Origin of the sequence: Haloterrigena sp. H1 (assembly GCF_005938085.1) — an archaeon.
Classification (GTDB): Archaea; Halobacteriota; Halobacteria; order Halobacteriales; family Natrialbaceae; genus Natrinema.
The window spans coordinates 1-55,953 of record NZ_SMZK01000001.1 but is presented as its reverse complement, the minus strand read 5'-3'; the positions used below and the strand labels follow the sequence as shown (position 1 = coordinate 55,953).

Genomic DNA, 55,953 nt, shown 5'->3' with positions numbered 1-55,953 from the left:
CGCAAAGCCGGCGTCGGGGTCGATGTTGACGCTCTTCTGGAAGTCCGTCTGGGCCTGCCAGCAGCCGGAGTTGATCGCGAGAACGTTGTGGTACTTCCCGAAGCCGAGTTTGTGGACGTGGCCAGTATGGAAGATGTCGGGGACCTCCTCCATCACGAGGTAGTCTCGCTCTTCGGGAGCCAGCCGGGTGTGGCCCCCGAACTGGGGTGCGACGTGGCGTTTCTTGAGCAGGTGGTACATCGCCTTGTGCGGGTCGTCGTAGCTGGCCTTCTCTTCGGGCAGTTCCGCGATGACTTCGTCCAGCGAGACGCCGTGGTACATCAACACGGAGACGCCCTCGAGCGTGACCGTCGAGGGGTTGCTCACGATCTGTGGGTCGTGAGCGGACATGATCTCCCGGAGTTCCTCGTCGAATCCCGGCTGTGGTTCCGCGAGGCGGACCGCATCGTGGTTGCCGGGGATCATGACGATCTCGATGTCGCCGGGCACTTTCTTCAGGTGTTCGCTGAATGCCTCGTACTGCTCGTAGATGTCGACGATGTCGAGTTCCTCGTCCTGATCGGGGTAGACACCGACGCCTTCGACCATGTCGCCGGCCAACAACATGTACTCGACGTGCTGGGCTTGCTCGGTATGCAGCCAGTCGGCGAACGCGTTCCAGGCGTCTTCCATGAACTCCTGGCTACCGACGTGGACGTCGCTGATCAGCGCCGCCTGGACGTGGCGATCCGCGGTCGAGGGCTCGTAGGTTCGGGGGACGTCGGGGAAGTACATCGAGTCGACGAAGGCGATCCCCGAATCGTCCGCTAAGGTCCCCTCCATCGCGAGCACCTCGTCATAGAGCAACTCGTCGACGAGGTCAACATACTCGCGGTCTTTCATCACGAGCCACGGAAAGGTCCCGGTCGCGTCCTCGAGTTCGATCAGCCAGTGGCCGCTGGCAGTCGAGCGGATATCGTTGACCAGCCCGACCATCGCGGCCTCGCTGCCGCCGGGCATCGCCTGAATGGCCGTCGCCGGGCGGTGATTCACGCGGCTTCGCAGTTTCGCGCCGAGCCGATCGAGCCGGTCCCGGAAGACGGAGACGAAGTCGCTGTATTCGCCGGTCCCGGTGCTCTCGCCGGTCATATCGCCAGTGATCTCGAGCGAACGGAGCGCGGGGTCGGCAGATCGCTCGGCCGGTCTTGACCCCTCCGTTTCGACTGGAGAGCGACCGGGAGAGTCGCGTTCTCGTGTCGAATTGGCTCCACTTGAAACGGAGGCGGTTGAGTCGGCCGACGTGCCCGTCGCGGAGTCGTCGGATCGAGTCGAACCGCCGGCGTCGGGTGCGGCAAGCGCTGCTTCCACGTGATCGGCCCGGACGACCAGCGCATCGTCCGGGATGTCCTCGAGCACGCGCTCGAGGGCCGCACGTGGATCGTCGGCCGCCGTGAGCCGCGTTACCGCCTCTCGTTCGGCGTTGTAGCCCCGGCTCGTGAGTTCGCTCACGAGTCGGGCGGCGGCCTCGAGTGGCACACGCTTCGCATTCGCGAGGGGCACAAAAAGGGTAGCGGATCAGCGGTCGCATCGCCCCGCGTGAGCGAGTCGCAATAGCCGGGAGTCGCGGCAAGAGTGCCGGAAGGTTGATGCCGAGTTCGGCGAAATCGAACACCAATGGACGGTCCCGAGACCGACGAGCGGAACCGCGCTCGATCCGATTCGCGAGACACAACCTCGAGATCGGAGACGGACGCCGCGTCGGGTCACGAACCGCACGGAGAGGAGGTCGCTTCGCGAGCGAAAGCGAGGCGCGACGCGGTAACGATCGGTGAGGACGGGGTCGTCCGGTGGCTTCTCGAGAGCGACAGTCGAGCAGGTGTCGCAGTTCGAGACCTCGTGACGATCGTCGCGATCATCGTGATCGGTGGCAGTCTGCTGGTCGGGATCGGCGGTACCTGGCCGCCGCTCGTCGCCGTCGAGAGCGGCAGTATGGACCCAGGTATCGAACAAGGGGATCTCGTGTTCATCGTCGACGAGGGGCGGTTCGCCGGCGATGGCGCCGTGGCAGGAACCGGCATCGTTACTGCCCAGCGCGGCCACGAGAGCGAGTACGAGCGGTTCGGAAAGCCGGGCGACGTCATCATCTTCCTGCCGAACGGAGATCCGACGAAGACGCCGACGATCCATCGCGCCCAGTTTCGGGTCGAACAGGGCGAACGGTGGGTCGAAACGAAGGCCGAACCCGCGTATCTAAACGGTGCGACCTGTTCCGATCTCGCGTCGTGTCCGGCACCCCATGACGGGTTTATCACGAAAGGCGACGCGAATCCGGCCTACGATCAGGTACCGCGGTCAGGTGCGAATACGACCGTCGTCAGCACCGAGTGGGTTACCGGCAAGGCGATGGTTCGAGTTCCATGGGTCGGGGAGATTCGACTGGCAGTCGATTCGATCCGTTCGGTCGTCGGCATCGGCCCGGTCATCGCCGCCACCATTGGCAGCGTGCTCGCGCTCATCTGGTACGGGACGGCCGCCGAAACGCGCGACCCGTAGCCTGTGCGAACAGAAAGTTAATTTTCGGGCCCGGCGAAACGGATGACGATGAGCGGCTCTCGCTCCGGGGCTCCCCCCGACGATTCCGGCGATGACGATCGCGACCAGTCGGATGACCCCGCCGGTAGTCCCCAGACGCCACCACCGGAGCCTGCATCGACTGCGTCCGACTCCGACTCCGACGACGTTACCATCGAAGACGACGGACTCGTTCGCTGGTTCTTCAAGACCAACGACGAGACCGTCATGGTGACACGGGATATCTTGAGCAGCGTCGCTATCGTCGCTGCCGTTGCGCTCCTCCTGTTCGGCGTCAGCGGCATCTGGCCGCCACTCGTCGCCGTCGAGAGCGGCAGTATGGAGCCGAACATGTACAGAGGGGACCTCATCTTCGTCGTCGAGGAAGACCGATTCGTCGGCGATAGCGCAATCGGGGACACCGGCGTCGTCACCCTCGAGCGCGGCCAGACGAACGACTACACCAAGTTCGGCAATCCCGGCGACGTCATCGTCTTCAGGCCGAACGGCAACTCCGCGGCGACACCGGTGATCCATCGCGCCCATTTCTGGGTCGAAAAGAACGAACGCTGGGTCGAGACGAAAGCCAGCGAGGAAATCGTCGGCGACGCAACCTGTCAGGACCTCCCGAACTGTCCCGCACCGTACGCCGGGTTCATCACGAAAGGAGACCACAATCCCGGCTACGATCAAACGGGTGGCGGTGCCGACACCGGCATCGTCAAGCCCGAATGGGTCACCGGCAAAGCACAGTACCGGATCCCGTGGCTCGGCCACGTCCGACTGACCGTCGACCGACTCTTTGGGGGCATGATCGTGCCGCCGGCACCCTCGAGCCAGCTGGCAGACACACGGCCGGAGCCGGGAGCGATGACACCCGCCGGTCCCGCGTCCGGTTTCGAGTCGAACGGCGAGCTCGCCGGTATCGCTGGCGTCGCCGGCGGCAGTATCGCACTGGTTGCGGGTCGGTATCGGTCCTAAGTTGCAACAGCGACCCACTCCACGTCGTCAGCTGTGCTATCCGTCGTCTTCCGGATTCTCGAGTGGAAATCGAGGGGTATGAACGGCGGCAGCGAACGGTGCTCTCGCGAGCCGAACGGAGTTCCTCGAGGTCGACGCGACTAAGCGGTCGACACCAAACGAACACGACCGCGGTATCGGGGGCGCGTTACTCGTCAGTTCTCGAACCGAGCCTGAATGAACGGCTGGACGTCGTCGATATCGCTCAGCCGGGAATCGCTCAGTAACACGGCCTCCGTCTCTTCGAGTGGCACGGAGAGGCTGATCTCTTTGGTCCGACCGTACCGCCCCTTCGAGACGACGACGGCGTTGACGATGCCGAGCATGTCGAGTTCACTGATGAGATCCGTCACCCGACGCTGGGTCAGGACGTCGGCGTCGATCTCCTCACAGAGACGCTTGTAGATGTTGAACACCTCACCCGTGTTGATGCTGTGGACGCCGTTTTTCTCGAGTAAGATGATCGCAAAGAGCACGAGTTTGCTCTGGGTCGGCAGCGTCCGGACGACCTCGACGACGCGGTCGAGTTCGATCTTGTCCTGGGCCTGTCGGACGTGTTCCTCGACGATCGTTTCGGCCTGAGAGCGCTCGGCCAGCTCACCGGCGGTGCGAAGCAAATCCAGCGCGCGACGTGCGTCGCCGTGTTCCTGTGCTGCAAACGCTGCACACAGCGGGATCACGTTCTCGGAGAGCGCACTCTCCTTGAACGCGACATTCGAGCGATGCTCGAGGATGTCCCGCAACTGGTTCGCGTCGTACGGTGGGAACACGATCTCCTCCTCACCGAGCGAGGATTTGACGCGCGGGTCGAGGAAATCAGTGAACTTGAGGTCGTTCGAGATGCCGATGATCGAGACTCGCGAGTTCTCGAGTTCGGAGTTCATCCGCGAGAGGTTATAGAGCGTATCGTCACCGCTTTTCTCGACGAGTTTGTCGATCTCGTCGAGCATGATGACGACGACCCGCTCGTCGTAGTCGACGGCGTCGAAGAAGACACTATAGACACGGTCGGTCGGCCACCCGGTCATCGGGACTTCCTCGAAGGACTCTCTGTCGGCCTCGAGTTCGTCGATCCGGGCTTCGACCGCCTCGCGGCTCTCGAACGGCGACGATGCGAGCGGATGGTCCGACGGGAGCGCGGCCGGATCGGTCTTGGGAGCGGCTGCTGACGGCTCGGTCGCGTCCGCAGACCCCCCTGCTTCAGGTGGAGAATCGTCCGATTCGGGCTCGATACCGTCTCCAGACGAACTATCGGTGTCGTGTTCCGTCGCGTCCTCGACTGCGAACTCGAACGGGTCCGATGCCGTTTGCTCGTCGGCCCGGTCAGGAACCGCCGGCTCGCGAGCATCGGCGGTCGCGTCGTACTCGTCGATGGCGTCGAGCAGCGACTCGAGGGTCGAAAGTTGCTCGTCGATCCGTTCTTCGTTCTTTTCGATGAACTTGTTCGCCAGCTGTGCGAGCACGCGATACTGCGTATCGGTGACTTCGCAGTTGATGTACTCGACGTCACACGGGACACTGTACTTCTGGGAGGTGCTCTCGAGTTCCTTGCTGACGAACTTCGCGCTCGCGGTCTTGCCGGTGCCGGTTTTACCGTAGATGAGGATGTTCGACGGCGTTTCGCCCCGAAGGGCGGCCACGAGAATGGTCGCCATCTTGTTGATCTGGTCGCTCCGATGGGGCAGTTCGTGTGGCGTATAGGACGGGCGGAGGACTTCCTTGTTCTCGAAGATGGGTTCACCGCTGAGGAGGTCGTCGAACAACCCCTGGTTCGACTCCTCGTCGCCGAGATCGGTGTTCTCGAAGTTCGCCGAGAACCCCCTCGTTCCGTCGATTTCAACCTCGTCCGAATCTGCGGTTTCTGAATCGTCTGACATCCGTCGTACACAGGCCCCCTTATTTCGTGTGGAGTGCCGAGCCGGGAATCAGGAATCACGTGGTCTGATAGGCTTCATAGGTGAATCCACGAGTCCAGATATCCGATGCGGGTCCAGTTGATGCAAACGAAACAGAGGAAAACCACGCTAATAAAGTCTTCCGTTCCCTTCATCTCGTGCCGGAACGATGCTCGATATAATTTAGATACGTGCACGAGCGTACGTCTCGCTGGTAATTCAGATGAACTGATTCAGATGAACAAATAGGTAGAACGTGGCTAGTTCGTTTCTGCGGTCGACGGCTCGAGGGGCGACGAGAAATGATACTACTGGACAGCAGTCAATACGAAGCCGGTCGCGAATTTACGGCCGTCCCCGCAGGTGACGGCTGGATACATGCGACCGGCGTCACGTCGTTCGGTCCGGCAGTATGAGAATCGATTCCGATGGCCGGAAACCCAGGAGATCAGTCACAGTGGAAAGATCGTGTTGTTAGCTACTAGTACCCGTAGAGGGGAGTTGCTTGGGATTTAATCTCAATGGGATCGACGACATCTGTACCCCCCCACCCCTTCGTTTCGAGTGGAACTGCTCACAGAGGGGGAGGAGGTGAGAGGGTGTTCTAGAAGAGCAGGTTTTACAATGGGCGACCAGAAACAGTAACCGTAGAACTAGCAGAACAGAAAATATTACTAGAAGGCTGTTATTTCTTACTAGATACTACTAGAACGCTTTCTCGGACCATCTAACACTAGTAGATAACCGCATTCGTTACTAGAACCGTTCTGAACCCTCAATTCGTCCGTTTCCGCGCTAGGAAACCTGTCTCGAGTGGAAACAAGGGGGTCCACACCCGGTCATCGGTCGCTCGTCGGCCACACGCTCTCGTCGATCTCCAGTCGAAACGAAGGGGTGGGGGGCCTCACCGCGTCGATCATACCTACTCGTTCTCACACCACAATAACCGCTCGAGCGTGCGCAAACCTGTAATCCGTTCGTACTGATCGACAGTGTGACTGAAACGGCCACACCAGGCAATGTGTGTATATCTCTCGCGGCATGTGCCCGGTTCATCTACAGTTTTATCTATCCGCTGACAATCTTCTTGTTCGGAGTGTCAACATGTCTGACGTAGGCTTAAGTGAGTTCGCTTAGTAGTACGCGCAGATGCACCCCGCGGTGCTGGAGGGCCCAATAGATGGGACTGTTCACAGAACTCAAAGATAGTATCTCTCGGGTGACGGATCGCCTGTTTTCGGAACAGGAGCCCAAACGAATCGGTATCTACGGTCCACCGAACGCCGGCAAGACGACACTCGCAAATCGAATCGCGCGCGACTGGACGGGTGACGCCGTCGGTGCGGAGAGTCACATCCCCCACGAAACGCGTCGCGCGCGCCGAAAAGAAAACGTCGAGATCGAACGCAACGGCAAGACGGTGACGATCGACATCGTCGACACGCCCGGTGTGACAACCAAGGTCGACTACGAGGAGTTCACCGACGAGCTCGATGAAGAGGACGCGATTCGTCGCTCCCGTGAAGCGACCGAAGGCGTCGCCGAGGCGATGCACTGGCTACGCGAAGACGTCGACGGCGTCATCTACGTGCTGGATAGCGCCGAAGACCCGATCACGCAGGTCAACACGATGCTGATCGGCATCATCGAATCCCGTGACCTTCCGGTTCTCATCTTCGCGAACAAGACTGACCTCGACGACTCGAGCGTCAAGCGGATCGAAGACGCCTTCCCACAGCACACGACTGTGCCCCTCTCCGCGAAGGAAGGCGACAACATGGACGAAGTGTACGACAAGATCGCGGAGTTCTTCGGGTGATATCAATGCCGAAGGCAACCAACACAGACGATTCGGAGCCGTCCGACGGCGTTCAGATCGATCTGATCAGCGGCGAACGCATGGACGGGATGGCCACGATGGAAAAGATCCGGATGATCCTAGACGGCGTCCACGACGGCAACATCGTCATCTTAGAGGAGGGGTTGACGCCTGACGAGGAGAGCCGACTCATCGAGGTGACGATGGCCGAAATCAGCCCCGACGAGTTCAATGGGATCGAGATTGAGACCTACCCCAAATCCGAGGCCCGTGACTCGTCGCTACTTGGCCGCATCATGGGTAGCGACAAGGTAGAGACGAAGCTCACCGTGATCGGACCGGCCAACCAGATCGAGACGCTCCACAAGGACGAAACGCTCATCAGTGCACTCGTGTCCCGTAACTAATGCCTCATCAGTGTACGAACTGCGGTCGAACGTTCGCTGACGGCTCCAAAGAGATGCTCTCGGGCTGTCCCGACTGTGGCGGAAACAAGTTTCAGTTCGCACCCAAAACTGCGGCCGCAGCTGACTCGTCCGACGGGGCTGATGACACGGGAGCGGCCGACGCAGGATCGGCTGAGTCGAACAGCGTCACGAGCCGTGCCACGGAGACCGTCCGCGATTGGATCACCCGCGACGACCCGTCGGACGGACGGGATCGATCGTCCGCCGACCCTGCCGCACAGTCCGCCCCTGACGACTCGAGCGCGGCTGCACAGTCGGAGCGGTCGTGGCCCTCGAGCGATGAGGCCGACGACACCGAGGCCGACGACACGATCGACGAGGGGTTTGCCGAATGGCCCGAGACGGCACGGCGACCAGCGGACCGAACCGGCACAGTGACCGAGCCGAACGACGAACCCGATGACGATGACAGAGAGCGCTCGCGCCAGCGCTCTGTCGGGCCGACGACGACGCTTTCGGACGACGAGAATTCGGCACAGGCCGACGCCCGTAGCGAAGTCGTTCCGGCGGATGACCTGCCGGCTCACGATGGGCCTACTGTCTCCGAAGCTCAACGTAGCGCCGATACTGGTGATCTGCCCGATGCCCCGGCAGCCGGAGACGATCGACCGCCAGAACACGGTCGCGTCGTTAGCGAACCGAGTGGGGATCGTCCCTCGATTGAAGACCTCCGGGAAGAGCTCAACGAACAGTTCGAGAGCATCAAGATCGTCCGGCCGGGCCAGTACGAACTCAACTTGATGGAACTCTACAACCGCGAGGAGTACATCATCTCCCTTCAAGAGGACGGCCGATACGTTATCGATGTCCCTGATTCCTGGCGCGACGGTGCCGACGACGAGTGATCGACGCAGGTAGTGACACCGGCGTTCGGAACAGCTGTCGACTGTCGGCGACAGTTCTCATTCGCGATCCCTTCCGACCGCGTTCGTACACCACCTCGATCGCGTTTCTCCTCGGTCGATGCTCCCGGAACTGATTCGTCCCGACCGTCCTCGAGAATCGACCGGACCACCAGCTCGTTTCTACTGCAATACCGAGAATCCTTCCCGAAGAACTCTCTTCGATGAGAGATTGGGTTCCACCTGAAATAATGGTCACGAACGATGGCAATGGTGTAACGCGACTGCTCGAGTCGTAGTAATTCGACCGGAAGACTGGTGCGAGCGCGGTCGAGGCGGCGGACGGAGACAGATGGATTTAAGCAATGGCGATACGAGACGGCACATATGAGCACTGCAACCAAGGTTGTTCTTTCCACGGTCGCCGCATCGGCACTGCTGTCGATCCTGCTCGTTTTCCAGACGGCGCTCGCCTGATGTTCGAGACTCGTGCGCTCCCGGGTCGACTCGCGTCGGTCCGCGACGCTCACGCGCCGGGCGCTCGAGTTCTCGACTGCGAGCGTGACTTCGAAACCCTTCCGCCAGCGCTCGCTGAGGACCTCGGTTTGCTCGTCGACGCTCTCGAGCCGGCCAGCTACCCGGCTGCCTGGCTGCCCGAGAACACGCCGACGCTGCTCGCGCGCTACGTGAGTTCGGATTTCACGGTCGGAATGCCGGGCGACGGCAGCGTCGCCTGGACTCGGCAGACGGAGCCCCCGGTCGTGTTAGTCAAACCTAGAGTCGAGGGCTCGCCCGAATCGTTCGTCGACTTTTTGCTCGCCGAGGCGTTCGTCGAGCTCGGGCTCGAGGTGCCCGAACACTTCATCGGCTTCTTCGAGGACTCGTATCGCGATCTCGACCGCGCGGTGCCGCTCGACCCGAACGGTACCTATCAGGTCGCCGCCGCGCTGTACGACGGCTGGGTCGGCCTCCAGACCCGAGAGGTCTTCGCGGACTGGCACGACGACCGCCCTGCCCTCGCCGACGCCTGGCAGGATGCGGGGTCGCGACTCGAGGATCGGGTCGCTGGGCTACCACGGGCGGTCGCTCGCGGCGAGACGGATTTCGCCGACGCGACCGAACTGGCGTGTGCTGCGATCAAACACGCGATCGAACTGCCCGCACCGTTCGCTGCGCTCGATACGGAGGCCTACCAGGATCACGGCCCGGCGTATGCGATCCGGTGGGCCGAGAAGACGTTCGACTCGCTCGCGGACGAGTAACTGTACTGGCGGTTAGAACTCGGCGTCGATGCTCCCGTCTTCGTCGAGGTCGATCACGCCGTCGAACAGTCCGCGGAACTCGTCGACGAGCGCGGCGTCGTGTGGTTCTTCCGAGAGATGAAAGAGGCCGACTGCGTCGTGGTCTTCGAGCAGTGCGAGGATCCGTTCGACCGCCTCAAGCGCCCGCTCATCGCCGGCGTAATAGGCAAGTTCGGTGACGGAATCGAAGCTGATGCGGACTTTCCCCTCGTGGTCGTCGAGGAAGGCATCGATTTGAGCGACGATGCCGTCGATGTTGTCCGGGGCGGCTACGTAGTGGACGGTATCGGACGAGCGTCGGGAGTAGCCGCGTTCGATGCTCAGCGTATCGAGGATTTCGGCACACTCCTCGTCGACGTCGTAGTACTCGAGTTTCTGTCTGACTTCGCGAGCAGTGGTTCGCGTCGATACGACGAGGAAGTGGTCGGTATCGGTTTTGAGGAAATCGGTATCGATACGGTCAGTTTCGCCGGTGCTTGGATGCAAGAGGAGGATGCCGGTCCCACCCGGTACCGTCTCCGGTGTTCCGTCTATCTCGAGGCTGTAGTCCATACTGGCGTGAACAACTTTCGGCACTCCCTTAAGCGTGCGGATATATCGTGCGACGAAACTGGACTCCGAAAATCGGACGAAGGGTCCAAAACTGGCGAGGGGTGGGACAGTATGGCTCACCGAGGATCGCGAACTCCAGATGCCCACGGAGTTCGATCACCGACGACCCTTCACTCTCTAAGATTTAGGCCAGCCTAAAGTATCTGTCGATGGTTCCTACAGCAGTGAAAGCGATGCCCAAGGGACCGGTGTCCACCGAGCGTGCCGGCTCTGCTCACGATGGCGAGCAACGTCGTCGCGTCTTGGGGCGTCATGCGAACGCGTTTATCCCTGCGTCACCCATCGGCCCGATATGAGCGTACGCGAGGAATTCGACGACTGGGCAACGAGCGGCCGTGACAAGGGCATGGAAGATAGACACTGGCACACCGCAAAGCATGCGCTCGCGCGGATGCCTGTCGAACCCGGTGAGACCGTCCTCGATCTCGGCTGCGGGAGCGGCTACGCCGGCCGCGCACTCCGGGATACCAAGGGCGCTGGCCGCGTCTACGGACTCGACGGCGCACCCGAAATGGCTCGCAACGCGGCCGACTACACGGACGACGTGGCCGTGGGCTACCTCGTCGGCGACTTCGACGCGCTGCCCTTCGCCGACGACTCGATCGATCACGTCTGGTCGATGGAGGCGTTCTACTACGCCGCGGACCCCCATCACACCCTCGAGGAGATCGCCCGCATCCTCCGGCCCGGTGGCACCTTCTACTGTTCAGTCAACTACTACGAGGAGAACGTCCACTCCCACGAGTGGCAGGACTCCATTGCCGTCGAGATGACCCGCTGGGACCGCGAGCAGTATCGCGATGCCTTCCGCGAGGCGGGATTACACGTCGCCGAACAGGACAACATTCCCGATCGCGAAATCACGATCCCCGACGACGACGAGTTCCCACTCGAGGACTGGGACACCCGTGAGGCGATGGTCGAGCGCTACCGCGAGTTCGGCACGCTGTTGACCGTCGGCGTCGCTCCCTGATCGCTCCGAACCCCCTCATTTCCACTCGAGCCCCCAATTCCCGTCGTACAGCCTGCAACACGGCCGGTGACTCGAGTTGAAACGCCCCTCTTGAGAGAACCACTCACATTCGGATCGCTCTCGAGCGCAGGGGGCGATACAGACCGCGACTTGCGAGATCACTATTCGTATCGTTCGCCCGCTGGAATCGCGATCTCGAGCCAGTTCTCCTCGGGCGGCAGCGGGCAGTCGAACGTTTCGCTGTAGGCACAGAACGGCGAGTACGCGAGGTTGAAGTCGACGACGAGCGCGTCGCCGTCTTCGAGGTCGCGCTCCGCCTCGAGTTCCATGTAGCGTCCGCCTTGGTAGGTCTGCTGGCCCGTGGTCTTGTCTCGGAACGGGACGAACAGCGGCTCCGCATTCGGACTCTCCTGCTGGTAGGCCGCGAGTTCGAACGTGCCGTCCTCGAGGTCCTCGTCCTCGCGATCCAGGTCGAACTCCAGCGTCGCCACACGGAGATAGCGCATCTCGCGGCCCGCAGTCGTCTCCATCAGGACGGCTTCGGGGTCGTCGTGGACCGTCGCCGTCGCGGTCACGCGGTAGGTCGGATCGGGATCGAAATAGTCCAACCCGTCGAAGTCGTCGCGTTCCTCGGGTGGGATCGGCGACTGTGGATGGGTCGCGAAGAAGTCGTCTTTCTCGGCTCGTTTCGACTCGAGTTCGCCCCGATACTGGTCGGCGTCGATAGAACTGGGATCGCTCATAGTGACGGTACGACAGCGCGATTGGAAGGCGTTACGTTCTGCCGGTCGCGACGGCTCTCCGCTGGCGCTGACATTTATATACTATCGGGCGGCCAGTCGTGTTCGTCAACCCTATGACCGACCGACGATGAGTACGGCAAGAATGACGAACTGGCGCGCGATTTTCGGCCACGACAGCCCCTACGACCCGCAGGTCGACGGCATCGAAACCGCCATCGACACCGGACGGGAGGGCGGCTACACCGTCATCGAAGGGGCCTGTGGCACCGGGAAGACGATGATCGCGCTCACCGCAGGGATCGACCTCGTGCGCGATCCGGATACTGACTACGAGCGCGTCCTCGTCCTGACGAGCGTCAAACAGCAACTTCGCCAGTTCGAGGCCGACCTCGAGACGATCAACGCGAACCTGCCGGCCGACTGGGAGCCGATTTCGGGACTCACCCTCGTCGGCAAGGCCGACGTCTGTCCGTACAACCGCGAGGGGGCGGCCGGGATCGACGATGGAAACGTCTACGATCGCTGTGAGACGTTGCGGGATCGCACCCGCGATCTCACCGGCGAGGGCGGCGAGACGACCGCAGCGAATCTGGCTGCCCGCGCCCGCAGCCAGCAGATCGGCCTGGCCGACAGCGGCAGTCGGGCCACGAGCACGTTCCTCGAGACAGCGGGCGAACCGACATCCTATCCGCCCGAACTGCCCGAGTACGGCGAGGGTGGGCCCGTCGGGGCCGAAACCGAGTACTGTCCGTTCTACGCACAGTATCTCGAGGATCTCCCGGACGACGAGGACGGCGCGGCCGCCGAAGCGATCCCCTACGATTTCACCGATGCCGGCATGGTCACGCCCGAGGATCTGGTCGCCCGTTCGGTGAGACACGGCACCTGCCCGCACTCCGTGATGGGTGCCGCCCTCGGCGAGGCCGAGGTCGTCATCGGGAACTACTACCACGCCTTCGACCCCCGGACGGTCGGCACGTTTACCGGCGCACTGCTCGACGACTCGACGTTCGTCGTCTGTGACGAGGCCCACATGCTCGAGCCACGCGTGCGCGACTTGGTCAGCGAGGGTGTCGCCGACACGACGCTTCGGGACGCCGAGACGGAACTCTCGCGGGTCATCCAGCCGCTCAAATTCGAACGCGAGGGGCGACAGGCCGAAGGCGGCTCCAAGACCGCCGACGCCGATCTCGTACGCGGGGAACTCAACGAGAGCGATGTCTCCTTCGAGGAACTCAACCGGACTCTCGAGTTCGTCCGCGACCTCCGGGCCGAACTCGACCGCCGCGTGACCGCCTATCTCGACCGCAACTATCGGGGCTGGCAGTCGAACCTGACCGACCTAAACGACGAGGAGATCCCCCTCCGCGATCCCGCCGAGCCGGCCGAAGACGAACTCTCCGAGTGGGCAAGCGAAGCCGGATACGGCGACGCAGACTGGGTCCGTGCCGAATCCGTCAGCGCGGTCGTCGCACGCATTCTGAACGAAGCCGAAGACGAAGACCGAACCCGCGCCGCACCCGCGGTCGGTCGCGTCCTCGGCGAGTGGTACCGGCAGGGCCACACCGACTACTTTCGGGAGATCGAACTCGAGCGCACCTGGGACGACACCGAGCCCGCCGACTCGTGGCGGCGGGCCTACAACGCCCACCTTGCATTGCATAACTGCGTCCCCAGCGACGCCATCGGTGATCGCCTCGGCATGTTCGGTGGTGGAGTATTGATGAGCGCGACCCTCGAGCCGATGGATGCCTTCACCGAGGTGACTGGCCTCCAGTATCTCGCACGCGAAGACGATCGGCCGGTCGTCGAACGCCGATACGGCCTGCACTTCCCCGCCGAAAACCGCGAGAGCTTCGCGGTCGCCGCGCCGAAGTTTACGTACGACAATCGTGGCCGACCCGGTGACGACAACCCGACGCGGCGGTCCTATGCTAACGCCATCGCGAAGGTCGCTCGACTCCCCGGCAACGTCCTCGTCGGGATGCCCAGCTACGCCGAAGCCGAGTGGGCCGCCGACGTGCTCGAGGGGCGGGTCGACAAACCGATCCTGCGCGACGCCGCGAGCGACGACGAGACGACCCAGTCGCTCAAAGCCGACTTCTTCGCGGGCGAGGGCAAGGTCCTCGTCACGAGCCTGCGGGGAACGCTGACCGAGGGCGTCGACTACAGCGGCGACCGGCTGGCCGCGGCGGTCGTCTGTGGCGTTCCGATCGTCAACACCTCGAGTCCGCGGACGAAAGCCGTCCGTCGGGCCTACGACGACGCCTTCGGCGACGGTTTTACCTACGCGCTGACGATCCCGGCAGTGCGAAAGGCCCGCCAGGCGATCGGTCGCGTTATCCGCAGTCCCGACGACGTCGGCGTGCGCGTTCTGTTAGACGAACGCTACGCCCGCGAGAGCTGGGACTCGGTGCGACCGTATCTCCCCGATGACGGCGAGTTCCAGCCGGTCAGCCCCGACATGCTCGACGTCGGTCTCGAGCGGTTCCGCTCGCGGCTCTCCTCACAGTGAGCGCGGTCTCCCGGCCGGCCTCGAGTCGTCGTCCGGAGTCCGCTCAATCAGACCCGGCGAGCCCGCGATCCGTTAGGACCAGTGACAGCAGCCCGTATCGGTCGGCGTGACTGCCTCGAGACGATACCGAACCGGGGCCTTCAAACGTGACCATCACCGAGTCCTGATTGTCAATCGTGTCCGGATTCTTCCCGTTCAGTATCGGAGCGACTGCGCTGGCGACTGATGCTGGTTCGCTGGCGGTGACTCCCGAGATGGTGGTCGTGTTCGGGATCATCCTCATCGCACTCGTGTTGTTTGTGACCGAGTGGCTGCCGATCGACGTGACTGCCATCCTCGTGATGGTGCTGTTGATGGTCCTCGGTGCCGACGGCGTGGTCAACTTCACCGAGATCTCGACGGCCGAAGGCACGTCGGGCTTTTCGAACTCGGCGACGATCACCGTGCTGGCGATGCTCATTCTCAGTTCCGGGATCAGCCGGACGGGGGTCGTCCAGATCATCGGCCGCAAGATGTCCGCGTTCGCCGGCGACGACCTCGACAAACAGCTGTTCGCGACGATCGGCGTCAGCGGCCCGATTTCGGGCTTTATCAACAACACGCCGGTCGTCGCCATCCTCGTGCCCGTCATCTCCGATATCGCCCACAAGGGGAAGACCTCGCCCTCGAAACTGCTGATTCCGCTCTCGTATGCCTCGATGTTCGGCGGGATGCTCACGCTCATCGGCACCTCGACGAACATCCTCGCGAGCGACGTCTCCGCGCGCCTGCTCGATCGCCCCTTCGCGATGTTCGAGTTCACTCAGTTGGGAATCGTCGTGCTCGTCGTCGGCAGCCTCTATCTCATGACCGTCGGCCACCGACTGCTGCCCGAACGCGTCCCCGTTGACGAGGACTACGTCCAGGAATACGCCATCGAGGAGTACCTGACCGACGTTGTTGTCGACGACGACTCCCCGCTGATCGGATCGACCGTCGACGACGCCATCGATCACGTCGCGTTCGACGCCGACATCCTGCAGGTCGTCCGCGACGGCGAGGAGTTCCTCGAACCGATCGGCCAGAAGACGCTCCGGGCCGGCGACTTGCTTCGACTGCGGGCCGGCCGTCCGACCGTCCAGCAACTCGTCGACAGAGAGACGCTGACGTTCGCCGGCAACCCCGAGACTGCGGACGAACTCGAGCCCGAGGCAGTCCCCGAGCAGACGCTCGTCGAGGTCGTCATCCCGCAAGGGTCGTTTCTCGCGGGCAAGTCGCTCGAGAGTTCGACGTTTCGTCAGCGCTACGACGCGACCGTGCTGGCTTTCCGCAGCCGGGGCGAGACGGTTCGGTCCAACATCGACGAGCGTCGGATCCGCGTCGGCGACACGCTGTTGGTGCAGGCGGCCCCGGACAGCATCGATCGGCTCTCGCGAAACGACGACTTCATCGTCGCCCACGAACCCGACGAACCCGACTACCGGACCGAGAAAATCCCCCACGCGGCGGCGATTATGGCGGGGGTCGTCGGCGTCGTCGCGATGCCGTGGGGAACGATCGGTGCGACGCTCGCCGGCGTGACCGGCGTCACCGCGTTCGATGCCCTGTCCGCACTGTCCCTGCCGATTCTCGTGACCGCTCTCGCGGGCGTCGTCGCGATGGTCGCGACTGGTGTTCTCAAGCCGACGGAGATCTACGACGCCGTCGAGTGGGACGTGATCTTCCTGCTGGCCGGCATCATTCCGCTTGGAATGGCCTTAGAGCAGACCGGCGGCGCGGACCTGCTGGGGAGTCTCGTCGCCGCGACCGGCGCGTATCTGCCGGCGCTCGGTGTCCTGTGGGTGTTCTACATCGCGACGGGGCTGATCACGGGCGTCATCTCCAACAACGCGAGCGTCGTGTTGATGCTGCCCATCGCCATCGAGACCGCCTCTCAGATCGGCGCAAGCCCGTTTGCGTTCGTGCTCGCCGTGACGTTCGCGGCTTCGACCGCATTTCTCACGCCGGTCGGCTATCAGACGAATCTCTTCGTCTACGGTCCTGGCGGCTACAAGTTCTCGGACTTCGTCCGTGTCGGCGCACCGCTGCAGTTGCTCCTCTCCGTCGTGACCACCGTCGGCATCGCCTTTTTCTGGGGCCTGTAGCTCGTCCGAGGGGACTACTCGTCCGCTGTATCCTCGTCCTCGTCCGACTCCTCGTCGTCCTCGCGTGGCGGTTCGGCTTCGTCACCGCGCTCGAGCTCTGACGCGAGTTCCTGCTCCCGCTGGCGTTTCTCCGCGTCGTCCGCTTGCTTGTCTCGCCCCTTTTTCGTGTCTCCCATGGCCACGGCCTACACCGGTAAGTGGCATAACGCTGTGCCCGTTCGTTGCCATCGACCGTTACCGCGACCGGGTCCTACCAAGCGGGCGAAGCGCGGCCGCGTTCGGCACCACTCGAACGAGCGCCGATGCCGGTTCGTACGCCTCGTGGTCGGTCGGTGACTTCGCCGCGGTGAGCTTCCAGAACCCGGGCGAGTCGAACCGCAACCGGCACAGCCCACGCTCGTCCGTTCGTGCCGATTTCGTTTGCGTTGCGACGATCGCTCCCTCGACCGGCTGTCGTCGATCGTCACGGACGCGAACGGTGAGTTCGGTCCCGACGGCCACCTCTCGCCGGTTAACATCGATCCGGAGCTGACGGACTACTCTCATGTGATCACATACCACGGTACCGTCGAAAAAGGATACCCTCCGCAGTCCCGTTCGCCCGCCAGACAAAGACTTTAGTCCTCCAGTGAGAGTCCCGGCTGTGACAGAGATCGCGAACGAGGACATCGGTTCGAGCCGCCAGCGCCGGTACGTCCTCGCGGGCGTCGTCGTCGCGCTGGGCGTCGTGACCGGCGGCATTTTACTCGAGGTGCTCGGAACGATCCTCCTCTCGCTGACCGTCGCGTACGTCCTCATGCCGGTCCAGCGCTGGTTCGTCAGACGCGGGCTCACCGAGTGGACCGGTGCGCTGGCTGCGACGCTGGTCGGTTTCGTGACCGCAACCGCGGTCAGTATGCCGCTGGTCGTCGCGCTGTACTTCCGGCTCGAGCAGGTCGTCGACGCCGTCACGGCGCTGCCCCCCGAGCTGTCCGTTTCGGCGTTCGGGATGACCTACGCGGTCGAAACCGGGCAGGTCCAGGCCACCGCCCTCGAGTTCGTCCAGGCGGCTGCGACCGCGTTCGCGCTGGCGCTGCCAGTACTGGCGATCAAGTTCGCGCTGTTTGCCGTCCTCCTGTTCGGCCTCTTGCTCAAAGGCGATGCGGCGGGGCGGGCCGCGATCGCACCGGTGCCCTACGCGTATCGCGACGTCGTCCACGCACTGGCTCGGCGGGCCCGCGAGACGCTGTATGCGATCTACGTGCTGCAGGTCGCGACGTCGATCGCGACGCTGGCCGTCGCGTATCCGCTGTTCTGGGCGCTGGGCTACGAGGCAGCGCTGACGCTCGCGATCGCCGCTGCAGTCCTCCAGTTCGTTCCGATCATCGGCCCGAGCATGCTCGTCGTCCCGATCGCGCTCTATCACGTCGCTGCCGGTGAGCTCGTCGCAGCGGCGCTGCTTGCCACGCTGGGGCTCGTCCTGATCGCCTGGCTGCCCGACGTCGCCGTGCGGCCACGGCTGGCCAGACGCTCGGCCGGCCTCCCCGGGAGTCTCTACTTCGTCGGCTTCACCGGCGGCCTCTTTACCCTCGGCGCGATCGGCGTCGTCGTCGGCCCGCTGCTCGTCGCGGTGTTCGTCGAAGCCGTCGACTTGCTCGCAGACGAGGTCAACGGCGATGCCACGTTCACCGACCTCGTCGAAGACGACTCTGCGGACTCTTCAAGCGACACCGACGAACCGGCGCAGACGCTCGAGGAGCCGGATTCGAAGTTTGCTGACGACTGATACTACTGGACAGCAGTCCATACGAAGCCGGTCGCGAATTTGCGGCCGTCACCTGCGGGGACGGCCGAATACGTGCGACCGGCGTCACGTCGTTCTGTCCGGCAGTATGACACGGACTCCCGTCAGTCAGTGCTGCCCCATCCCTACCCCTGTCATGTGAGTGCACCGGGACCCAGTGATAACAGCCCGTATGAGCCAGCGACCATCCGAATCGATGACTGGGCTCTGACGACAGCCGTCTTGGACCACCGACACTTTTCTCTCTCTGCCGTCCTTTCATGTAGTATGGTTCAGACGCGAACGCTCGTCAACGCGATTATCGGCGCTGTCATCAGCGTCGTCGCCTCGTTTATCCCGGGCTCGACCGTCCTTGGCGGGGCTATCGCGGGCTTTCTCGAGGGGCCGGACGAACGAGCGGGCGCAATTGCGGGGGCGCTGTCCGGTGCGATCACGTTCATCCCATTCCTGATTTTTGGGTTCTTTTTGGCCGGGTTCTTCAGCCTCGGGCTGGTCGGTGGCTTCCCGATCGAAGGCTTGGTCCTGTTAACCTTCGTGATCGTTAGCTTCGGCTTCTTCCTGTTGCTCTATACCGTCGGTCTTTCGCTGCTCGGCGGCTATCTCGGCGCGTACCTCGCCCGGGAATACCCCGACCGTCACCGGCAAACCCGGGAGACGGTTGGCTTCGACACGGACGCGTCTCGCCGGTCCGAGACGTCATCGACGCGCCTCGACGAGTTCGAGAGCCCCGACGCGGCCGACCACACCGACGACCGGTATTCGGAGCGAAAGCGTGACCGCGATGCCGACCGAGAGCGGTGAGCACACTGATACTACTGGACAGCAGTCAATACGAAGCCGGTCGCGAATTTGCGGCTGTCACCTGCGGGGACGGCCGCATATGTGCGACCGGCGTCACGTCGTTCTGTCCGGCAGTATTACTCGTATCTGAGTGCGTCGATCGGGTCCGTCCGAGCGGCCCGCCAGGCCGGATACAGCCCGGCGAGAATACCCACGACCATTCCGACGACGATCGCGAGCGCGACGTACTCGAGGGGGTAGACTAACGGGAGGTCGATGTACTGGACCCCGAGATAGCCCGCAGCGAGGCCCAGTCCGGTCCCCAAAATCGCGCCGATGACGCCCAAGATCACCGACTCGGTCAAGAACAGCCCGAGGATGTCGCGATTTTGCGCGCCGACGGCTTTCATGATGCCGATCTCACGGGTTCGCTCGGTGACGCTGACGAGCATGATGTTCGCGATGCCGATCGAGCCGACCAGCAAGGAGATGGCTGCAATCCCGACGATGAAGTTCTGCAGGAGGTTCAACACGTCCTCGAGCTGGCTGAGCAGTTCCGTACTCGTCTGGAACTGCACCGCGAGATCGTCGCCCAGCAACTCGCTGGCGTCGGAGGCGTCGCTCTCGAGGTAGTCGGTCGCGCTCTCGCGGGCGGCGTCGATGTCTGCCTGATCGGCAGATTCAGCCTCGACGATGATCGCGAGAAAGCGGGCTTCGCCGCCAGTGACACTCTGATTGCCAGCGCCAGCGCCACTCTGGTTGTCAGTGCTAGCGCCAGTGCCAGCGCCGATCCCCAGCATCGATGCCTGCTCCGTGTAGTAGGGATCGGTCGGCACGTAGATCCGCGGCGAGGATTCGAACCCCTCGAACGGACTCAGCCCCTCGCTGTTGTCGGTGATGCCGACGACCTCGACTTCGGTTTGCTGCCCGCCGAGCATCGCCACGGTGAGGGTGTCGCCGACGCTGACGTTCTCCTCGAACTGATTCGCGGCCGCCGGGTTGATCACCGCCTCGCGTGCCCCCATCTCGAACTGCCCTCCCTCGGCGATGCGCTCCTCGCGAATGTACGACGGCCCCGACGCGATCATGCCGCTGCCCTGTGCGACCGTCTCCTCACCGTTCGAGATCGCCTGCGTCTGGAGTGTCGCGTAGCCGTAGGCCGCCTCCACGTCTTCTGAGTCTTCGACCGCCCCGAGATCGCCCTGCGTGAAGACTGGCTGAGCACCCGCGAGTGGGCCGCCTTCGGTATCGGGTTCGGCAGCCCAGCCGTAGAGGTTTCGCTGGTCGTCGGGGCTGATGTCGCCGATCACGCCGGCTTGGAGGCTCGCACCCAGCGTGACGAAGGCGATCACCGCCGCGATGCCGATCACGATCCCGAGCGTCGTCAGCGCCGAGCGGAGCCGATGACCGCGGATCGACCGCCACGCGAGGCGCAGGCTCTCGAGGGGGTTCATTCGCCGCCTCCTCCCCGTTCCCGGCCCGCCGGCGATCCCGCCTGCGGCTCGCCGTCACCGTCGAGTTCTTCGATCCGTTCGATCTTCCCGTCGAGCAGATGGACGATTCGATCGGCTCGCTCGGCGACGTGGCGCTCGTGGGTGACGACGAGCATCGTCGTCCCGCCGGCGTGGAACTCGTCGAAGAGGTCGAGGATGTCGGCCTCGGTGTCCGTATCGAGATTCCCTGAGGGCTCGTCGGCCAGCACGATCGCCGGGTCGTTGACCAGCGCGCGGGCGAGTGCGACCCGCTGGCGCTGGCCGCCCGACAGTTCGTTGGGCATGTGATCGGTCCGGTCGCCGAGGCCGACGCGCTCGAGGAGGTCCAACGCTCGCTCGCGGCGTTCGGCCTGGCCAACGCCCTGAAACAGTTGTGGGAGGGCAACGTTCTCGACGGCGTTGAGCCGCGGCATGAGGTTGAACGTCTGGAAGACGAAGCCGACCTCGGTTCCCCGCAGTTGCGTCTGTTCTCGGTCTCCCAGCGCTCCGACATCGCGACCCCCGACGACCACCGTTCCCTCGGTCGGCGTGTCCAGACAGCCCACCAGGTTCATCAGCGTCGACTTGCCCGAGCCACTCGGCCCCATGATCGCGGTGTAGGAGCCACGGATCACCTCGAGGTCGACGCCGTCGAGTGCGTGGACCGGCTCGCCGATGCGGTAGGTCTTGCGGACGTTCGAAAGAGAGACGGCCGTGTCCGTACTCGCCATGCCCGTTCGACGACGGACGGTCTGAAAAAAGTTCTGCGCAACAGTGGTGTCCGGCGATTCTGTCGCATTGCTCGCCGCCGCAGTGAAGTTACAACGCTTTTGCCGTCGCCGCTCGCTTGCACACGCATGAAGACGGACGGTGGCTCAGACGCAGCGAAGCGACGCGCCGGCGAACGCGCGGCCGAGACAGTCGAGGACGGCGACGTCGTCGGCCTTGGCACCGGCTCGACAACCGCCCACGCGATCCGGGCGCTCGGCCGGGCCGTCGGCGACGGCCTCGAGATCCGCGGCATCCCGACTTCGTTTCAGTCCCGCCGGCTCGCCCTCGAGGTCGGCATCCCGCTGACCGACCTCGACGCGGTCGACGGTGTCGACGTCGCAATCGACGGCGCGGATCAGATCGTCGACGATCCCGACGCGCCCGCTCACGGCGCGCTCATCAAGGGCGGCGGCGCGGCCCACGCACGCGAGAAACTCGTCGATTCGGCCGCGGAGCGATTTCTTGTCGTCGCCGACCCCTCGAAGCTGACCGAGCGCCTCGAGCGGTCGGTGCCGGTCGAAGTGCTTCCCGATGCCCATACCGTCGCGGCAGACCGAATTCAGGAAGTGGGCGGCGAGCCGACGCTCCGGGACGCCGAGCGCAAGGACGGGCCGGTCGTGACCGACAACGGCAACCTGGTACTGGACTGTGCGTTCGGCCGGATCGACGACCCCGACGGGTTGGCGACGCGGCTCTCGGCGATCCCTGGCGTCGTCGAACACGGCCTGTTCGTCGGCCTTGCCGACGTGACCTACGTCGGACGTGAGGACGGCGTCGAGCGCCGGGACTACTGACTTACGTGGTCGTCGCGTCGCCGTCGGCTGTCCGTTCGGTGTCCGTCGAGCGCGCCAGCAAGAGCACCGTCAGGTAGAGCACGCCCAGCAGCCGCGCCGCGGGCACCACCCACAGCCGGAGCTCGAGGTCGTCGGTGTTGGCATACACCAGGTGCTGGCTGAACGTGATGATCGGTCGCGGAACCAGAACGAGCACCAGCCCGGCGAGCCCGAGCAGCGCGCTGACGAGCGTCGACCCCTCGCGGCCGCGGGCGAGCAGCCAGACGAAGACCAGCCCCTCGAGTCGCGCGCCCGTTAGCGCCAGCGGCCGTCGCCGGGCCGTCTCGGGGTTTCGCAGGCCGATCCGCTCGCAGGCCTCGATCACTGGTCGTGGCGTGACGATCTCGACGAGCCCGAACCCGAGCAAGAGTGTGCGTAGCATGGACACACTGCTACCGCGGCGAGGAGCAAAAAACGCGAGTCGCTGTCGCACTTCGTGCAGTGACAGTGCCGACGAATGGACACCTTTTCAATACCGTCACGCCACCCTCCGATGGAGACGATTCGATGCCCGAGACATCCGACAGGAAAGACGATCACATCCGCATCATCGAAGAGGAAGACATCGAGACGGACGGCGCGGGGTTCACCGATATCGACCTCGTCCACGAGGCACTGCCGGATGTCCATCGCGACGAGATCGACACGACCACCTCGCTGTTCGGCCACGACCTCGCTGCACCCATCGTCATCGAGAGTATGACTGGTGGCCACCCGAACACGACCAAGATCAACCGGGCGCTGGCCGAAGCCGCCCAGGAGATGGATATCGCCATGGGCGTCGGCAGCCAGCGCGCCGGCCTCGAGCTCGACGACGAGGACTTGCTCGAGTCCTACACGGTCGTCCGCGATGTCGCGCCCGACGCCTTCCTCTATGGCAACGTCGGCGCTGCCCAGTTGCTCGAGTACGACGTCGACGACGTCGAGCAGGCCGTCGAGATGATCGACGCCGACGCGATGGCCGTCCACCTGAACTTCCTGCAGGAGGCCGTCCAGCCGGAAGGTGACGTCGACGCGCGGGGCTGTCTCGACGCGATCGAGGCCGTTGCCGCCGACCTCTCGGTCCCGGTGATCGTCAAGGAGACGGGCAACGGAATCTCGCGGGAGACGGCGACTCGACTCGCCGACGCCGGTGTCGACGCCGTCGACGTCGCCGGGCAAGGCGGCACGACGTGGTCGGGGATCGAGTCCCACCGCGCGGCCGCGGTCGGTGCCGACCGGCAGGAAGCGATCGGACAGTTGTTCCGCGCCTGGGGCGTCCCGACCGCGGTGAGTACGCTCGAGGCGGCTGCCGTCCACGATTGCGTGATCGCCAGTGGCGGCGTTCGCTCCGGGCTGGATATTGCGAAGGCGATCGCCCTCGGCGCGCGTGCCGGCGGGCTCGCCAAGCCGTTTCTCGCGCCGGCCGGCCAGGGGACCGACGCGGTCGTCGATTTGATCGAGACGCTCGCCCTCGAGTTGCGGACGGCGATGTTCGTCACTGGGTCGGCGTCGATCCCGGAACTGCGCGAGACCGATTACGTGTTACTCGGTCGGACCAACGAATACGTGACACAGCGCCGTCGCTGAGCGCTGGTCTGTCCGTCTTTTTTCGGTCCCGTCGACTATCGGTGAGCAGCGACGCGACCGACAGGCACAGCTGGCCGGCGTGGCGTCGATAAAAAACGAAGCGGGTCGACCTTACAGGTCGCGGGGCTGGACCGTCTTCCGGTCGTTGGCCTCAGCGCGTCGGGCCGCGTCGTCGAGCAGCTCGGAGACCTCCTCGTCGAGGGCGTCGTAGAAATCCGAGGCGACGTTTTTGTCATCGAGCGCTTCCTTTACGGCGGCTTTGACGATAAGATCTGCCATACGATTCATCCCTTTCCCGTTACCCTATATAAATATTGTGCTTACTACCGGAAATACGGAGGTTGCAGCGGTTGATTCGCCTGTTTCGATGGTCAGAATCACCGGAAAGTATATGTCTAATGAGTAGCCGTGCTCGAGTTTGCAGCCGGTGAAACAGCCAATCCGGCTCGCGCGCGGTCCTCGGGGGCTCGCGCGCACGTTCAGTCATACTCCACTCCAGCCTCTAGCCGTCGGTCCGTTCGGTCGCACTCGAGACCGGGTCGACGGATTCGTGTGTCTCGACCGCCGAAAGCGTGTATGCGTGAACTCCTCGAAGCCGTCGCCGACGGCTCGCTGTCGCCGACAGAGGCCGAAGCCGAACTCAGGGGATACGCCACTGGCGAGGCAGGCCGGTTCGATGCAGCCCGCGAGCAACGCCGTGGGGTCCCGGAGGCGATCTTCGCTGAGGGGAAGTCCGCTCCACAGGTCGCCGCGCTAGCCGAAACCGCTCTCGAGACGACGGGTCGGGCACTGCTTACCCGCGTCTCCGATCGGCAGTTCGCGGCCCTCGAGGAGTACGTCGCCGAGACGGTCCCGGAGGCGACGATCGACCGCCGGCACACCACGGTTCGAGTAATGATGCCCGACTATGAGCCACCGTCGCTCGAGGCGACTGTCGGAATCGCCACCGGCGGGACGGTGGATGAGGCGGTCGCCGACGAGGCTGAAGCCGTCTGCCAGGACGCTGGTGCGACGGTCGACCGAGTCGACGATGTTGGTGTCGCAGCGCTTGCCCGAACCATCGACCAGCTCGAGCGCTTCCGTGACGCCGACGTGATGATCGTCGCTGCCGGCCGAGAAGGGGCATTGCCGACCGTCATTGCCGGCCTCGTCGATACGCCGGTCATCGGCGTCCCCGTCTCGAGTGGCTATGGCTACGGCGGCGATGGCGAGGCGGCACTTGCCGGGATGCTTCAGTCCTGTACCGTTCTCTCGGTCGTCAACGTCGATGCGGGGTTCGTTGCCGGCGCACAGGCGACACTGATCGCACGAGCGATCGCCGCTGCTCGCGAATAACTCGCATGCGCTCCTGGAGAAAAATATTTGCTGTATGCGAAAAGCCAAACAGTGTTTGGAGAAGCCTATTTAACTATCCACCCGATATATTCGGATACCGGCCTCGGCCGGTGTGTCCAATGCCCAAGTGTAACCACTGCGGCGCCCACGTCTCCGAACGGTTCGCACGCGTTTTCGCCAACGAACGCGGTGAGATCCACGCGTGTGTCAGCTGTTCGGCGAACGCTGGAATCGCTGAAGCCGCGAAAGAACGCGCTCGCGGCGCCTGAACGTATCGAGACGACCGACCACGGACCCCTACGGACGTGAGACTTTTTGCGGCTCCGTCCCATCCGACAGTCGATGGCTGATCACGTCGTCTACGTCCTCGAGTGTGCCGACGGCTCGCTGTATACCGGCTACACGACCGACCTCGAGCGACGCGTTGCCGAACACGACGCCGGTGACGGTGCGAAATACACCCGTGGACGAACGCCGGTCGAACTCCGCTATCACGAACGGTTCGACTCGAAGTCGGCAGCCATGTCTCGCGAGTACGAGATCAAGCAACTCTCTCGAGCGGACAAAGAACGACTCGTCGGACTCGAGTGATTCATAGAACGGCCCAGCCGTCTCCCGATGGTCTCGCTCGCAGCTCGAGCCGATCATCCATCAAATAGATGTGTGATGGTGATGACAGTCGGCTCGAGATGCAACTCGACGTCGTCGACGACCTCAGACAGCCCGACTATACGGGCGAGAACCGCTGTGAACCGTGTACCGTTCTGAATCTGGTTATCGCGGCGGTGGCCGGCTCCCTCATCGCGCGGAAATCCCGCCTCGGCGGCCTCCTCGCCGTCGGGATTTCGATCGCGTTGATCTACCTTCGCGGATATCTCGTCCCCGGAACGCCGACGCTGACCAAACGATACCTCCCGCCGGCAGTCCTACGCTGGTTCGGCAAGGACCCCGACCCTGATGTGGCGAGCGGTCTCGGCGGCAATACCACAGCGACTACCGACGCAGGCCGTGGCGAACCCGATGTCGATCCGGCCAGCGGTGGCGATGTGACGACGGTCGGCGACAACGAGGCGTCCGAACCCGAGGACGAGGCCGCTGCCGAAGCCGCCGAGGCACTCGACCTCGAGACACTGTTTCTCGAATACGATGTTCTCGAGCCCTGTGAGGACCGGGACGATCTCTGTCTCACCGACGCCTTCGAGGCTGACTGGTTCGACGAGATCGACGCCGTCGAGGAGTCGGGGCTCGACGCCGCGGCTGCCGTCAACGCGTTCGGGTTCGACGCCGATCCAGACGAGTTCGACCTCGACGACCGCGCCGAGGCTCGCACGCTGCGTTCGCCGTCCGGCGTCGCGGGCCGCTGGCCCTCTCGTGCTGCGTTGCTCGCTGATGTCGCTGCCAGCCGCGCCCTCGAGTCATGGCTGCCCGACTGGGGTGCCTACCAGCCCGAGACGAAGGGGGCAGTGCTTACCGGGCTCCGGATGTTCCTCGAGACCTGTCCCTCCGGCGGCGACGTACGGATGGGCGAAGAAGTCGTCGAATCCTGCTGTAGTTCCCACGAGGTAATCGCGGTCACCTGTGAGGAGACGGGCGAACGGCTCTTCGAACAGCGCCTCGCTGACGTCGACGCCTGAACTGGCCTGCTGTGGTGTAACACACCACATTTCTGCGGCCGCAGTTGCCCGTCGCTTTTTTCGCACCGGCCCTCGACCACCGCACCATGGAGACGATCAGCTTCGGTACTGACGGCTGGCGGGCGACGCTCGAGGAGTTTACGACGCCACGCGTCCGAATGGTCGGACAGGCGGTCGCGACGTATCTCGACGACGAGGGGCTCGAGGGCCCGGTCGCCGTAGGGTACGACGCTCGCGAGACCTCCCGCGGGTTCGCCGAGGAACTGTCGCGGGTGCTGTGTGCGAACGGGTTCGACGTGGTGCTCTCCGATCGGGACCGGCCGACGCCGCTGGTCGCCCACGCGATCGTCGACCGCGAGCTGGCGGGCGCGCTCGTCATCACGGCCTCGCACAACCCACCCGAATACAACGGCGTGAAGTTCATTCCCGACGACGGCGCGCCGGCGCTGCCCGCCGTCACCGACGCCATCGCGGATCGCCTCGCCGAACCCGAGTCGCTTCCCGAAGCCGACCACGGCACTGTCCGCGAGGTCGACTTTACCGAGTCCCATGCGGACGCCATCTTCGAACTGGTCGAATCGATCACCGGCAGCGCCGACCTTTCGGGGCTGTCCGTCGCCTATGACGCCATGCACGGCAGCGGCCGCGGGACGACCGACGCGGTCCTCGAGCGCGCTGGAGCAACGCTCGAGCGCTATCGCTGTGAGCGAGACCCCGATTTCGGCGGCGGCTCGCCCGAACCCGCCGCGGAGAACCTCGAAACGCTGATCGCAACCGTCACCGACGACGACAGCGGCGTCGACCTCGGGATCGCCAACGACGGCGACGCCGACCGCATCGCCATCGTCACGCCCGAGCGAGGGTATCTCGACGAGAACCTGTTTTTCGCCGCGCTGTACGACTACCTGCTCGAGGACGCGTCCGGACCGGCGGTCCGGACCGTCTCGACGACGTACCTGATCGACCGGATCGCCGAGGCCCACGGCGAGACCGTCCGGGAGGTCCCGGTCGGCTTCAAGTGGGTCGCCGAGGCGATGGCAGAAGGCGACGCGCTCGTCGGCGGTGAGGAGTCCGGCGGCTTCACGGTTCGTGGCCACGTCCGCGAGAAAGACGGCGTGTTGATGGCGTTGCTCGCGGCCGCGATGCATGCCGATGAGTCACTGGACGAACGAGTCGACCGACTCCTCGAGACCCACGGCACCGTCGTTCAGGACAAGATCAGCGTCGACTGTCCCGACAGCGAAAAGGCGCGCGTCCTCGAGGATCTCGAGGCGGCGATTCCCGAAACTGTCGCGGACACCGCCGTCGAGGACGTCAACACCGCCGACGGGTTCAAACTCCTGCTGGCCGACGGCTCGTGGCTGCTCGTTCGCCCCAGTGGTACGGAGCCAGTGTTGCGGGTTTACGCCGAGGCAGCGGACGAAAAACGGGTTCGTGAGTTGCTCGATGCGGGCCGGGAACTGCTCGACCCGCTGATCTGAATCCGCTCGTTAGTCGACCCGTTCTGCCGGGACGCCGACGACGGTCGCACCGGGTTCGACGTCCTGTGTGACGACTGAGCCGGCACCGACGGCTGCCTCTTCGCCGATCGTGATGTCGCCGAGCAGCGTCGCGTTAGCACCCAGTTGTGCGCCCGCTTCGACCGTCGGATGGCGCTTGACCGGTTCGTTCGTGGCGCCGCCGAGCGTGACGCCGTGATACATATGGACGTCGTCGCCGACCTCGGCGGTCTCGCCGATGACGACGCCCATCCCGTGGTCGATCGTCACCCGTCGGCCGAGTTCCGCGCCCGGATGGATCTCGACGCCGGTCAGCAGTCGTACGACGTTCGATAACAGCCGAGCGGTCAGGTGGAAGCCACCGTTCCAGAGTCGATGCAAGAGCAGGTGCACCCAGACGGCGTGTAACCCCGGATAAGAGAGCAGGATCTCGAGCCAGCCCTTCGCTGCAGGATCGCGCTTGCGCATCGCCCGCACGTCCTCGTGGATGCGCCTAAACATTGGTCTCGACTGGCACCCCCGTCGATCCGACCACACGCCAGCGTAGCGTCCCCGGTGGAGCAGACTGCAAGCGACAACACCGGCCCACGACGTGCCGTGGCTGGTTCCGATCGGTACATACAGTCGGGCCGGTGGATACCATATCTGAGCGTAGCCGTGGTGGGAGTGTAAAAGGCACCATTTCTGTAGTCGCGTGCCGGCTCACTCGCCACGAGCCAGCCGCGTGCCGATGCGGTCGGGCAGCCCGGTCTCGCTGACTGCTTCCTGCACCGCCTCGACGTCGTACTCGACGCGGTGGGTGTCGACGGTCAGCGCCTCGAGATCCACGACGGCGTATCCCGCCCGCGGATCCCCGTCGCGGGGCTGGCCGACGCTGCCGGGGTTGACGACGATCCCCTCCGCGAACCGCTCGACGCCTTGCACGTGGGTGTGGCCGAGCACTAGCACGTCTTCATCGTCGAGCAGCCGCGACGTGAACTCCTGTGGGTAGGTGTATCGGGTGTAGCGGTCCGGATCGTCCGGATGCCCGTGGACGAGTTTCACCCGCCCGTCGCAGACGCGCCGTTCGTCCGGGAGCGACGCGAGCCACTCGAGCTGGTCGGCCGAGAGCTGCGTTTCCGCGTGTTCGACGCCAGCCTGTGCCATCCCGTTGAACCGGAAGGGCGTCTCCGCGGCGACGGCGGCGTCGTGGTTGCCCATCACTGTCGGCACGTCCCGTTCCCGAAGCGCGTCGACGCAGTCGGCCGGCCAGGGGTTGTAGCCCACGACGTCCCCCGCACAGCACAGTTCGTCGACCGGCGGCATGTCTTCGAGGACGGCCTCGAGCGCGACACGATTCCCGTGGACGTCCGAGATGAGTCCGACCTTCATGCCTACAGCTAACAGGTGCCAGTGATTTGTACGTTATCCAGCAGGTGGGCAGAGCGGTGGGCGGTCGATGGCCCAGAGTTTGCCGACACTCGTTCGGGAGCGATAGCTACGCTGGGCTGGTGATTTCAGCGAGCAAAACGAGCGGTGCCGCTCAGTTGCCGTTCTCGATCGCCGTCTCGAATCCGTCGTCAGTCAGTGCGACGCCGGCTGCACAGACTGCGTGTTCGAACTCGTGGTCGTAGACCTCGCTTGCGGCTGTCGCGGCGCTATCGGCCTCGAGACCGAACGCTTCGGGGGCATCTTTCTCGTAGGTCGCGACCAGCGTCGGCTCGTCGACGGTCTCGACGAGCAGCGCGTCCTTGCGAACCGTGCCGATCATGGCCTCGCCGTCGTCGCCGATCGTCGCGGCGATCCGGGGCGTGTCGTAGTCGTCCTTTTCGTAATCCAGCGCCAGCAGGCTCTCCGCGAGCGCGTCGCGGGCGGGATAGCCGAGCTCGAGTTTCTCCGCGATCGGGTCGACATGCGAGCCGTTGCCGAAGGCAGCCGTCTCGCCCGTCGGCGTCTCGACGACGCGCAGGCAGTTGTAGGAGACGTAGGGGTTGTCCGTCTCGGGGGCGTCATCGGTCGGGCCGACGGTGAGTGCTTCCTCTCGAGCGGTGATCTCGCGGTTGGGGAACGAGCGTGAAGAGACGCGGTATGCGCCGACCTCGGGGCCGACGACGACGAATCGTCCGACGTACATACTCGCAGGTGCGCGAGAGAGGGGAAAAGGAATGTCGGTTCGCGCTCGAGCGGTCGAATTCGCCAGTATCGGGCGAGAGTTTATCGGTGATAACGCGGCGAACGGCAGTGTGACGACGGACGACGAGTGTCTCGAGGCCCTTCGGAGGCCGCCGATCGGCTCGGCGAGTCGCCGACGAAAGCACAGTACGAGGAGTTGGGGTTGACGCCGGCTTCTGCGACGATTATTCGGACGTGTGGTGGCTGGAACGATGCGAAAGAGAAGGCAGGGCTGGAGACGGCTCCGCCCACTGGATCTCGCGTGAAGCCAAAGCCGGATAATGTCGATCTCCCTTCCGATCTCGTTTGGGAGGACCTCTCGGTTGACCAGCGGTGGCACTATCGAAACGTCGAGTGGAATACCGAACGATCGTTACGCCGTCGATCTCGGCTTCGTTCGTGGCTCAATCAGGTGAAACGGAAACGGGGGTGTTCGCGTTGTGAAGTCGGTACTCCGGCGTGTCTCGATTTCCATCACACCGACGAAACGACGAAGGAGATGGCGGTCGGTCGCATGGTCACGTTTGGCTACGGAAAAGACGCCCTTCGCGACGAAATCAAGAGGTGTATCGTTCTCTGTGCGAATTGTCACCGCAAAGAACACTACGAGCCACTGCAATGTGAACGCCGACGATGGGTGCATGACCGAAAACGCGCCATCGGAGGCTGTGAACGATGCAGGGAGTCGGATCCAGCCTGCTTAGATTTTCATCACAAAGAAGATGAGAAGGAGTCTACTATCGCACGATTGGTCTCGGATGACCGAACGAAAGAGCGAATTCACACGGAGATTGAGCGATGTTCTGTTCTCTGTGCGAACTGCCACCGCACGGAACACGCCGATCTATCGTCGTGATAATCGCTACAAGGGACGAAGGTAGATTGAAGTGTCTTCTCATATTGGTTCCGACCGAGTTCGTAACACTCTAATACGAACCCCGACTACAAACAGGTACGTCGTCGGTAATAGAGACCGACGAAACATGTCAAGTCCATTGGGGTAGTGGCCAATCCTGAAGCCTTCTGGGGGCTTCGACCCTGGTTCGAATCCAGGATGGACTACTTCTCTCTCGTTTCAACTCGAGCACCTTCTCAGCCCCCGCTGCCGATTTCCAGTCGAAACGAAGGGGTCCGCCGGTAACTTTCCAGCCACCAGAAATCATATCTCATCGCCGTCGGTAGCTAGCCAGTATGAATCGACGGATCTTCCTCGCTGTCGGCGGGACGGTCGCTCTCGGCGAGCTTGCGGGTTGTCTCGGCGGCGACGCTGGTGGCGACAACGGATACGGCCCGGAACCGGGAACCGAACCCGACGCGAAATCGATCGATACCAGTTCGTATCAGACACAGGTGTTCGAAGGCTTCGAAGGTATCGAGGTTCCACTGGCCCCGATCGAGGATGTCTTCTACTGGTACCAGCGACACGAGGCCCGGATCGCCGATGCACGCGGTTCCTCGCAGTACGAGAAATCCCACATCGCTGGCGCGGTCCTGAGTACTGCACCGCCGTACACGCCCGATGGCGATCCGGTCGCTGACTGGTCCAAAAGCGAGCGAATCGTCACGTACTGTGGCTGTCCACACCACCTCTCTGGATTGCGTGCTGCAAAACTGATCGAAGACGGCTACGAGGAAGTCTATGCGCTTGATGACGGATTCGGTGCGTGGCTCGACCGCGACTATCCGATCGAGGGCGCGAACGTGTCTGCAGATCGGGCGACCTACACGATTCAGGGTCAGTCTGATCCTGCCTACGCCGGCAGCCTGGTCAGACTCGAGCAACTCGACGCGGATCGGCTCGAGGCAGCGCCGATCGCTGACGACGGCTCGTACACTCTGCAACTCCATTACGCGGGCGCGACCGACTCGCGGTTCAGAGTCGACGCACCCGAGTACACTGTCGAGGGAACGCTCGAGGAACTGACGAGCACTACCGTGACGCCCTGAACGGCTACTGCTCGGGCCGTTCGTACGCCCCCGCTCGCTCGAGGTCGCCCCGCTTTCGCAGCACGCTTGGCGTCCGACAGATCCCCGGTGCACCGGTCACCTGTGGCACTGTACAGTTGTTGCAACTCTCGCAGACGACGCCCGGGTTCTCGCCGCTCGATTCGACCTCGAGCAGTCGCGCCCCCAGCCGCGGCTCGGCGTAGAAGGGCCGGGCCATCCCGACCATGTCGCAGGCAGGTGGTTCATCCTCGCTCGAGTCGCCCAGTAATCGACCCATCTGTCGCCGCTCGCGGATCCCGCCCTCCGCCAGCACCGGGATGGACACTTGCTCGCGGACGCGCCGGCAGAACGCCTCGTTCCACGCGGGTTCGAAGTCGTACTGCAACGATTGGATCCGGTTGGCCAGTGCGACCAGTCGCCGCCGCGTCGGGCCGCCGAACGCGGCGTCGTACTCCTCGCACAACGCTTCGTTCTCCCATGCCCTCGCAGGATACGCCCCGCGGACGATGCTCATGTCCCAGGTGACCGACGTCTGGACCGGGACGACCGCGTCGTAGCCGATCCGCTCGAGTCGGCGGGCGATTTCGATCCCATCCGCGAGCGAGAGTTTCCGCCGAACGATGGGCGCGGGCGGGGCGGGCGTCTCGGCGGGTACCTTGGTCACCACCGGTACGTCGCCCGCCCGCTCGCGGATCTCGTCGTGGACGACCGCGAGGAACGCGAGACGAGCCTCGGGTGAGCCGCCGAACTCGTCGTCTCGTCGGTTGTAAAACGGCGAGAGAAACTGCTGGACGATCCCCATGTTTGCCCCGGCGAGGTGAATCCCGTCGTAGCCTGCGTCGACGGCGCGAGCCGCCGCGCGGCCGAAGTCAGCGGCGAGGTCGTACACCTCCGCCGTCGAGAGGACGTGTGGATCGTACTCGAGGAAGCCGATCCGATCCAGCAGTTGCAACTGCCACGGCGGTTCCGACACCGCGAGCTGTTCGAGGCCCGGATGCTCCGTCCGGTACTCGGCGTGCCAGGTCTCCATGCTTCGCAGGCCCCCGTGCTCGAGCTGGATAAAAATCCGGCTTCCGTGGTCGTGAATCCGGTCGGTCAGCCGGGAGAGCCGGGCGACGAAGTCGGGATCGTGAACGCGGGTCATCCCCGGCGCGGCACAGCCGCCCTCGCCGCGGACGATCGTCGCGCCTTGGCAGATGAGCCCGACACCCGACTCGGCGGCCGGTTCGAGGTCGTCGATCAGCGCCTCGACCGCGCCGGGACCGTTGCCCGCACACTCGAGTAAGGGTGCGCGATAGAGCCGGTTGGAGACCGTCACACCGCCGATCTCAATGGGTTCCTCGAGCGTCGCCATGGGTGCCGTATCACGTGCTCCGGCAAGAGTGTAGTGCCGGTCGGCTTCGCGGCTGCCGGTTCGAGACGAGCCGTCAGCGTCGCACCCACCGGCTGGCTCAGGGCGGGAGGATGACCGCCCGGCCTTCGATTTCGTTGTGCTCGAGGCGTTCGGCGACCGTGTTGATCTCGCCGAGATCGTGGCGTTCGGTACGTAGTTCGACCTCGCCGCGGTCGACAAGGGCGACGAGTTCCTGTAGTTCGGCGTACTTGCCGACCAGCGTCCCCCGGTAGGCGAACTCGCCGTTGACCAGGGCCTGACTGGGTTCGTGGATGTGGCCGCCGTAGCCGACGACGTGGTGGTCGCCGCCGGCAGCGACGATTTCAGGTGCCAAGCTGGTCGTCTCGTCGCCGCCGACGAAGTCGATGACCTGTTGGGCTCCATCGTCATCGGTCAGATCGGCGATGACGTCCGGAAGGTCCTCGTCGGCGGTGTTGACGGTGTGGCGCGCACCCAGGTCCTCGGCCAGCTCGAGTGCCTCGTCTTTGATGTCGACGGCGACGATGTCCGCGGCGCTCATCGCCTCGAGACACTGCAGCCCGATGTGGCCGAGACCGCCGACGCCGATCACGACGCTGGTGTCGCCGGGATTCAGTTCGTCGACCGCCTTCTTGACGGCGTGGTAGGCCGTGATCCCCGCGTCTGCGTGGGGGGCGATGTCGGTCGGATCGACGCCGTCGGGCAGCGGAATCACGGCGCGCTCGTTCGTCTGGAGGTACTCGGCGAAGCCGCCGTTGGTCGTGAGGCCGTTGAACGCGCTGTTTTTGCAGTACATGTCCTCGCCGAGCCGGCAGGGTCGGCAGATACCACAGGTCTGGACGGGATGGCAGATCACTGGATCGCCTTCTTCGACCAGCGTCACCTCGTCGCCAGTTTCGGCGACGATCCCCGCGTTTTCGTGGCCCAGCGTCATCGGCAGATCCTGTGGGGCGTACTCTTCCCACATCCCCTCGATGATGTGATTGTCTGTCTGACACCAACCCGCGCCCTCGACCTCGACTAACACGCCGTCGGATCGCTCGATGTCCGGCCGGTCGATATCGTCGATCGAGAGCGCGTTGCTCATGTCGTCGGTGTATTCGTGGAGTCTGGCTGCTTGCATGGGACTGACACACAGTTCATCGTCATCCGTGATAACGTTCCCCTCGCATCTCGTGTCGCGTGAGTATTTTTGATTTGATACTACTATCCACAGCCGTTAATTTTGGCCGCGAAAACCGATCCGAGTGTAGCATTCATCTCCTCCTGAAAAAGAGTAATGTGTAGTGGTATCGATGTGCATGGTGCGATGTATCAGCACAACGGAGAGGAAATCTTCGTCATCGATGGCCACGTACACCTGTGGGACGCGACGGAGGAGAATATCAAACACCAGGGAGGGGAAGAGTTCATCCAGTGTTTCTACGACTATCACACGACGTTCACACCCGAGGAGCGCGAGTGGGACATAGACGAGTACCGCAAGTACGGCGCTGACCGGATGGTCGAGGACCTGTTCGGCAACGCCGCCGCCGACATGGCGATTTTCCAGCCGACGTACCTCACCGACTTTTACGACGACGGGTTCAACACCACCGAGCAAAACGCCGAACTCGCGACCGAACACCCCGAGCGGTTCATCCTGAACGGTACCTTCGATCCCCGTGACGGCGAGGAGGGTCTCGAGTACCTCGAGGAACTCCATGAGAAATACGATATCCCCGGCGTCAAGCTCTATACCGCCGAGTGGCGCGGTGACTCGAAAGGGTGGCGACTCGACGACGAGGACGCCTTCGAGTTCTTGGAGAAGTGTCAGGAACTCGGGATCGAGAACATCCACGCTCACAAAGGACCGACGATCCGCCCCCTCAACCGCGACGCGTTCGACGTAAAAGACGTCGACGATGCGGCCTCGTCGTTCCCGGAACTCAACTTCATCGTCGAGCACGTCGGCCTGCCACGGCTGGACGACTTCTGCTGGATCGCCGCCCAGGAGACGAACGTCTACGGCGGACTGGCCGTCGCCGCACCGTTCGCCCAGAACCGGCCGGGCAAGTTCTCCGAGATCATGTCCGAACTGCTGTGGTGGCTCGGTGAGGATCGCGTCCTCTTCGGTTCGGACTACGCGCTGTGGAACCCCGACTGGCTCGTCGAGGAGGTCCTCGAGGCCGAACTCACCGAGGAACACCGCGCGGAGTACGGCGTCGAGTGGGACCTCGAGACGAAAAAGAAGGTCATGGGCGAGAACATCGCCGACCTCTACGACATCGACATCGAGGCGAAACGGCAGACGCTCCAGGACGACGAGATCAGCCAGCAGTTCGGGCTCGAGGACCACTACGCGAGCGAAGAACCCGCAGCCGCAGACGACTGATGAGCACGCAGACATCCGACGGCCCTGCGCCCGCGCGAGCGGCCGTCCGCGACCGACTCGATCGGGTCACCGATCCGGAACTCGACCGTTCGATCGTCGCACTCGAGTACGTCGACGCGATCGAGATCGACGGTGGCTACGTCAGTGTCGACCTCACGCTCCCGACCGCGTGGTGTTCGCCGGCCTTCGCGTGGATGATGGCCGTCGACGCCCGCGACGAGATCGAATCGCTGCCGGCGGTCGAGGAGGTCCGGATCACGCTCCACGAGCACATGCACGAGACGGAAATCAACCGCGGCGTCAACGAGGACCTCTCGTTCGCCGAGGCGTTCCCGGACGCCGACGGCGACGTCGCTGCGGTTCGCGCCGAACTCGACGACAAGGCCCGCGTCGCTCGCCAGTACGACGCGGTCGAAGCGCTACTCGAGGCCGGACTCGACGCCGAGGCGATCGTCGACGTTCGACTGCGAGATCTCGAGTACGTCGACGAAGCTGATTCCGTCTCGATCTACGTCCGCGACAGCTCCTTTGCCGTCACCGTTCCGGAAGCGCCGCTCGAGCGCTACCTGGAGAAGGCCCGCGAAATCGGCCTCGTCTCGGCCCCGGCCGACCGCCTGTTTCGAACGCCGGAGGGCGAGCCGATCGATCCCGACTCGTTCGATCTCGTCCACCGACGTGGCCGCCTCGCACAGGTCAACATGTCGAGTCAGGGCGGCATCTGTGACGGCCTTCGGGAGGCACGAGAGGGCCGGCTCGAGTGAAGCGCGGACGACTGACGGGACGGCGGTGGAGCCGGAGGGTATCGGGATCGACCACCTTCGTCGTGTTCCGATCTTTGTCGTCGCCATGGCCCTCCCTTTCGCCCTTGAGCCGTGCGATCCGGCGCTTTCACGGCCCCTTCAAGAGCGTGGTGCCGGCGTCGATAGTACGTCGCCGTCAGAGCGGCGGCAGGACCGTCCCCGCTGGCGTCGCCAGGACCACGGCGACGAACGCGGCTGCCAGCCCGAACGCGGCGTTGCCCGCCGCGGCGAGGACGTACCGCCGGAGCGTGGCGTTCCGACCGCCTGCCGTGACGGTGAACGGATCGCCCGCCCGATTCCGGATAACGGGCTCGTCGCCCCTCTCGGGAGCGGGGGCAGCCGATCCGAGGACGTATACCTCGGTACCGGGCTCGAGTCGCTCCTCCCGGATGTAGACTTCCTGTTTCTGCTCGATCGCTTCCGGCACCATCTCCGTGACACGCTCGGGGACCTCCTGACCGAGTATCTGGTAGACGTCCTCGTCGAACGTCGCCGGGCACTCGATCCCCGGAACCTGCATCCGCTCCCACGTGTCGGTCGGCTCGCCCGATCCGTCCCGTTCGACCGGCTGGACGAGCGCAGTGCCGGTCGCACCGTCGAGGCGGAACGGAACGGCCTCGGCACCCTTCCGCTTCGGTGCGAGGTCGCTGAGGCCGTCCCTGAACGTGTCCCGGGAGACGCGATAAGCGTAGGCGAGACATGGGGTTCCGGTGACCGGTGCTTCCAGCATCCCCTGATCGGCGGAGGGACGAGCGACGCCGGTCGCTGCGACGACGCCCGCCGGACGCGTCTCGAGGGCTGTCATGTCTGTCCGGGCCGCTCGAAGGGCTGTTCGAGCGTGTCGAGCAGTCCACTGCAGCGACACGCCGGCGACGCCGACTGCGACGATGACGACGCCGACCCGGAGTGCTAGATCGAGAAGCGCCATCGATCAACGGAGCCGCCGGTGTCGTCGAACTGCGCGACCAGCGATCGCAACCGACCGATATTCGGGTTCATAGATCCTTTTCCGACAGAGGAGAGTGACGCATTTTAAACACTTCCGTTCCGTCTTCGTCGCCGACGGGACGCGTACGTCGTCGGTCGACTCGAGAGCCTCGAGCGCACCCGCCCCGTCGTCGCGGGAGACGACGCTCGCGAATTGCGCGTTACTTCTCGACCTCGAGTAGCGCCACCCGCTCGCGAACCAGCGCCGACAGCGGCGCGTCGGTGGCCTCGCGTTCGGCGTCAGGAACGTCGAAAAAGTCACACAGCGTTTCGACGTCTTGTGTCTCGAGCGTCGGCTCGCGGTCGACGAACGCGTCCAGCGTTTCGACTGCCTCGAGCGCTGCCGCCTCGTCCTCGTCTGAATCGCCGTCGACGAGCACCACCGCCCGAGTCTCGCCGTCGTCGACACCCATCGCGAGCGCACGATCGATCTGTCGACGGCCGGCGGCGTACAGCAAAATTTCGACGGCGCGGTCACGAGCGACGTTCTCACCGCGGTCGATCGCGCGATCCGCGAATTCGACGGCTTGCTCGAGATGCCGGCGGCCGGCGACGTAGCGGGCGTCGAACGCCTGCATCGTCACGTCATGGCGGTCGCCGAGATCGCCGAGTTCGGCGACGAACGAATCGATATCGTCGACCTCGAGTCGGCATTCGAGCAGCTTCATTCGAAATCACCCAGTCTCGACTGGCTGTCGTCTGCTCCGTTTGTTGCTGTCGCGTCGTCGGTCCCGTCGCCGTCGCTCGAGGTGGCTATCACGCCGCCGTCGCCCGACCTTGCTGAGTCCGGCTCGACGCCGTCCATCGAGGGATCCTCGCGACCGGCGCTCTCGAGGATGTTCTCGGCTGTCTTCTCGCCTTTGAGTGCGCCAAGAACGACGCCTTTGTCGGCCGTTCGCAGGTCGGCAGGCTCCTCGATCCCCGCTTCGTAGAGCCGGCGAGCGCGCTTGCGGCCGACGCCGCCGACCGAGACGAGCTCGAGGAGGTCTTCGCCGACGCCGTGTTCGACGCGGGCGCGGGCTTCCCGTACGGCGACGGTCCACTCGCTGTCGATTTCGGCGGCCAGCGACTCGGCCGCGCCGAGCAGCCACTCGGCAGTGTCGACTTTGCCACGCAGGTCGCCCGGCCCGATCTTGTATCGGTCTGTCAGCCGTTCTTCGTCGGTTTCGTCGGCCCAGTCCTCGAGCAGCTTACCCGTCTTGAGCGCGGCCAGCCAGTCTTCGAAGCGCTCCTCCTCGAACTCGCTTGGCGTGTCGCCCAGCAGTTCGGCCTCGCGCTCGTAGAAGAGTTCGCCGAACTTCTCGTCCTCGCCCGACCGCAGATAGAGTTCGTACATATCGGGCGTGCGCGAGACGAGCTGGTAGAGGCCGAGTGCGGTCGGCCGTTCGTCCGCACGCTCTAACCCGTGGACGATCTCGGCGGCGCTCATCGGATCGAGGTAGAGCCGCGAGACGGTGTGACCGAGGCTGGTCGCCTCGAGCGTCTCCTCGCGGCCGTCATCGTCGGCGAGATCAGCAGCCGATGTGAACGCACTGCCATCCGCAGTGCTGGAATCGTCGCTACTGTCGCGCTCGATGAAGTCGTTCGACTCGAGGTACTGCAAGACCGTGTCGGTCACCGTCTCGAGACGGCCGGCTTCGGTCGACTGGCTGGCGTAGAGGGTGGCTTCGAGGAACTCGAGGAGGCCCGCTCGCGTGCGGGCGAAGCCGGATGCGATCGTTGCGAGCACGTGCGTTCGCAGGGCGGGTTCGGCCGCCAGTTTCGAGCGGACCGGTTCGGGATCGGCCCAGATATAGCGGTCGAACAGCTCCTGACTCTCGTCGTGGCTTTTGGCCAGCAGGACGGCCTCGCCGTAGGGGTCGAGCCCCGGGCGACCAGCCCGGCCCATCATCTGGTGGACCTCGAGGACATCCAGGGGTGCCATCCCGCCGGCGCTGGAATCGAAGCGCCGCCAGTCGCGGACGATCACGCGGCGTGCGGGCGTGTTGACGCCCGCGGCCAGCGTCGGCGTCGCCGAGATTACCTTCAACAGGCGGTCGCGGAAGGCATCCTCGACGAGGCTCCGCTGGGTGCTCGAGAGACCGGCGTGGTGAAACGCCGCGCCCCGTTCGACGCAGTCGGCTAAGTCCCTGCTCGTCTCGGTGTCGCTGTCGTCGCGGATGTCGGCGGCCAGTTCTGCGAGCGCGGCTTCTTCCTCGGCAGTCAGTTCCGTTCTCGAGACACCTCCCAACCGTTTCGCGGCGGCTTCTGCGTTTCGTCGGGAGTTGACGAACACGAGCGAGGACCCATCCTCCTGTAAAATGTCGCGAACGAGCGCGGCCTCCTGCTTTTCCGATCCCTCGACGGGCACCTCCCGTGTCGACCCATCGTCGAAGTTCAACGCGTTCCCGTAGTGGACGCCCATCTGGAGGTCGATCGGCCGCCAGTCGGTGTCGACGAGTGCGGCGTCGAGCCAGTCGGCGATCTCGTCGGCGTTGCCGACCGTCGCCGAGAGTGCGACGGTCTGCAGTCCGGGGTTGAGCTGGCGGAGTTTCGCCAGCGTCACCTCGAGCGTCGGCCCCCGATTCCGATCATCGATGAGGTGGACCTCGTCGGAAACGACGCAGGTGAGCTCGGAGAGCCACTCTGCGCCGTTCCGGACGAGCGAGTCGACTTTCTCGCTGGTTGCGACGACGATGTCTTTCGTTGCGAGCCAGTCGCTGGTCGACTCGTAGTTGCCCGTGGTCACGCCGACGGTCACGCCAAAGCGCTCGTAGGCCTCGAACTCGGCCTTTTTCTCGCTGGCGAGCGCTCGCAGCGGGACGATGTACAGTGCTTTCCCGCCGCGTTCGATCGCCGACAGCATCGCGAGGGCGGCGATCATCGTCTTCCCGCTGGCGGTCGGGACGGCGGCGACGAGGTTTTCGCCATCGGTCGCGCCGGCGTCGACCGCCTCGGCTTGTGGCGGGTAGAGCTCCTCGATGCCCTCGCTGTGGAAGTGGTCGATGGCACCGGGTGGGAGCCCCGACAGCTCCTCGAAATTCATTGTCCGTCCTTGGCCCCGTTTGCGGTTTAAAGTATCGTCTTTCGGACTCCGTCGGTCGGAGCCACTATGTGTTCTCGAGCGCGGTGCGTCAGTTCACTGGCCAGCACTGCGGTCGGTCAGGACGCCCACACAGACGACCGCTGTCGTGACGTGCATCAGCCCGAGGATCGCGCCAGCGAAGAGGCTCCCACCGGGTTGATTGGGGATGACCGTGAAATCCGGCACGAGCGAGAGCACGAGGACGATCGCTGCGACGATGAGAAACAGTCGATCAGGGCTGGCACTGAATCGCGCGAGCAGCCCGTACGTGACGGTCGCACCGATGACGCCAAGAGTTGTAAAGAACGTTACTGGTCCGTAATTCAGTGCTTCCAGTTGTGGTGCGATACCGCCGGCGTTGGCCACGAACACGATGAGCAAGTTGATGCCCAACGATACTGCAAGCGCGACTACCCCCGCTCGTGTCAGGTCGCTGATCGTGAGTGATCGTGCCGACGACGACATGCCTGTTTCGGTGCCCATGATTGTCCCTCCGCCGCCACTGATGAAAAGCGTTTGTCAGAAATTCCTTTTATATCCGGATCGGTGACTGATTATCTAGTTGGGTATCGATGCATCCGCGACCCGCCCTGGGGCGAGAGCGGGGTCGACGGCGATAGACCGATGGGACCGGCACCCGAAGCCCACCCCATGGCCGATCCCGACTGCGTCCTCGTCCCCACACTCGGCCGACCACGAGAGGACGAGGCGCTCCCGTATGCCCTCGAGACGTTCCCAGACGCCGAGATCACGCTGCTGGCGGTCGTGACGCCGCTCGACGCGCCGCTTAGCGAAGGCGGGGTCTTGGAGCGCGACGAGCAGCGGATGGCACAGACGCGAGCCAGCGCCGAGGAATTGCTCGCGTCGATCGCAGATCCAGACGCAAGAGACCGCGTTCGGATCGAACTCGGCGAGGGGCGACCCGGCACTGTCGTTCCCCGGTACGCGTCGGAAGCGGGGATCGACCACGTCGTGATGGCCGGCGATAGAACCCGATCGAACGGGTTCATTAGGCGATTTCTCGGTCGCGATATCGCCACCACGGTCGTCGAACGGACGACGCAGCCGGTGACAGTCCTCGAGTGACCTCGAGAGAATCAGCCGCCTATTATCGTCACGAACAGCCGGTACAGACCGTAGCTGACGACGACCGAACTCCCGAGCGTCAGTAGCCAGAAGGTGATCGTGACGCCGATCTTGCGCCGCGAGACGCCGGCCGAGCCGCCGGCCAGTCCGCCGCCGATGACCCCCGAGAGGATGATGTTGTTCAGCGAGATCGGGATGCCGAGTGCGATCGCCAGCTGGGCAATGATGAATCCCGGGACCAGCGCCGCGATCGATCGCCGTACGCCGAGCTGGGCGTACTCTCTGGATGTGGCCTGTAACAGCCGTGGTGCACCCATCCAGGCCCCCGCGAGGATGCCGACCGCCCCGATCGCGAGCAACAGGAACCCCGGCAGGCCGAGTTCGGTTCGAAAGAGGTTCTCGAGCGGGCCGGTCGCGAGTCCGACCTGTGAGCCGCCAGAGGAGAACGCGACGATGCCACCGAGAACCAGTAGGAACGAGCGGATCCCGCTTTCGACTGACTCGCGGACCTGCCGTCGCACCCAGGCGAACGCGAGCAGTCCAACGGCGATCGTCACGAGGACGGTCCCGAGATCGATGCCGGCGGCGAGCGTCGGGCCGCCGCCGAACAGCCGGGCGACGAAGCCCGCGAGCGTGCCCTGCTCGGCGGTCGGATCGGGAATCACACCGAGGCGGACGTTGGCGACGATCGCGCCGACGATACCGGCCAACAGCGGGACGCCGACCGTCTCGGGGACGTCGTCACGTCGCAGGATCGTCGCCGTCGCGTAGGCGAGCCCGCCCGACATGATCGGGACCAGTAGCCAGAAGATGCCGAGCCGGCGGTAGGTCGCCATCGCCGGGTCGCCGCCAAGCGAGAGGCCGACTCCGACCATCGCGCCCGTCGTCGCGAACGCCGCGGGGATCGGATACCGCGTGTAGATGCCGATCGACATGAAGCCAGCCGCGGTCAGCAGTCCTGCGGTGGCCGCAAGCGGCGTGATCGTCACGCCGTTGATGAGGTCCGCACCGATCGTCTCGGAGATGCTTCCACCTTGCATGAGCGCTCCCGCGGCCGCGAGCAGTCCGATGACGAACGCCGCTTGCATCGTCGAAATCGCGTTCGCACCGATCGCGGGGGCAAAGGGTGGCGAGTTGCTGTTCGCACCGAGCACCCACGCCATGAACAGACAAGTGAGAACGGCGATTCCGACGAGGGCAGTGAAGGAGAATGCGACCATTTCGGCTTGTCTCTCGTTCGGTGACCGGCCGCAAAAGCGTTGCCTCGAGCGAACCGACGACCGCTACCGATTTACCGCAACCGTGCCAATCACCGCCCATGAAGATCGAATACGACGAGAACACCTGTATTGGGATGTTCCAGTGTGTCGCCGAATGGGACGCCTTCGAGGAGGACAAATCGAAGGGCAAGGCCGTCCTCGAGGACAGCGAGGAGGTCGAGGACGGCGTTTTCGTCCGCGAGGTACCCGAAGACGCAGAACTCGATGCGAAGTTCGCCGCCCGGACCTGTCCCGTCGACGCGATCACAGTCTACGACGACGACGGCGAGCAGCTGATCCCCTGACGATAAGCAAAAACTGTTCCGTGCCGACCGTCGATTACGCGATCTTGTCGTACTGTTCGGAGAGCTTCTCGGCGGCCTCGCCGAGCTGGTTTCGCTCGAACTCGGTGAGTTCCCACTCGACGATCTCTTCGACGCCGTCGGAGCCGAGTTTGACCGGGACGCCGAAGGCGGTGTCCTCGTGGCCGAACTCGCCCTCGAGTTTGACGCTGCCGGGCACCACTGCGCCCGTATCGCGGAGGATGGCCTCGACCATGTGGCCGACGCCGGTCGCCGGGCCCCACTCCGTCGCGCCTTTCTTCTCGATGACGTTCATCGCCGAGGTCTGGAGTTCGGAGAGGAGTTCTTCCTTTTCGTCCTCGTCGAACTCGGGGTCCTGGCCGTTGACTCGCACTTTGGAGAAGACGGGGACCTGCGCATCGCCGTGTTCGCCCAGGATGGTCGCATCGACGTTCTGGACGGGGGCGTCGAAGCGCTCGGAAATCACGTATCGGAAGCGCGCGGAGTCGAGGCGACCGCCGAAGCCGATTACTTTCTCGCGGGCGCGGTCGCCCGTCTCGTAGAGGTGCCGGTTGAGGAGGTCGACGGGGTTCGACGTGGTGACGGTGATGAAGTCGTCGTTGTGCTCGGCCAGCGAGGAGCCGATGTCCTCCATGATTGGTGCGTTGTCGCCGGCCAGATCGATCCGGGTTTGACCGGGCTGGCGCGGGATGCCGGCCGTGATGACGACGACATCCGATCCAGCGGTGTCCTCGTAGCCACCCTGTCGGATCGTCGTGTTCGAGTCGTAGGCCACGCCATGGTTGGCGTCGGCGGCCTGTCCGACCGTATCGTCTTCCTTGTCCGGAATGTCGACGAACACGAGCTCGTCCGCAACGTCCCGAAGCGCGATGTTGTAGCCCGCAGCGGCCCCGACGGTGCCAGCCGCGCCGACCACACTAACTTTCGTCATACCACGTAATGCTTCCCCATCCCACACGTTAAATCCGTCGGAATTTCCAGCCTCACACAAGTTTGATGATATGAGAGTTCGACGACTGTCGTTCCTTTTCCTTTCCTCAAGACCGAACCGATCATGGCCGATGCCTGCGCCCGTTCGACTATGCGCGTCAGCGTCATCGGCGGCGGAACGATCACCGACGAACAATCGGCTCGCGCCGAGGCGGTGGGCCGCGAACTCGCCGCGCGCGGCCACACAGTCGTCTGTGGCGGTCGCGGCGGCACCATGGAGGCGGTCTGTCGTGGCGCAAAAGCCGAGGGCGGAACGACGATCGGCATCCTGCCGAGCGAGCGCCGGGCACAGGCCAACGACTACGTCGATATCCCGATCGCCACGGGACTGGGTCACGCCAGAAACGCGCTCGTCCCGTTGAACGGTGACGCCGTGATCGCGCTCGCTGGCGGCGTCGGAACCCTCTCCGAACTCGGCTTCGCTGGCATCTACGACCGACTCGTCGTCGGACTTGCGGCCCACGACGTCGCCGACGCCGGCGTCGACCTCGAGCCTGTCGACACTCCCGAAGCGGCTGTCGACGCCGTCGAAGCCGCACTTGAGGCGTAATCGACCCTGTCACGGCCCTGGAATCTCGCTGTCGCAGCTTTTTCGACGCTCCGACACCTCTAGCTGGACATGAGCGACTTCGACAAGGAAGCAGAGCGCGAGAAACTCCGTGAGAAGTACGAACGCGACAAAGAAGAGCGCAAGGCCACCCAGCGAATGAGCGATCTGTTACTCAAGGGTGCGACGATGACCAACACTCACTGTGGGACCTGTGGCGACCCGCTGTTCCAGATGGACGGCACTACGTTCTGTCCCAGCTGCCATGGCAATCCCGACGCCGTCGAGGGAACCGACCTCGAGGCCCAACCGGCCGACGAACAGTCGTCCACGGATCGATCTGAGTCGGACCAGTCCGCCGCGGACGAACCCACCCCTGCTGCATCGTCCGAGCCGACGGCCGCAGCTACGTCGGACGCGAACAGCCAGCACGAATCTTCGGTCACAACGTCATCCCGGGATGAGCGCCAGCCCACACCCCAGGCCAATGTCGAGTCGTCCCAGGCCGATGTCTCGAACCGGACCGCCGACGGTCGAGCGAGTGAGCCGAGTGCACCGGCTCGCTCCCCTGCGCCAACCCAGCGTCCGCAACCGGCCGATGGCGACCTCGAGGCCGCACACGACGCGCTCGTCCGCACGCTCGAGAAGTTCGCCACGGAGGCGGCCGCGACCGACGACCCACGATACGCGCGGGAATGTCTTGAGGCGGCGCGCGAGGCCGGCGAGACGCTCTCCACTTTGCGCTAACGGCGCTCGAGCCGGTCGTACTGCTTCCTGGACGGTCTCTCCTGTGAGTGGATGCGTGTCGCTTCGTCGATCCGTACGCGACTCTCTACACTCAATATGACAGATATAAACTACATCACTAGATATATATTTGATAGTATGGTGTGCCATAACATCGCTCGAACGTGGGCCAGATCGACCGCTGTGTCGGTCGTGCGCCGGGTAGCCACCGATTCCGCCCTCCACGCTACCGGCCCGCGGTCGCTCACCGACCCACGGTGAGAGGAGACCCTACCGATGGCACTTGGATTCGTCGTATCACTCACGGTACTCGTCGTTTGTGTCGGCCTGCTCGGGACCTGTGCGATCTGTCTCGACCGAACCGCTCTGAAACGGACGGCGGCCGACTACGATCGTCGGCTCACCGAAATCTCGCCGTATCTCGGCGTCGCGGGGGTATTCTTCCTCGCAAAACGAGCAACCCACGGTCATAGTCTACGGATCTCGCGCGCGCTCGACTGGGATCTCACCGCGGAGATCTACGCTCTCGAAGGGGAGTTCGTCGCGGTCCTCCAGGACGTCGTTCCCCGCCCAGTTACGCTCGAGTTCTTCTCGGCGATGTACATGTTCGGCTTTCCCTTCCTGCTGGTGACCGCCCCCATCCTCTATTTCCTGTTGCCGTCCCAGCGCCACCTCAAGGAACTCCTTCTGGCATACGTGTTCAACTACCTGATCGGCTCGCTCTGTTATACGCTCTTTATCGTCTACGGGCCGCGCAATCACCTCTCGTCCGTCGACGGACTGATGTACTCGTTTTACCCGCAGACACAGGAGGTCACCGCGGCAGTGTCGGCGAACACGAACGTGTTCCCCTCGCTCCATACGTCGCTGGCGGTCGTTGTCATGCTGTTCGCTTGGCGGTCACGACGGGAGTACCCGCGCTGGTTCGGGATCGCGTCGTTCGTGACGATCTGTGTCGTTTTCTCGACGATGTACCTCGGCATCCACTGGCTGATCGACGTCATCGCGGGCATTCTTCTCGCCGTTGGGAGCGTCATCGGTGCTGAACGGATCGTCACCCGTGCGGAGGGAGCGGCCGGTTCGGTTCCCCCCGGCGAGGATGGCATCGCGTCCGACGCGAGCGACTGATCGCTGTTTCCCGACTGCCTTACCCAGTATAGTCGCTGCCGATCACTTCTCGAATTCGCTCGGCGGTCACCTGTCCAACGCCGTCGGCTGCCTGTAACTCGTCTTCGGTCGCGATCATCACGCTTTCGACCGTCCCGAACTCCTCGAGGAGAGAGCGAGCCGTGACGGGGCCGATCTCGGCGATCGAGGCGACGACGTACTCCTGTTGCTCGCTCAAGGTCTTGGTGCCTTTCTCACCGTGGACCGACACCTCTCGATCGGCGGTCGCCTGTTCGCGGCCGGCGATCACGGCGAGTAGGTCCGTCGTGTCGGCTTCGCTTTCGGTCCGCAAGACGCTCGCGCCGAAGTCGACCGCGAGACTCGAGAGCGCACCCCGAATCGCGTTCGGGTGGATGTCCCGCTGTTCGTACAACCCCTCGCCCTCAACGACAACGATCGGTCGCGAGTAGTGACGCGCCATCGCGCCGACCTGCTCGAAGACCGACCGGTCACCTCCGACAAGCGAGTCGACGAAGTCGGCGACGGACTTGCGCTCGACGACGACCCGATCCGAGAGGACGTAGTCGCCGACGTCGAGCGTCTCGAGGCTGATCTCGATCTCCTCGCGTCGCGAGAGGTCGCGGGCGATGTTGGCGTCCATCTCGCGCTGGTCGGCGATGATTTCGATGGTTTCGCCCTCGGCGTGTGGCTCGTGTGTTTCGACTTCCCCGTCCTCGTCTGCGTCCGCTTCCGTGTCGGCGAACTCCTGTAAGCCGGGCTGGTCTGCAACCCCCTCGCTTCCGGTGGAAGAATCGCCGACGGCGTCGGCGTTGCCGCCGTTTCCGTCTACTTTCACCCCGCACTCACTGTCGGTTTCGCCCTCGAAATCGGTCAGTGACTGCTGGGAGTCGTCGAGTTCGTCCTCGAGCTCGTTGGCCATCCCTTTCAGATCGCGCAGTTCGCTTTCCATCTCTTTTTCGCGCCGTCGGGAGATCCAGAAGTAGGCCTCGTCACGGGTGTCCTCGGCCATCAGGACGACGACGCGACCCTCCGACTGGCGGCCGGTTCGGCCCTTGCGCTGGATCGATCTGATCGCGGTCGGGACGGGTTCGTAGAAGAGCACGAGATCGACCTCCGGAACGTCCAGCCCCTCCTCGGCGACGGACGTCGAGACGAGCACCTCGAACTCGCCTGCGCGGAACTCGTCTAAGACCTCCTGTTGTTGTTTCTGGGTCATTCCATCTGACCCCTCCCGGTCGCCCTGTCCGACGAACCGTTTCGCGTCGAAACTCTCGCTCAAGAAGTCCGTCAGCGCCTCGGCCGTATCGCGGGACTCGGTGAAGACGATCACGCGCTCACCGCCCTCGAGCCCCAGCGTCTCGGCAAGGAGCATCCGCGCTTTGCGGTATTTGGGGTGGAGCTCGTCGAAGCTCTCGGCCTTCTGCATGGCCTCGCGAACGCGGGGATCCGAGACCATCCGCTGGCTCGCCTTCGAGGCCCCCGACGAGCGGGCCTGATTGCGCTGGCGCTCGAAGTACCGGCGCAACGCCTCCACGCTCTGGGTTTCGACCAGCGTGACCGCTTGCCGGAGTTTCATCACCTCGGCGTGGACTGACATCCCCTCGAACCCCTCGGACTGGTCGTTGTTGATCAGCTGCTGGAGTTCTGCACGCATCCGATTGAGGTCTTTCTGGGACTGATCGGGTTGGGTCGACTTCGCCACGCCCAGTTCCTTGAGTTTCTCGAGGCGATCTGTGATGACTTCGTTCAGCGCATCCCGAATCTCGAGGACGTCGTCGGGGAGGTCGATGCGCTCCCATTCGACCTCGGTCTCGTGGGTGAACTCGTCGACGTCGGCGTCTTCCTCGGTCATCACCTCGACCTCCGCGATGCCGAGGTTTTCACAGACCTCGAGGATGGCCTCCTCGTCGCCGCCGGGCGAGGCCGACATGCCAGTCACCAGCGGGTCGCGGGCGTCAGCGTGGTACCGTTCGGCGATGTAGTTGTAGGCGTAGTCGCCGGTCGCACGGTGGCACTCGTCGAAGGTGATGTGGCTTACGTCGGCAAGCGAGATGCGACTCCCGACGAGGTCGTTTTCGATCACCTGCGGCGTCGCCATCACGACCGTTGCATCGTTCCACATTGCGGCGCGGTCGTCCGGACTCACGTCACCGGTGAAGACGACGATCTCCTCGTCCGGAATCTGGAGAGCCTCCCGGTAGAAATCGGCGTGTTGCTGGACGAGGGGTTTCGTCGGCGCGAGCATCAGTGATTTGCCGCCGACCTCGTCGAGTCGACGGGCCGTGACCAGCAGGCTCACCGTCGTCTTCCCCAGACCCGTGGGGAGACAAACGAGTGTGTGGTGGTTCGCGGCCGTTCCCGCGAGTTTCAGCTGGTAGAGGCGGCGTTCCAAGAAGTCGGACTCGAGCAACGGATGCTCGATCGACGCGACGTCCTCGTCCGTCGTTGCCATTGGATGCGATTCGATGCGGGCGCTGTTAAGGATTGAGATAGCACAGTGAAAGTGATCTCGTGGCTGCAGTGGTGCCGGATGACGTATGGCCGATTAGGCTGCTGATATATACATCGAGACAGCCTACACTGTCGCATGGAAACCCGAACGGTCCGTCAACGCCTGCCTGACGTCGGGTCGATCCTCACCGCGGTCGGCTTCGTCCTGCTGGTCAACCTCGTTGGGGCGGCACCGAGCGCGATCGGATCACCCGACACGCCGTGGTTTCGCGCCCTCGAGAAACCGTGGTTCTACCCGCCGACGATCGCGTTTCCGGTCGTCTGGACTCTACTGTTTACTCTGCTCGGTGTCGCATTGTGGCTGGTCTGGCGCAGTGACGCCGACGGCCGGCGGCTCGCGCTGGGGCTGTTCGCCGCCCAGATGCTGGTCAACGTCGTCTGGACGCCGGCGTTTTTCGCGCTCGAGGCACCGCTGGCCGCGTTCGGCATCATCGTCGCCCTCTGGGTGCTCGTCGTCGGCACGATCCTCGCGTTCCGACGGGTCGACCGCCGTGGGGCAGCCTTGCTCGTGCCGTATCTCGCGTGGATTACCTTCGCGGCCGTGCTCAATTTCGAACTCTGGCGGCTGAACGCCTAGGCGGATTGGTCGCCCGCTAGCCGCTTACTGCTCCGGGAGCCACCACGTCAACGCCACCGCGACCGCCACGAGACCGGCGAGCACGAGATAGCCCTCGTCGAAATAGCCTCGATCCGCGAGCGCACCGAACAGGACCGGACTGGCCGCCCCGATGGTCATGTAGACGGTTCGCAGGAAGCCCAGCCCAGTCCCCTTCATGTCCGAGGGAAACGCTGCGGTCATGTACGGCAGCGTGATCGTCCCGTAGCCGAGGATGCTCGAGAGGAAGACGGTCCCGACGGCGATGGGCCAGAAGTCCTCGAGAAAGGGGAGCGCGACCAGCGACGCAACGACTACGCTCAGAACCGGCGGCAGTGCCGTCCGGATGCCGAACCGGTCGTAGAGCCTTCCGGTTAGCGGCTGGACGACGATGCCGGTCGCGAAAAAGGCGCTGAACAGCCCGGTCGCGACCCCCTCGGAAACCCCCTTGATCTCGATCAGGTAGGTCGGATAAAAGCCCGTAAACGCCTGCCAGACGCAGTAGGTCAGGATCTGAATCGCGGTCACGGTGACGATCTCAGGCCGGCGCAACTGCGAGCCGACGTAGCGTGCCGTCTCGAGCGAGACGCTGTCGACGGCACTGGTCGCGCTCGAGGTGCGTGCGGGAACGACGAGTCGAAGACCGACCGCGACGACGGCGAACGCCGGGACGGCCAGTCCGAAGCCGTACTGCCACGTAACGGCTGTCGCGATGCCACCAGCAGCCAGCGGCAACAGCGTATTGCCGGCCTGACCCGCCGCCATCGTGATCCCGATCGCGGTGCCGTCGTTGTCGGGGTAGATGTCGGACAGCGTCGTAAAGCGGGCGACGCCGTACAATGCCGTTCCGAAGCCGAAGGCTCCCGTCGCGAGGTAGACGACCGGCGCGGAGCCGGCGACGGCGACGAGGCCTAGCGTCACCGCCGAGATCACCGTACTCGCGACGAGGACGGTTCCCTCGCCGAACCGGTCGGCCAGCAGCCCACCGGGAAGCTGTCCCAGCGCATAACAGAGCCAGAGTGTGGTCAACAGGAGGCCAGCTGTCGTCAGATCGAGGCCGTAGGTCCGCCGGAGGAAGGGCAGCAAGACGGGATACGCGAGCCTGACGCCGATCGAGAGAAACCAGCCGGTGGCGACAGCGACGAGGATTTCGCCGCGGCCGTCCGACAGAAACGACCGCGCGTTCGACAGTCGCGTTCTCGGCTTCAGCAGTGACACAGGTCGCGTCACCGTTCGCTGGCCACGGTCTTGAGCGGCCCAGAACGGTACGGGCTTGCCGATATCATAACGTCCGTGGCTTTCGCGCTCGACCGTCGCTTGCGCCGGTGCAGTCACCGAGCGACGCCAGCCACGGTGGTTCAGCCGGAGACGGGCACTAGACCGGCACGAACTCGAGTGCCACCCACGCCAGACAGGCAGCATAAATCGGGATCGTCAGGTTGTCGTCGATGATGTAGGTCCGGATCTCGAGGGTGACGCCGTCGGCGATCGTCGCCCCGAGGGCAGCGATCAGCGCCACCGCAACCGGCAGGAATGGGATCGCGACGACTGTCGAGACGAGAAACATCGTGATGAGCACTTTCGGCGGCTTGACTCGCTGGAGGGTGTTGTCCGAGACCGTGCCGCTTATCGGATCGCCTAGCGCGAGCATCAACATCGCGGGGAGGGCGATCGCCGGCTCGAAGACGACCACGACGGCAGCCATGCTGATCAGATACAGCGCGTAGGCCCCGGGGTTGTCCTGCTCGTACTCACGGGTGAGCACGTCGTAGAGCCGCCAGTCGAGTCCCACCTGCAGTCGCAGGAACTCGAGGACGAGCGCCCCGGCCGCGAGGAGAATCAACAGGAGTTGAAACCGAGCCCACGTAAGCCCGAGCCCGAGGGCGTCGGCGAGCAGATAGAGGACGACAAGCCCCGAGCCGCTGGCGTGGACGAGTCGCCGCTTCAGTTCGTCGGCCATTATGTCGTGCCTCGTGAGAGGTGACCTTCAGTCCGTCGATCACCTCCAACCTTTTACACTGCGCTCCCTTCGGTCGCTCGGTGAAATCTCGAGAGAGCGAAGCTCTCTCGGACCTCGCGGGAGCTTCGCTCCCGCTTAGGGTTGATCAAAAGCTTCCTCCCTCCGTTTCGGCCCTTTGGGGCCTTCACATCGGTCGTCGGCCTGCTCGTTCACCCTTCGGGTTCACTCGCAGATGCAACAAAACCTGTACCGCCACCACTGGCGACAGCGTCTCCGCTACAACGATTCGAACTCGAGGTCGCCAGCCCGAATCGCCGACAGCGTCTTGGCGAGTTCGTCGACCGGGAGTCGCTTCTGGTCGGTCGTATCCCGTTCGCGGACCGTAACCGTCGTTTCTTCGTCTTCGATGGTTTCGTAGTCGACAGTCACACAGAACGGCGTGCCGACTTCGTCCTGACGGCGGTAGCGCCGGCCGATGTTGCCCGAGTCGTCGTAGGTGACCGACAGCCCCGCCTCGCGCAGGTCCTCGACGATCGCGTCGGCCTGTGTCTCAAGCTCGTCGTCGCTTTGCAGCGGGAAGACGCCGACAAAGGTTGGCGCGACTTCCGGCTCGAGCTCGAGGAAGGTGCGGTCCTCGCCGTCGACTTCGTCCTCGCGGTAGGCGTGGTGGAGGACGGTGTAGACCAGCCGGTCGACACCGAAGGAGGGTTCGACGACGTGTGGGGTGATGTGTTCGCCGGCGATCGTCTCCTCGTCGACCGAAAAGCCGGTCTTCTCGACGGGGATCTCGTGGGTCTCGCCCTCGAGTTCGAATTCGACGGTGTCGCCGTCGAACGCCTCGCGGTCGCGAGCGGCAAGGTCCTCGAGTTTGCCGACGACGGCCTGTGCGTCGCCGCCGAATTCAGGACCGAGGTAGCTCATGTCGGGATCGACGGTGGCGCGCTCGACGGTCTGTGGCTCGTCGTACTGCCGGAAGATCGTAAAGCGGTCGCCGGAGTGTTCGGCGTGTTTCGAGAGGTCGTAGTTGCCCCGATGGGCGAAGCCAGCCATCTCGATCCAGTTGCCGTCGATCTCGCTTTCGGCGTCCCAGCAGTCGCTGGCGTAGTGGGCCCGCTCGCCGGCTAAGTGCTGGCGATAGCGGAACCGGTCCATGTCGACGCCGACAGCCTCGTACCACGGCTTTGCGACGCCAAGGAAGTACGCGACCCACGGGTCCGTGATGATGTTCTCGTCGACGGCTGCGCCGATCGTCGTCTCGAAGGCCTCGCCGTCGTCTTTGTTCTGCTCGCTGGCCGGATAGAGGGTGACTTCGACGTCCTCGACGCTCGAGAGGTCCGGCTCGTCGACTTCGGGGTCGATGAAGTACTCGAGTTCGGCCTGCGTGAACTCTCGCGTTCGAATAATGGATCGCCGCGGACTGATCTCGTTGCGGTAGGCGCGGCCGATCTGGCTGACGCCGAAGGGGAGCTGGTTGCGCGCGTACTCTTTGAGGCGGGGGAACTCGACGAAGATGCCCTGGGCGGTCTCGGGGCGCAGGTAGCCGGGATCGGAGTCGCCGGGGCCGATGTTCGTCGCGAACATGAGATTGAAGTCTTCGACGGCCTGGCCCGCCAGCCCGGCACCACAGGAGGGGCAGACGAGTTCGTACTCGGCGATGACCTCCTCGACTTCGGGGATCTCGAGGCTCTCGGCGTCTTCGTACATCGTGTTGTCCTCGACGATGTGGTCGGCGCGGTGGCTCTCGCCACAGTCGGGACACTCGACGAGCATGTCGTCGAAGCCGTCGAGGTGGCCCGAGGCCTCGAAGACGGGTTCGGGCATGATCGTGGGCGCGTCGATCTCCATGTTGCCCTCCGCGACGGGCGAAGCGATCGCGCCAGGCGTCCTCGACGTTGCCTTTCAGGGCCGCACCCTGTGGCCCGAAGGTGTAGAAGCCGCCGACGCCGCCGTAGGCCCCTGAGGACTGAAAGAAGTAGCCGCGTCGCTTGGCCAGTTCGACCAGTTTCTCGCTCGTGCTGTCGGTGTTGTCGTCCGTGTGCTGTTGCTCACTCATAAAGTGCCTCCAGAAGGTCGATGTCACGGACGATGCCGACGAGGTCTTCGCCCGTGACCACGGATCTGTTCGATGTCGTTGCTGATCATCCGCTGGGCTGCTTCCTGCACCGACGTACTGACCGAGACAGTCACTACGTCGTCGCTCATGAACTCCCGAACCGGCCCCGTCGGGAGCTCGATGTCCCGCGTGGGGAGATAGCGGCTGCCGACGGCCTTGATCCCTTCCCACGACCAGTCGTCGTCCTGATCGCCGAAGTTGTCACCGGTCGACTCCTCGCCCTCGACGATCCGGGCGACGTCGATGATGTCGACTTCCGTGAGAATCCCGCTCATCCGACCGTCGTCGTCGAGCGCTACGGTGTAGGGGACGTTCGCGTAGGATAGTCCCCGTTCGGCGACGGGCAGCGGCGCTCCCTCGTAGGTCGTGTTCACGTCCTCACTGACGTAGGACTCGACGGTGGCGTCGGTCTCCTGGTCGCCCGTCGCGATCGCGTGGATCACGTCCGTCACCGTGACGATTCCCTCGAACTCGCCGTCGACGACGGGCACGCGCCGTGCGCCCGCCTCGACCATCGTCCGGGCGACGGCCTCGAGGCTCGTGTCGGCCGTCGTCGTCGGCACGTCCTCTTCTAAGAGCATGACGAGCTGGTCCTCGTCGGGCTGTTCGATCAGCGTCTCCCGTGTGACCAGCCCGCGGTACTCGAGCCGTCGTCGGTCGCTTTGACGACCGGCACGGACGAGAACGACTGCTCCTGGAGATACTCGAGCACGTCGGTCCGGGTACCCGGCAGATCGACGGTCACCACGTCCTCGCGAGGCGTCATCGCGTCGGCTACGTTCATATCCCCACCGTACGGCTAAAATGAGTATAAACCCAGTGTTTCACACCCAGGATTGATTCGATTTCCGATCGGTATCGCGAACGGACAGTAAGATCCGATGACTTTATATGGTGGTGGGTGTGGCTCACTATCATGGCAGTATCCCCCAACGCCATGGCGTCCGACGACACTATCGTCGGTTCGATCGATTCGACGGCCGCGAGCGATGAGTACGTCATTGCGGACATCTCTGCCGACGGTGCCTGGCTCTCCATGCAGGCCGAGGACGCACCGACGTTGCCGGCCTGGCGATAACTGGGGGTTGGAACGGGATTTTCTTCAGCGAGACCGGTCGCGACATCGATCGTGGCCAAAACGACAGTTCAACAGTCACGGGCTGGCTGCTGTGCTGTCCCGTCTATCCGTTGCTCATATTGTCGGACAGAACGACGTGACGATCGGTCGCGAATTCGCGACCGACTTCGTATTGACTTCTGTCCAACCGTATCACGCTCGAGTCGCGTTCACACCGGTAATCGTTTGGCACTCTGTAACATAGTGTTGCACATGTCGCTCGAGGGACTGTTCGATCAGCTTCCGGATCCGGGATCGCACTCGTTTCCCGACTACTCGCTGCACGCGGCGAGCCTGTGTTGCCGATCGCGGTCACGCGTCGGAACTGTCGACGATCCTCGAACTG

At 64.0% G+C, this 55,953-nt stretch carries 51 protein-coding genes, 1 tRNA gene and 3 pseudogenes (1 of these 55 only partly in view); 29 read left to right on the top strand and 26 right to left on the bottom strand.

Annotation, left to right across the window (positions count from 1 at the left end; all coding sequences use genetic code 11):
* On the bottom strand, positions 1-1,515 hold the 5' portion of the coding sequence (locus E2L06_RS00265; protein ID WP_138777505.1) for a DNA-directed DNA polymerase II small subunit. It extends 51 nt beyond the left edge of the window; 1,515 of the gene's 1,566 nt are visible here — the first part of the coding sequence; it begins with the start codon at positions 1,513-1,515; its stop codon lies off the left edge, out of view.
* A gap of 138 nt (positions 1,516-1,653) precedes the next feature.
* Here E2L06_RS00265 and E2L06_RS00260 point away from each other — a divergent pair, with 138 nt between their 5' ends.
* Both E2L06_RS00260 and E2L06_RS00255 read left to right on the top strand, forming a co-directional pair.
* Positions 1,654-2,532, top strand: a complete 879-nt coding sequence (locus E2L06_RS00260; RefSeq protein WP_138777504.1) for a S26 family signal peptidase — start codon at positions 1,654-1,656, stop codon at positions 2,530-2,532.
* Between the two features lie 48 nt (positions 2,533-2,580).
* Positions 2,581-3,531, top strand: coding sequence for a S26 family signal peptidase (locus tag E2L06_RS00255; RefSeq protein WP_138777502.1), 951 nt, complete (start codon positions 2,581-2,583; stop codon positions 3,529-3,531).
* 194 nt (positions 3,532-3,725) lie between these two features.
* Here E2L06_RS00255 and E2L06_RS00250 read toward each other — a convergent pair whose 3' ends face one another.
* A complete protein-coding gene (locus tag E2L06_RS00250) occupies positions 3,726-5,447 on the bottom strand; it encodes an ORC1-type DNA replication protein (protein WP_138777500.1) in 1,722 nt (573 codons plus the stop codon).
* 1,198 nt (positions 5,448-6,645) lie between these two features.
* On the opposite strand from E2L06_RS00250, the gene E2L06_RS00245 reads away from it, so the two are divergent.
* From E2L06_RS00245 to E2L06_RS00230, 4 genes are all read left to right on the top strand, one after another.
* Positions 6,646-7,284 (top strand): Era-like GTP-binding protein, encoded by a 639-nt coding sequence (locus E2L06_RS00245; RefSeq protein ID WP_138777498.1) that lies wholly within the window; start codon positions 6,646-6,648, stop codon positions 7,282-7,284.
* A 5-nt stretch (positions 7,285-7,289) separates the two neighbouring features.
* Entirely contained in the window at positions 7,290-7,691 is a 402-nt protein-coding gene (locus tag E2L06_RS00240) for a DUF2073 domain-containing protein (RefSeq protein WP_008013483.1), read from the top strand.
* A complete protein-coding gene (locus tag E2L06_RS00235; protein WP_138777496.1) occupies positions 7,691-8,596 on the top strand; it encodes a Zn-ribbon containing protein in 906 nt (301 codons plus the stop codon). Before E2L06_RS00240 ends, E2L06_RS00235 begins: the two co-directional genes overlap by 1 nt.
* Before the next feature lie 473 nt (positions 8,597-9,069).
* A complete protein-coding gene (locus tag E2L06_RS00230; RefSeq protein ID WP_138777494.1) occupies positions 9,070-9,855 on the top strand; it encodes a hypothetical protein in 786 nt (261 codons plus the stop codon).
* Positions 9,856-9,867: 12 nt separating this feature from the next.
* On the opposite strand, the gene E2L06_RS00225 is transcribed toward E2L06_RS00230, so the two are convergent.
* Positions 9,868-10,446, bottom strand: a complete 579-nt coding sequence (locus E2L06_RS00225; RefSeq protein ID WP_138777492.1) for a hypothetical protein — start codon at positions 10,444-10,446, stop codon at positions 9,868-9,870.
* Between the two features lie 352 nt (positions 10,447-10,798).
* Between E2L06_RS00225 and E2L06_RS00220 the strand changes: the two genes are divergently transcribed.
* Positions 10,799-11,479, top strand: coding sequence for a class I SAM-dependent methyltransferase (locus tag E2L06_RS00220; protein WP_138777489.1), 681 nt, complete (start codon positions 10,799-10,801; stop codon positions 11,477-11,479).
* Positions 11,480-11,640: 161 nt separating this feature from the next.
* On the opposite strand, the gene E2L06_RS00215 is transcribed toward E2L06_RS00220, so the two are convergent.
* Positions 11,641-12,222, bottom strand: coding sequence for a DUF1684 domain-containing protein (locus tag E2L06_RS00215; protein WP_138777487.1), 582 nt, complete (start codon positions 12,220-12,222; stop codon positions 11,641-11,643).
* A gap of 142 nt (positions 12,223-12,364) precedes the next feature.
* Between E2L06_RS00215 and E2L06_RS00210 the strand changes: the two genes are divergently transcribed.
* Both E2L06_RS00210 and E2L06_RS00205 read left to right on the top strand, forming a co-directional pair.
* On the top strand, positions 12,365-14,737 hold the full coding sequence (locus E2L06_RS00210) for an ATP-dependent DNA helicase (protein WP_138782464.1): 2,373 nt from the start codon (positions 12,365-12,367) through the stop codon (positions 14,735-14,737).
* Between the two features lie 254 nt (positions 14,738-14,991).
* Positions 14,992-16,860, top strand: a complete 1,869-nt coding sequence (locus E2L06_RS00205) for an SLC13 family permease (RefSeq protein ID WP_138782463.1) — start codon at positions 14,992-14,994, stop codon at positions 16,858-16,860.
* A gap of 14 nt (positions 16,861-16,874) precedes the next feature.
* Here the strand turns inward: E2L06_RS00205 and E2L06_RS21635 are convergent, their stop codons facing one another.
* Both E2L06_RS21635 and E2L06_RS00200 read right to left on the bottom strand, forming a co-directional pair.
* Entirely contained in the window at positions 16,875-17,036 is a 162-nt protein-coding gene (locus tag E2L06_RS21635; protein WP_171052281.1) for a hypothetical protein, read from the bottom strand.
* Between the two features lie 58 nt (positions 17,037-17,094).
* Complete coding sequence (locus tag E2L06_RS00200; protein WP_138777485.1) at positions 17,095-17,406, bottom strand: carboxypeptidase regulatory-like domain-containing protein; 312 nt, start codon at positions 17,404-17,406, stop codon at positions 17,095-17,097.
* A gap of 97 nt (positions 17,407-17,503) precedes the next feature.
* On the opposite strand from E2L06_RS00200, the gene E2L06_RS00195 reads away from it, so the two are divergent.
* Together E2L06_RS00195 and E2L06_RS00190 are read left to right on the top strand one after the other, a co-directional pair.
* Positions 17,504-18,625: an AI-2E family transporter gene (locus tag E2L06_RS00195; RefSeq protein ID WP_138777483.1), complete on the top strand. Its 1,122-nt coding sequence runs from the start codon at positions 17,504-17,506 to the stop codon at positions 18,623-18,625.
* A gap of 285 nt (positions 18,626-18,910) precedes the next feature.
* Positions 18,911-19,444, top strand: a complete 534-nt coding sequence (locus E2L06_RS00190; protein ID WP_138777481.1) for a DUF5518 domain-containing protein — start codon at positions 18,911-18,913, stop codon at positions 19,442-19,444.
* A gap of 116 nt (positions 19,445-19,560) precedes the next feature.
* Here the strand turns inward: E2L06_RS00190 and E2L06_RS00185 are convergent, their stop codons facing one another.
* Positions 19,561-20,877 carry an ABC transporter permease gene (locus E2L06_RS00185; protein WP_138777479.1) on the bottom strand — a complete coding sequence of 439 codons (1,317 nt, stop codon included), beginning with the start codon at positions 20,875-20,877 and terminating at the stop codon, positions 19,561-19,563.
* Positions 20,874-21,626 carry an ABC transporter ATP-binding protein gene (locus E2L06_RS00180; RefSeq protein ID WP_138777477.1) on the bottom strand — a complete coding sequence of 251 codons (753 nt, stop codon included), beginning with the start codon at positions 21,624-21,626 and terminating at the stop codon, positions 20,874-20,876. Before E2L06_RS00180 ends, E2L06_RS00185 begins: the two co-directional genes overlap by 4 nt.
* A gap of 126 nt (positions 21,627-21,752) precedes the next feature.
* Here E2L06_RS00180 and rpiA point away from each other — a divergent pair, with 126 nt between their 5' ends.
* Positions 21,753-22,460 carry a ribose-5-phosphate isomerase RpiA gene (gene rpiA, locus E2L06_RS00175; protein WP_138777475.1) on the top strand — a complete coding sequence of 236 codons (708 nt, stop codon included), beginning with the start codon at positions 21,753-21,755 and terminating at the stop codon, positions 22,458-22,460.
* A 1-nt stretch (position 22,461) separates the two neighbouring features.
* On the opposite strand, the gene E2L06_RS00170 is transcribed toward rpiA, so the two are convergent.
* Complete coding sequence (locus tag E2L06_RS00170) at positions 22,462-22,881, bottom strand: hypothetical protein (RefSeq protein WP_138777473.1); 420 nt, start codon at positions 22,879-22,881, stop codon at positions 22,462-22,464.
* Positions 22,882-23,006: 125 nt separating this feature from the next.
* Between E2L06_RS00170 and fni the strand changes: the two genes are divergently transcribed.
* Positions 23,007-24,068 carry a type 2 isopentenyl-diphosphate Delta-isomerase gene (fni, locus tag E2L06_RS00165; protein ID WP_138777470.1) on the top strand — a complete coding sequence of 354 codons (1,062 nt, stop codon included), beginning with the start codon at positions 23,007-23,009 and terminating at the stop codon, positions 24,066-24,068.
* A gap of 111 nt (positions 24,069-24,179) precedes the next feature.
* On the opposite strand, the gene E2L06_RS00160 is transcribed toward fni, so the two are convergent.
* On the bottom strand, positions 24,180-24,347 hold the full coding sequence (locus E2L06_RS00160; RefSeq protein WP_008013450.1) for a DUF1931 family protein: 168 nt from the start codon (positions 24,345-24,347) through the stop codon (positions 24,180-24,182).
* A 297-nt stretch (positions 24,348-24,644) separates the two neighbouring features.
* Here E2L06_RS00160 and larB point away from each other — a divergent pair, with 297 nt between their 5' ends.
* From larB to E2L06_RS00140, 4 genes are all read left to right on the top strand, one after another.
* Positions 24,645-25,403 (top strand): nickel pincer cofactor biosynthesis protein LarB, encoded by a 759-nt coding sequence (gene larB, locus E2L06_RS00155; protein WP_138777469.1) that lies wholly within the window; start codon positions 24,645-24,647, stop codon positions 25,401-25,403.
* A 342-nt stretch (positions 25,404-25,745) separates the two neighbouring features.
* The gene (locus E2L06_RS00150) at positions 25,746-25,994 is read left to right on the top strand and encodes a GIY-YIG nuclease family protein (RefSeq protein WP_138777467.1); all 249 of its coding nucleotides are present in this window, start codon (positions 25,746-25,748) and stop codon (positions 25,992-25,994) included.
* Positions 25,995-26,092: 98 nt separating this feature from the next.
* Positions 26,093-27,037, top strand: a complete 945-nt coding sequence (locus tag E2L06_RS00145) for a hypothetical protein (protein WP_171052280.1) — start codon at positions 26,093-26,095, stop codon at positions 27,035-27,037.
* 86 nt (positions 27,038-27,123) lie between these two features.
* The gene (locus E2L06_RS00140; RefSeq protein ID WP_138777463.1) at positions 27,124-28,518 is read left to right on the top strand and encodes a phosphoglucomutase/phosphomannomutase family protein; all 1,395 of its coding nucleotides are present in this window, start codon (positions 27,124-27,126) and stop codon (positions 28,516-28,518) included.
* 9 nt (positions 28,519-28,527) lie between these two features.
* Here the strand turns inward: E2L06_RS00140 and cysE are convergent, their stop codons facing one another.
* The 3 genes from cysE to E2L06_RS00125 form a co-directional block, all read right to left on the bottom strand.
* Complete coding sequence (cysE, locus tag E2L06_RS00135) at positions 28,528-29,037, bottom strand: serine O-acetyltransferase (RefSeq protein WP_138777461.1); 510 nt, start codon at positions 29,035-29,037, stop codon at positions 28,528-28,530.
* A 201-nt stretch (positions 29,038-29,238) separates the two neighbouring features.
* Positions 29,239-29,907, bottom strand: coding sequence for a metallophosphoesterase (locus E2L06_RS00130; protein WP_138777459.1), 669 nt, complete (start codon positions 29,905-29,907; stop codon positions 29,239-29,241).
* Between the two features lie 151 nt (positions 29,908-30,058).
* Positions 30,059-30,649 (bottom strand): IMP cyclohydrolase, encoded by a 591-nt coding sequence (locus E2L06_RS00125; protein WP_138777457.1) that lies wholly within the window; start codon positions 30,647-30,649, stop codon positions 30,059-30,061.
* A 109-nt stretch (positions 30,650-30,758) separates the two neighbouring features.
* Here E2L06_RS00125 and E2L06_RS22305 point away from each other — a divergent pair.
* The 3 genes and pseudogenes from E2L06_RS22305 to E2L06_RS00110 all read left to right on the top strand — a co-directional run bounded on the left by E2L06_RS22305 (position 30,759) and on the right by E2L06_RS00110 (position 32,634).
* A pseudogene (locus E2L06_RS22305) lies at positions 30,759-31,543 on the top strand (homing endonuclease associated repeat-containing protein).
* Positions 31,544-31,676: 133 nt separating this feature from the next.
* Positions 31,677-31,749, top strand: a tRNA-Gln gene (locus tag E2L06_RS00115).
* A 129-nt stretch (positions 31,750-31,878) separates the two neighbouring features.
* Positions 31,879-32,634, top strand: a complete 756-nt coding sequence (locus E2L06_RS00110) for a rhodanese-like domain-containing protein (RefSeq protein WP_138777455.1) — start codon at positions 31,879-31,881, stop codon at positions 32,632-32,634.
* A 4-nt stretch (positions 32,635-32,638) separates the two neighbouring features.
* Here the strand turns inward: E2L06_RS00110 and E2L06_RS00105 are convergent, their stop codons facing one another.
* Entirely contained in the window at positions 32,639-33,988 is a 1,350-nt protein-coding gene (locus tag E2L06_RS00105; protein ID WP_138777453.1) for an NADH:flavin oxidoreductase, read from the bottom strand.
* A gap of 97 nt (positions 33,989-34,085) precedes the next feature.
* The gene (locus E2L06_RS00100) at positions 34,086-35,129 is read right to left on the bottom strand and encodes an NAD(P)-dependent alcohol dehydrogenase (protein WP_138777451.1); all 1,044 of its coding nucleotides are present in this window, start codon (positions 35,127-35,129) and stop codon (positions 34,086-34,088) included.
* A gap of 186 nt (positions 35,130-35,315) precedes the next feature.
* On the opposite strand from E2L06_RS00100, the gene E2L06_RS00095 reads away from it, so the two are divergent.
* Positions 35,316-36,380: an amidohydrolase family protein gene (locus E2L06_RS00095; protein ID WP_138777449.1), complete on the top strand. Its 1,065-nt coding sequence runs from the start codon at positions 35,316-35,318 to the stop codon at positions 36,378-36,380.
* Positions 36,380-37,141, top strand: a complete 762-nt coding sequence (locus E2L06_RS00090; protein WP_138777447.1) for an iron-sulfur cluster assembly protein — start codon at positions 36,380-36,382, stop codon at positions 37,139-37,141. The genes E2L06_RS00095 and E2L06_RS00090 overlap by 1 nt, the downstream gene beginning before the upstream one ends.
* Before the next feature lie 175 nt (positions 37,142-37,316).
* On the opposite strand, the gene E2L06_RS00085 is transcribed toward E2L06_RS00090, so the two are convergent.
* From E2L06_RS00085 to E2L06_RS00070, 4 genes are all read right to left on the bottom strand, one after another.
* The gene (locus E2L06_RS00085; protein ID WP_138777445.1) at positions 37,317-38,108 is read right to left on the bottom strand and encodes a hypothetical protein; all 792 of its coding nucleotides are present in this window, start codon (positions 38,106-38,108) and stop codon (positions 37,317-37,319) included.
* Positions 38,109-38,328: 220 nt separating this feature from the next.
* The gene (gene cgi121, locus E2L06_RS00080; protein WP_138777443.1) at positions 38,329-38,835 is read right to left on the bottom strand and encodes a KEOPS complex subunit Cgi121; all 507 of its coding nucleotides are present in this window, start codon (positions 38,833-38,835) and stop codon (positions 38,329-38,331) included.
* Positions 38,832-41,192: an ATP-dependent DNA helicase gene (locus E2L06_RS00075; RefSeq protein WP_138777441.1), complete on the bottom strand. Its 2,361-nt coding sequence runs from the start codon at positions 41,190-41,192 to the stop codon at positions 38,832-38,834. Before E2L06_RS00075 ends, cgi121 begins: the two co-directional genes overlap by 4 nt.
* Before the next feature lie 93 nt (positions 41,193-41,285).
* A complete protein-coding gene (locus E2L06_RS00070) occupies positions 41,286-41,714 on the bottom strand; it encodes a DUF6069 family protein (protein ID WP_138777439.1) in 429 nt (142 codons plus the stop codon).
* Between the two features lie 141 nt (positions 41,715-41,855).
* Here E2L06_RS00070 and E2L06_RS00065 point away from each other — a divergent pair, with 141 nt between their 5' ends.
* Positions 41,856-42,317 carry a universal stress protein gene (locus tag E2L06_RS00065; RefSeq protein WP_394348725.1) on the top strand — a complete coding sequence of 154 codons (462 nt, stop codon included), beginning with the start codon at positions 41,856-41,858 and terminating at the stop codon, positions 42,315-42,317.
* Positions 42,318-42,328: 11 nt separating this feature from the next.
* Here the strand turns inward: E2L06_RS00065 and E2L06_RS00060 are convergent, their stop codons facing one another.
* A complete protein-coding gene (locus tag E2L06_RS00060; RefSeq protein WP_138777437.1) occupies positions 42,329-43,537 on the bottom strand; it encodes an inorganic phosphate transporter in 1,209 nt (402 codons plus the stop codon).
* Positions 43,538-43,635: 98 nt separating this feature from the next.
* On the opposite strand from E2L06_RS00060, the gene E2L06_RS00055 reads away from it, so the two are divergent.
* On the top strand, positions 43,636-43,881 hold the full coding sequence (locus E2L06_RS00055; protein WP_138777435.1) for a ferredoxin: 246 nt from the start codon (positions 43,636-43,638) through the stop codon (positions 43,879-43,881).
* A gap of 34 nt (positions 43,882-43,915) precedes the next feature.
* Here E2L06_RS00055 and mdh read toward each other — a convergent pair whose 3' ends face one another.
* Positions 43,916-44,830 (bottom strand): malate dehydrogenase, encoded by a 915-nt coding sequence (gene mdh / locus E2L06_RS00050; RefSeq protein WP_138777433.1) that lies wholly within the window; start codon positions 44,828-44,830, stop codon positions 43,916-43,918.
* A 150-nt stretch (positions 44,831-44,980) separates the two neighbouring features.
* On the opposite strand from mdh, the gene E2L06_RS00045 reads away from it, so the two are divergent.
* From E2L06_RS00045 to E2L06_RS00035, 3 genes are all read left to right on the top strand, one after another.
* On the top strand, positions 44,981-45,439 hold the full coding sequence (locus E2L06_RS00045; RefSeq protein ID WP_138777431.1) for a TIGR00725 family protein: 459 nt from the start codon (positions 44,981-44,983) through the stop codon (positions 45,437-45,439).
* A gap of 69 nt (positions 45,440-45,508) precedes the next feature.
* Positions 45,509-46,183 (top strand): Sjogren's syndrome/scleroderma autoantigen 1 family protein, encoded by a 675-nt coding sequence (locus tag E2L06_RS00040; RefSeq protein WP_138777429.1) that lies wholly within the window; start codon positions 45,509-45,511, stop codon positions 46,181-46,183.
* 276 nt (positions 46,184-46,459) lie between these two features.
* Positions 46,460-47,311: a phosphatase PAP2 family protein gene (locus E2L06_RS00035; RefSeq protein WP_138777427.1), complete on the top strand. Its 852-nt coding sequence runs from the start codon at positions 46,460-46,462 to the stop codon at positions 47,309-47,311.
* 19 nt (positions 47,312-47,330) lie between these two features.
* On the opposite strand, the gene E2L06_RS00030 is transcribed toward E2L06_RS00035, so the two are convergent.
* On the bottom strand, positions 47,331-49,763 hold the full coding sequence (locus E2L06_RS00030; protein ID WP_138777425.1) for a DEAD/DEAH box helicase: 2,433 nt from the start codon (positions 49,761-49,763) through the stop codon (positions 47,331-47,333).
* Positions 49,764-49,898: 135 nt separating this feature from the next.
* On the opposite strand from E2L06_RS00030, the gene E2L06_RS00025 reads away from it, so the two are divergent.
* The gene (locus E2L06_RS00025) at positions 49,899-50,399 is read left to right on the top strand and encodes a TspO/MBR family protein (RefSeq protein WP_138777423.1); all 501 of its coding nucleotides are present in this window, start codon (positions 49,899-49,901) and stop codon (positions 50,397-50,399) included.
* Positions 50,400-50,423: 24 nt separating this feature from the next.
* On the opposite strand, the gene E2L06_RS00020 is transcribed toward E2L06_RS00025, so the two are convergent.
* The 4 genes and pseudogenes from E2L06_RS00020 to E2L06_RS00005 all read right to left on the bottom strand — a co-directional run bounded on the left by E2L06_RS00020 (position 50,424) and on the right by E2L06_RS00005 (position 55,274).
* Positions 50,424-51,635 (bottom strand): MFS transporter, encoded by a 1,212-nt coding sequence (locus tag E2L06_RS00020; protein WP_138782461.1) that lies wholly within the window; start codon positions 51,633-51,635, stop codon positions 50,424-50,426.
* A gap of 157 nt (positions 51,636-51,792) precedes the next feature.
* Positions 51,793-52,377, bottom strand: coding sequence for a dolichol kinase (locus tag E2L06_RS00015; protein ID WP_138777421.1), 585 nt, complete (start codon positions 52,375-52,377; stop codon positions 51,793-51,795).
* A 276-nt stretch (positions 52,378-52,653) separates the two neighbouring features.
* Positions 52,654-54,430: pseudogene (gene glyS / locus E2L06_RS00010) on the bottom strand (glycine--tRNA ligase).
* Positions 54,423-55,274: pseudogene (locus E2L06_RS00005) on the bottom strand (CBS domain-containing protein). Before E2L06_RS00005 ends, glyS begins: the two co-directional pseudogenes overlap by 8 nt.
* A gap of 132 nt (positions 55,275-55,406) precedes the next feature.
* Between E2L06_RS00005 and E2L06_RS21630 the strand changes: the two are divergent.
* Positions 55,407-55,568, top strand: coding sequence for a hypothetical protein (locus E2L06_RS21630; protein ID WP_171052274.1), 162 nt, complete (start codon positions 55,407-55,409; stop codon positions 55,566-55,568).
* Positions 55,569-55,953: the final 385 nt, after the last annotated feature.

Excerpts from the sequence above, each read along its gene's own strand:
- E2L06_RS00245 (WP_138777498.1), top strand. The coding sequence starts at position 6,646 with ATGGGACTGTTCACAGAACTCAAAGATAGTATCTCTCGGGTGACGGAT.
- E2L06_RS00260 (WP_138777504.1), top strand. The coding sequence starts at position 1,654 with ATGGACGGTCCCGAGACCGACGAGCGGAACCGCGCTCGATCCGATTCG.
- E2L06_RS00200 (WP_138777485.1), bottom strand. The coding sequence starts at position 17,406 with ATGAGAGTAGTCCGTCAGCTCCGGATCGATGTTAACCGGCGAGAGGTG.
- E2L06_RS00075 (WP_138777441.1), bottom strand. The coding sequence starts at position 41,192 with ATGAATTTCGAGGAGCTGTCGGGGCTCCCACCCGGTGCCATCGACCAC.
- E2L06_RS00140 (WP_138777463.1), top strand. The coding sequence starts at position 27,124 with ATGGAGACGATCAGCTTCGGTACTGACGGCTGGCGGGCGACGCTCGAG.
- E2L06_RS00070 (WP_138777439.1), bottom strand. The coding sequence starts at position 41,714 with ATGGGCACCGAAACAGGCATGTCGTCGTCGGCACGATCACTCACGATC.
- E2L06_RS00045 (WP_138777431.1), top strand. The coding sequence starts at position 44,981 with ATGCGCGTCAGCGTCATCGGCGGCGGAACGATCACCGACGAACAATCG.
- E2L06_RS00150 (WP_138777467.1), top strand. The coding sequence starts at position 25,746 with ATGGCTGATCACGTCGTCTACGTCCTCGAGTGTGCCGACGGCTCGCTG.
- E2L06_RS00160 (WP_008013450.1), bottom strand. The coding sequence starts at position 24,347 with ATGGCAGATCTTATCGTCAAAGCCGCCGTAAAGGAAGCGCTCGATGAC.
- E2L06_RS00250 (WP_138777500.1), bottom strand. The coding sequence starts at position 5,447 with ATGTCAGACGATTCAGAAACCGCAGATTCGGACGAGGTTGAAATCGAC.
- E2L06_RS00240 (WP_008013483.1), top strand. The coding sequence starts at position 7,290 with ATGCCGAAGGCAACCAACACAGACGATTCGGAGCCGTCCGACGGCGTT.
- E2L06_RS00025 (WP_138777423.1), top strand. The coding sequence starts at position 49,899 with ATGGAAACCCGAACGGTCCGTCAACGCCTGCCTGACGTCGGGTCGATC.
- E2L06_RS21635 (WP_171052281.1), bottom strand. The coding sequence starts at position 17,036 with ATGGGAGACACGAAAAAGGGGCGAGACAAGCAAGCGGACGACGCGGAG.
- mdh (WP_138777433.1), bottom strand. The coding sequence starts at position 44,830 with ATGACGAAAGTTAGTGTGGTCGGCGCGGCTGGCACCGTCGGGGCCGCT.
- fni (WP_138777470.1), top strand. The coding sequence starts at position 23,007 with ATGCCCGAGACATCCGACAGGAAAGACGATCACATCCGCATCATCGAA.
- cysE (WP_138777461.1), bottom strand. The coding sequence starts at position 29,037 with ATGTTTAGGCGCATCCACGAGGACGTGCGGGCGATGCGCAAGCGCGAT.
- E2L06_RS00180 (WP_138777477.1), bottom strand. The coding sequence starts at position 21,626 with ATGGCGAGTACGGACACGGCCGTCTCTCTTTCGAACGTCCGCAAGACC.
- E2L06_RS00205 (WP_138782463.1), top strand. The coding sequence starts at position 14,992 with ATGGTGGTCGTGTTCGGGATCATCCTCATCGCACTCGTGTTGTTTGTG.
- E2L06_RS00215 (WP_138777487.1), bottom strand. The coding sequence starts at position 12,222 with ATGAGCGATCCCAGTTCTATCGACGCCGACCAGTATCGGGGCGAACTC.
- E2L06_RS00095 (WP_138777449.1), top strand. The coding sequence starts at position 35,316 with ATGTATCAGCACAACGGAGAGGAAATCTTCGTCATCGATGGCCACGTA.
- E2L06_RS00210 (WP_138782464.1), top strand. The coding sequence starts at position 12,365 with ATGACGAACTGGCGCGCGATTTTCGGCCACGACAGCCCCTACGACCCG.
- E2L06_RS00230 (WP_138777494.1), top strand. The coding sequence starts at position 9,070 with ATGTTCGAGACTCGTGCGCTCCCGGGTCGACTCGCGTCGGTCCGCGAC.
- E2L06_RS00015 (WP_138777421.1), bottom strand. The coding sequence starts at position 52,377 with ATGGCCGACGAACTGAAGCGGCGACTCGTCCACGCCAGCGGCTCGGGG.
- E2L06_RS00035 (WP_138777427.1), top strand. The coding sequence starts at position 46,460 with ATGGCACTTGGATTCGTCGTATCACTCACGGTACTCGTCGTTTGTGTC.
- E2L06_RS00040 (WP_138777429.1), top strand. The coding sequence starts at position 45,509 with ATGAGCGACTTCGACAAGGAAGCAGAGCGCGAGAAACTCCGTGAGAAG.
- E2L06_RS00255 (WP_138777502.1), top strand. The coding sequence starts at position 2,581 with ATGAGCGGCTCTCGCTCCGGGGCTCCCCCCGACGATTCCGGCGATGAC.
- E2L06_RS00235 (WP_138777496.1), top strand. The coding sequence starts at position 7,691 with ATGCCTCATCAGTGTACGAACTGCGGTCGAACGTTCGCTGACGGCTCC.
- E2L06_RS00030 (WP_138777425.1), bottom strand. The coding sequence starts at position 49,763 with ATGGCAACGACGGACGAGGACGTCGCGTCGATCGAGCATCCGTTGCTC.
- E2L06_RS00060 (WP_138777437.1), bottom strand. The coding sequence starts at position 43,537 with ATGGTCGCATTCTCCTTCACTGCCCTCGTCGGAATCGCCGTTCTCACT.
- E2L06_RS00220 (WP_138777489.1), top strand. The coding sequence starts at position 10,799 with ATGAGCGTACGCGAGGAATTCGACGACTGGGCAACGAGCGGCCGTGAC.
- cgi121 (WP_138777443.1), bottom strand. The coding sequence starts at position 38,835 with ATGAAGCTGCTCGAATGCCGACTCGAGGTCGACGATATCGATTCGTTC.
- E2L06_RS00055 (WP_138777435.1), top strand. The coding sequence starts at position 43,636 with ATGAAGATCGAATACGACGAGAACACCTGTATTGGGATGTTCCAGTGT.
- E2L06_RS00125 (WP_138777457.1), bottom strand. The coding sequence starts at position 30,649 with ATGTACGTCGGACGATTCGTCGTCGTCGGCCCCGAGGTCGGCGCATAC.
- E2L06_RS00145 (WP_171052280.1), top strand. The coding sequence starts at position 26,093 with ATGCAACTCGACGTCGTCGACGACCTCAGACAGCCCGACTATACGGGC.
- E2L06_RS00190 (WP_138777481.1), top strand. The coding sequence starts at position 18,911 with ATGGTTCAGACGCGAACGCTCGTCAACGCGATTATCGGCGCTGTCATC.
- E2L06_RS00105 (WP_138777453.1), bottom strand. The coding sequence starts at position 33,988 with ATGGCGACGCTCGAGGAACCCATTGAGATCGGCGGTGTGACGGTCTCC.
- E2L06_RS00090 (WP_138777447.1), top strand. The coding sequence starts at position 36,380 with ATGAGCACGCAGACATCCGACGGCCCTGCGCCCGCGCGAGCGGCCGTC.
- E2L06_RS00225 (WP_138777492.1), bottom strand. The coding sequence starts at position 10,446 with ATGGACTACAGCCTCGAGATAGACGGAACACCGGAGACGGTACCGGGT.
- E2L06_RS00065 (WP_394348725.1), top strand. The coding sequence starts at position 41,856 with ATGGGACCGGCACCCGAAGCCCACCCCATGGCCGATCCCGACTGCGTC.
- E2L06_RS21630 (WP_171052274.1), top strand. The coding sequence starts at position 55,407 with ATGGCAGTATCCCCCAACGCCATGGCGTCCGACGACACTATCGTCGGT.
- E2L06_RS00170 (WP_138777473.1), bottom strand. The coding sequence starts at position 22,881 with ATGCTACGCACACTCTTGCTCGGGTTCGGGCTCGTCGAGATCGTCACG.
- E2L06_RS00130 (WP_138777459.1), bottom strand. The coding sequence starts at position 29,907 with ATGAAGGTCGGACTCATCTCGGACGTCCACGGGAATCGTGTCGCGCTC.
- larB (WP_138777469.1), top strand. The coding sequence starts at position 24,645 with ATGCGTGAACTCCTCGAAGCCGTCGCCGACGGCTCGCTGTCGCCGACA.
- rpiA (WP_138777475.1), top strand. The coding sequence starts at position 21,753 with ATGAAGACGGACGGTGGCTCAGACGCAGCGAAGCGACGCGCCGGCGAA.
- E2L06_RS00185 (WP_138777479.1), bottom strand. The coding sequence starts at position 20,877 with ATGAACCCCCTCGAGAGCCTGCGCCTCGCGTGGCGGTCGATCCGCGGT.
- E2L06_RS00110 (WP_138777455.1), top strand. The coding sequence starts at position 31,879 with ATGAATCGACGGATCTTCCTCGCTGTCGGCGGGACGGTCGCTCTCGGC.
- E2L06_RS00085 (WP_138777445.1), bottom strand. The coding sequence starts at position 38,108 with ATGGCGCTTCTCGATCTAGCACTCCGGGTCGGCGTCGTCATCGTCGCA.
- E2L06_RS00100 (WP_138777451.1), bottom strand. The coding sequence starts at position 35,129 with ATGCAAGCAGCCAGACTCCACGAATACACCGACGACATGAGCAACGCG.